Genomic DNA, 56,701 nt, shown 5'->3' on the forward strand with positions numbered 1-56,701 from the left:
GGTCAGACCCGCGGCGAACGTCGTCCGTCCGACGCCGTCGTAGACGACGGCCGCGCCTGCGCCCCCGGACAGCTCGAGGACCCGCTCCGGGAACCCCTCGTAGCCCACCACGACCTCGTCCGCGCCGGCGGCGCGCGCGAGCTGGGCCTTCTCCTCGGTCGACGTGGTGGCCAGCACGTGGCCGCCCCGGGCGCGCACCAGCTGGGTGAGCAGCAGGCCCACCCCACCGGCCGCGCTGTGCACGACCGCCCAGTCGCCCTCGGCGACCGGGTACGACTCGGAGGTGAGGTACTGGGCGGTGCAGCCCTGGAGCATCGCGGCGGCGGCGACCTTGATGTCGACGCCGTCGGGCACCGGCACGACCTTGTCGCGCGGCGCCGCGAGCCGGGTGGCGTAGCTGCCCCGGACGTCGAGCCAGGCGACGCGCTCGCCGGTGCCGACGACGGTCCCCGCGCCCTCGACGCCGATCACCGCGGGCGGGGTCGCGGTGTAGGGCCGGCGTCCCTCCCGCTCGTACACGTCCCGGAAGTTGACGCCCGCGGCCTCGACGTCGACGAGCACCGCGCCCTCGCCGGGCTCGGGGTCGGGGACCTCGCGGACCGTCAGCACCTCGGGTCCGCCGGTGCGCTCGTAGACCACTGCCTGCACGTTCACTCCCGTCGTCGGCCGTGCCGACGTGCCTATCACGCGGCCGTGCAGGCCGCCCCGTCAGCGCCCTTCGACGACGACGTAGTCCGGCCGGCCGGTCTCCGCCCAGCTCACGACGTTCCGCGCCGCCTTGCGCCGCAGCTCGACCTCCGCCTCCTCCGAGTACCAGGCGACGTGCGGCGTGAGCAGCGCCCGCGGATGGGCGAGCAGGGGGTGGTCCGCCGGCGGCGGCTCCTGCGGGAGCACGTCGAGGCCGACAGCGGCGAGCCGGCCGTCCACCAGTGCCTGCGCGACGGCGTCGAGCTCGACCAGCCCGCCACGAGCGGTGTTCACCAGGAACGACCCGGCCGGCATCCGGTCCAGCAGGTCCGCCCCGACCAGGCCCCGGGTCTCGGGCGTCAGCGGCAGGTGCAGCGTCACCGCGTTGCTCCGGGCGAACAGCTCCTCCAGCCCGAGCCGCTCCACCCCGGCGGGCCAGGCGTCGTCCGGCAGATACGGGTCGTAGCCAACCACGCCGCCGAACCACGGCGCGGCGCCCTCCATCGTCGTCCGCCCGATCCGGCCCAGCCCGACCACGCCCAGGGTCAGCCCGCCGGGCCGCGGCAGACGTCCCCCGAGCCGGTGGTCCCAGCGCCCGGCGTGCACCTCGCGGTCGTGCCCGGTCAGGTTGCGCATCAGCGCGAGCAGCATCGCCACCGCGTGCAGGGCGACCTCGGTGGTCCCGTAGTCGGGGACGTTGCACACCCAGACGCCGCGCTCCCGGGCGGCGGCCAGGTCGACCACGTCCACCCCCACGCCGTAGCGGCTCACCAGCCGCAGCCGGGGCAGCGCGCCGAGCACCTCCGCGGTGATCGGGGCGTACTGCACGAGGACGGCGTCGGCGTCCCGGGCGGCCTCGATCACCTCCGCCGCCGTCCGGCACTGGGCCGAGAGCAGCTCGTGCCCGGCGGCGCGGAGCACCTCCTCCTCCAGGTCGAGCGTGCCGTAGTCCGCGTCGGTCACCAGCACCCGCATCCGGAGCCCCTCACGTGGTCGGGCCGGCCACGGCGCGCTCGGCCGCGGCGGCGGCGTCGAAGGTCGGCGGCACGGGTGTCAACGGCGGCCGCACGGTGCCCATCGGGTGCCCGTGCCGCTGCTCGGCGATCTTCTTGAGCACCCCGGGGGCCGCGTACTGCTTGGTCATCGCCCGCACCCGGAACAGGTGCGCGGAGAGCGCGGCCGCCTCGGCGGACCGCCCCTCGCGGACGTGCCGGTAGAGCGCGACGACGTGCTCCGGGACGATGTTGGCCAGCGCGGAGATCGAGCCGTGCGCCGTCATCAGCCGCCCGGGCAGGTCGTCCTCCGTGCCGACGAGCACCCCCTTCCGGGCGGCATGCACCTCCGCGGCGTAGCCCGCCTCCCCCCCGGAGTCCTTCACGCCCCACACCGGCAGCCCCGTCACCAGCTCGGTCGGCAGCGGGATCGCGTACTTCGGGATGTGGTAGAGCACCACCGGGTGCCGGGTGGCGGCCAGGACGCGGTCGTAGAACAGCCGCAGCCCCTCGGGCGACACCGGCTTGAAGAAGTAGGGCGGCAGCACCATGACCGCCGCCACCGGCAGGTCGTCCAGGTACGCCAGCAGGTCGAGGGTGTCCGGCAGGTTCCCCTCGGCGACCGTGGGGACGACGTGCAGCGGGCCCGACGCGGGGACGAGCGCGTCGAGGACCGCCGTCTTCTCCCGGGTGGTGACCGAGGGCCCCTCCCCGTTGGTCCCGAACGGGATGACGCCGGTGACCCCCTGCTCGGCCAGCCAGCGGACGTGCCCGAGGTAGGCGTCCACGTCGATGGTGAAGCGCTCGTCGTCCCGGAACGGCGTCACGTTCGCGACGTACACGCCCTCGAGGACGCCGGCCGGGTCCTGCGGCTGCTGCATCGTCACCTCCCGAGGTCGAAGGCATCGTCGAGGAACGCGGTGAGCTCCCGGCGGCTGGGCAGGCCCTCGTAGTCGCCGAGGTTCTGCACGCAGAAGGCGCCCATGGCGTTCGCCGTCCGGAGCCGGCCCGCCGGGTCCTGCCCCTCGAGGGTCGCGGCCAGGTAGCCGGCGGCGAACGCGTCCCCGGCCCCGATCGGGTCGACCTGGCGGGCCGGGAAGCCCGGTGAGGTCAGCCGCTCGCCGTCCACCAGCGCCGCGCAGCCGCGCGCACCGAGCTTGAGCACGACCTCGCCGGGGCCGGCGTCGGCGAGGCGGTCGAGGACGGCGTCGTCGTCCCAACCCCACAGTGCCCGGGCCTCCTCGTCGCCGACGAGCAGGACGTCGACGTGGGGCAGCATCGCCTCGCTGGCGGCGCGGGCCTCGGCCGGCTCCCACAGCCGGCTGCGGTAGTTCACGTCGTAGCTCACCCGGACGCCTGCCTCCCGCGCGGCCCGCGCCGCCCAGGTCAGGAACTCGGCCGACTCCGGCGACAGCGCCCCGGTGATCCCGGTCAGGTGGAGGAAGGCGGCGCCGTCGAGGACCGCCGGGTCGAAGGCACCCGGCGCCAGGGTCGAGGCCGCCGACCCGCGGCGGTAGTAGTACACCCGCAGCGCGCCGGCGACCTCCTCCCGCAGGTAGAGGCCGGTGGGCCGGTCGGCGACCCGGCGCACGGCGCTGGTGTCCACGCCCTCGGCGCGGATCCGGTGCAGGACCAGCTCGCCGAGCTCGTCCTCGCCCAGGACGCTCACCCAGCTGGCCGGCACACCGAGCCGGGACAACCCGATCGCGACGTTGCTCTCCGCACCGCCGATCGACATCGTCACCACCCCGGCGTGCCGGAGCCGGCCCGGCGCCGGGGGGACGACGAGCACCATCGTCTCCCCGGCGGTGACCACGCGCCCCGGTTCAGCCACCGAACAGGTTCTGCAGCTGCTGGTTGAAGGTCAGCACGCACAGGAAGCCGAACAGCAGGAAGGCCCAGATCAGGGCGGCGACCCGGACGGCGCCCGGACGGATCTCCTTCGGCAGCACCCGCTTGTTCACCAGCAGCAGCAGCGCCGAGTACATGAACATCATCAGCCCGCCGGTGACCGCGGAGATCACCAGCAGGACCAGCGGCTGCGACAGCCCGGACAGGATGACGACGCACCCGATCAGCACCAGGCCCCAGACCAGCGCGAAGTAGATCTTGCTCTCGTTCGCGCCCTTCAGGTACGCGGTCTTCAGCACGTCGGCGCCCAGCCGGCTGGTGTAGTCGACGATCCCGAGCGCGGCGGCGAACAGCGAGAACGCGCCGATGATCCAGAAGAACGTGCCGAACCAGCCGCCGACGGTCTCGTTGAGCGCGTCGCCCTCGACCTTGAGGAAGGAGATGTCGCTGGCCAGCCCTTCCTCGCCGAACACCGTGGCGTAGGCCAGCAGTGAGGTGAACAGGATGGTGAGGAAGCTGATCGCCACGAAGGTGCTGAGCTGCTCGATGTTGGCGAACTTCCACCAGCGCCGCCACCGGCCCAGGTTCTCGGGGGTGGGCTCGAAGACGAAGCCGGTCGACGGCGCGGCCTCCGGGTGGCCGGTGACCGGGCTGACGATCCGCGGGACGTAGGCGCCCATGCCAAAGCGCTTGTCGCGGATCCAGTTGCTCTGGCACAGGTTCTGGCCACCACCCGCGCCGGCGAACGCCAGTGCCCCCAGGAGCAGCGCAAAGCCGAGCTGCTGGTGCGGGACGCCGGCCTTGGTGACGATGTCTGGGGTGTCGGCCCAGGTGGAGGCGCCGATCGCGGCGAACGAGGCGACGACGATGAGCAGCAGGACGGCGGCGACCTTGACCATCTCGATCTTCTCGAGCGCCTGGTAGACCACCGGGGCCATGGTCAGGATGATCCCGATCAGCAGCAGGATGCCGATCGCGATCGGCGGCACGCTGCCGCCGACGAGGTAGGTGATCAGGGTCGCCGAGCTCGTCGCCCAGCCCGGCCAGATGTTGGCGAAGTAGGCCAGGATCGCGAACACCAGGCCCCAGTGCCGCCAGTACCGGCTGAAACCGGTGAGCGCGGTCTCCCCGGTGGCCAGCGTGTAGCGCTCGATCTCCATGTTGAGGAAGTACTGGGTGGCCAGACCGACGAAGGCGGCCCAGACGAACACCAGCCCGACCTGGGAGGCGATGTAGGGGTAGAGGATGAACTCACCACTGGCCATGCCAACGCCGGCCGCGATGATCCCCGGCCCGATGACGTGCCGGAAGCTGGCCGGCGGATCGGGCATGTCCCGCACCTTGGGGGCTTCCAGGTGCTTGGTCGGGAAGAGGTCCACCACCGAGGAGCGGTTCCCTCCCGGCTGACGGGTGCTGACCATTGGCGCCTCCTGTCGTCTGTGAGCTGGGTCACTGCTGAGGCAGTACAGGGATTTCTCCACCGTCCCGGCTCACCTCGCAAGACGAGCGGGACGGCGCGATCAGACCGAGACGTTCGGGTAGTCGCCGGTGCCGTGCGGGGTGAAGGCGACGTGCCGGTCGCAGAGGTCCTCGCTGCGGCGCACGCCGAGCAGCTGCATCGACCGCAGGTACTCCCCGGCGAGGATCTCGTAGGTCCGCAGCACGCCGTCCCGGCCGCCGGCCATCAGGCCGTACAGGTAGGCGCGGCCGATCATCGCCGCGTTCGCGCCGAGCGCGCGGGCGGCCACGACGTCCTGGCCGTGCAGGACACCGCCGTCGATCAGCACGGTGGCCTGCTGCCCGACCGCGGCCCGGATGGCCGGGAGGACGTCGAGGGTGGCGGCCGAGCGGTCCAGCTGGCGGCCACCGTGGTTGGAGACCACCACCCCGTCGGCGCCGTGCTCCATCACCTCGCGGGCCGAGCCGGGCGTCGTCACGCCCTTGACGATGAGCCGCCCCGGCCACCGGTCGCGCAGCCAGTCCAGCGAGCTCAGGTCCAGGCCGGGGTCGAACATCATGCTCGCCACCTCGCCCGGGGTGGGGTTGCCGGGGACGCCGGCCAGCGACGCGAAGGTCATCCCGCCGGTGGTCAGCTTGTTGAACCACCACCCCGGGAACCGCGACATGTTGAGCACCGTGCGGGCGGTCAGGGTCGGCGGGATCGTGAGGCCGTTGACGACGTCCCGCAGGCGCATCCCGGAGACCGTGGTGTCGACGGTGAGCAGGATCGTCGAGTACCCGGCCGCCTCGGCCCGGGACAGGAGGTCCTCGTTCACCCGCAGGTCGCCGGTGAAGAACAGCTGGAACCACAGGTCACCGTCGGGCGCCGCGGCCCGGACGTCCTCGATCGAGGTCGAGCCGACCGTCGACAGCGCGTACGGGATGCCGACGTGCTGGGCCACGGAGGCCACGGCCGACTCCCCGTGGTGGTGCATCATCCGCGTGTAGCCGGTAGGGGCGAACACCAGCGGCATGGCGATGCGCCGGCCCAGCAGCTCGACGCCCGGGTCGGGCTCCGCGACCGAGCGCAGCGCGTCCGGGTGGAACGTGACCCGCCGGTACGCGGCGATGTTCCGCGCCGCGGTGATCTCCTCCTCGGCCGCGCCGTCCACGTAGTCGAACACCGCGCGCGGGGTCGTGTGCCGCGCCGCCTCGCGCAGGTCGCGGACCGAGAGCGCGTTGGTCAGGCGTCGCGCGGTGCGGCTCACCTGCGGCTTCTTGAACTGCACGACGTCCCGCAGTTCCGACCACCGCGGCACCTGCCGGGCGGTCGTGACCGGCGGGAGCGGCGCCCTCTCCCTCATGGCCCTCGTTCCCCTTCCTCCGGTACCGGACATGTCCTCAGCCCTGGTCCGCCCGCCCAAGGGCCACCGCCTCGGCGGTCAGCCGGCGCACGGTCGCGAAGTCCCCGGCCCTGATCCGGTCGCGGGGCACCATCCAGGAGCCGCCGACCGCGACCACGGCGTCGATGCGCAGGTACTCGGCGAGGTCGGCCGGACCGATGCCGCCGGTCGGGATGAACCGGACGTCCGCGAACGGTGCGGTCAGCGCGGCGATCGCCGGCGCCCCGCCGGACGTGCCGGCCGGGAAGAACTTCACAGTGCCCAGGCCGAACTCCAGCGCCGCCTGCACCTCGGTCGCGGTGACCGCGCCGGGCAGCGCGAGGACGCCGTGGTCGGCGCACCTCTCCACGACGGCCCGGCTCAGGCCCGGGGAGACGACGTAGCTCGCCCCGGCGGCGACGGCCTGGTCGACCTGGGCCGGGGTCAGCACGGTGCCGGCGCCGAGCAGCAGGTCCCCCCGGTCGGCCATCGCCCGGATGGCATCGGCGGCGGCCGCGGTGCGGAAGGTGACCTCGGCGACGGGGAGTCCGCCGGCCACGAGGGCGTCCGCCAGCGGCCCGGCGTCGGCCGCGTCGTCGAGGACGACGACGGGGACGAGGCGCGCCCGGCCCAGCGCGGCTGCGACGTCGGCCGGGCTCGTCACCGCTCCACCACGTTCGTGAGCCGGCCACCGCTGAGCAGCGCCTCGAGGTTGCGGGCGATCAGCGCGTCGGCGCCGACCGGCCGCCCGCCGGCGGCGTGCGGGGTGAGGAGCAGGTTCGGCGCGTCCCACAGCGGCGAGTCGGCCGGCAGCGGCTCGACCTTGGTGACGTCGAGGGCGGCTCCGGCGAGCCGACCGCCGGCCAGGGCCTCGACCAGCGCCGCCTCGTCGACCGTGGAGCCCCGCCCGACGTTGACCACCTGCGCGTGCGGTGGCAGGCACGCCAGCCGGTCGGCGTCCAGGGCGTCGTCCGTCGCGGGGGTCGAGGGCAGGATCATCACCAGGACGTCGGTCTCCCGGAGCTCGGCCTCCAGCTCGTCCTCGGCGACGACGGGGAAGCCGGACCGCTCCCCCGGACTCCGCCCGACACCCCGCACCCGGGCGCCGAGCCCGCTCAGCAGCGGGGCGAGGTTCTGTCCGATGTGCCCGAACCCCCAGATGAGCACCCGGGCGCCGATCAGGGTGGTGACCGCGCCCGGCGGGTGCAGCGGCTGGAGCCCGCCGAGCTCGCCGGCCCAGCGGTGCTCGGCCTGCGCCCGCGCGGCGGCGGGCAGCCGGCGCACGAGCGCGAGGACCAGCGCCAGGGCGTGCTCGGTGACCGGCTCGTCGTGCAGCCCGATCCCGGCGGTGACGAGGACCCGGTCGGGGAACCCCGCGGCCAGCACCACGTCCGGCCCGGCGGCGAGGGTCTGCACCCAGCGCAGCCGCGGCATCCGGCCGGCGACGGCGGCGAGGTCGTCGCCGGAGCTGCCCCATACCACCAGCGCGTCGGCGTCCAGGTGCTCGTCGGGCACCCGGGCGGAGGCGTCGTAGACGACCGCCTGCACGCCGTCGGGCAGCGCCGGGTCCAGCGGGAGGGAGTTCGGCAGCAGGAGCTTCATCGGGGGTGTCCGCCTTCGTCGGGAACGGCGTGGCCGGTGGAGCCGCTCGTCGAGTGGGGCCGCAGGACGTCGCGCAGGAGCTCTTGACGTCCTCCGGGCGGAGCCGTACGTTCCGATATACGGAACGTCGTTCCGTATCGTGAAGCACCGTAAGCGGCGTCACAGGGAGCCGTCAAGCCGGGCGGCCGGCGGTCCCGGCGCCGCCGGACCGGAGGTGAGCGAGGTGACCGAACCGGGCACCGCGGCAGACCAGACCCGCGCCCTGCCCGTGGGCAGCACCGCGAAGGCGCTCGTCGTCCTGCAGGCGCTGGCCCGGGCGGGCGGCGCGGTGCAGCTGGCCGACCTGGCCCGCGACTGCAGCGTCTCCAAGCCCAGCGCGCACCGGGTCCTCGCCGGGCTGCGGGAGCTGGCGTGGGTCCGCGCGCACGAGGGCGGCCGGTACTCGCTGGGCCCGCAGGCCTACGCGTTCGCCGCCATGGCGTCGCCGGGGACCTCCGTCGAGCAGGCCCTGGCCGGGCTGCGGGACGCCGTGGGGCACACCGTGCACGCCGGTGTCCTGCTGCACGACCACGTCGTCTACACCCACAAGCTCGACGGCCGCGACCAGTTCGTCATGCGGTCGCGGGTCGGCGCGACGGCGCCGCTGCACTGCACGGGCATGGGCAAGGCGCTGCTGGCGCACCTGCCCGAGGACCAGGTCGCGGCGGTCCTCGCCGCGGGTCTCCCCGGCCGGACGGCGGGCACCCTTACCGACCCCGACGCGCTGCGCGCTGAGCTGGGTCTGATCCGGGAGCGGGGCTACGCGGTCGACGACGAGGAGAACGAGCAGAACATCCGCTGCATCGCCACCGTGGTGCCGGAGAGCCTCGGCCACCCGCTGCGGGCGGTGAGCATCTCGACGGTCACCTTCCTCACCGACCGCGAGCAGTTGATGAGCTACGTCCCCGCGCTGCTGCAGTGCGCGCGGTCGCTGACCACCTCCTGAGCGCGCGGTGCGCCGCCGGCCCCCGGGAGGATCGGTGCACTGTCCGGGTCGGACGCCGTGGCGTCCGGGAGGAGGAGACGGAGATGGCGCAGTACGACGTGGGCGGCCGGTCGGCGATCGTGACCGGAGGCGGTTCGGGCATCGGCCGGGCCGTGGTCCTGGAACTGGCCGCCAGCGGCGCGGCGGTGCTGGTGGCGGACCTCGCCGAGCAGGCGGCGGCCGAGGTCGCCGAGGCGGCCCGTGCCGCCGGCGGGACGGCGGCCTCCTTCGTGGCCGACGTCAGCGACGTCACCGCCGTGGAGGCGATGGTCGCCGCCGCCGGGGAGCTCGGCCCGCTGCGGGTGGCGATCAACAACGCGGGCATCGGGGGCCAGGCCGCGCCACTGGCGGACTACTCGCTGGAGAGCTGGCGGAAGGTCATCGAGGTCAACCTCAACAGCGTCTTCTACTGCATGCGCGCGGAGATCCCCGCGATGGTCGCCGCCGGCGGCGGGTCGATCATCAACATGGCCTCGGTCCTCGGCGGCGTCGGGTTCGCCGCGTCCAGCGCCTACGTGACGGCGAAGCACGGGGTCGTGGGCATGACCAAGAGCGCGGCGCTGGAGTACGCGGCGCAGGGCGTCCGGGTCAACTCGGTCGGCCCGGGCTTCATCACCACGCCGCTGCTGGAGGCCAACCTGGACCAGCCGACCATCGACTTCCTCAGCGCCAAGCACGCGCTGGGCCGGATGGGCACCGCGGACGAGGTGGCCGGTCTGGTCGCCTTCCTCGCCAGCGACGCCGCCTCGTTCGTCACCGGCAGCTACCACCTGGTCGACGGCGGCTACGCCGCCCAGTGAGCAGCCGTGGCCCCGGGGCGCCCGCCCGGGGCCACGGCCGAGGAGCACAGACGGCCGGCTGCGCGGCCGGCCGGGTCAGGTGGACGACGACGGCCATGACGACGGCGACGACACCCAGCCCCGCGAGCACCGGGGCGAGCCCACCGGCCGGACCAGCCCGCCGACCAGGGTGACCACCACCGGCCGGGCCAGCTGCGCCCACGGGAGCGGCGGGAGCGTTCCGGACCTGGACGCCGTCCGCTGCGCGGGCTGCCCGACGTAGCGGGCGGCGAGCAGGGCGAGCGGGATGCTCACCGCGTAGAGCCGGAACGGCGTCCGCCAGCTGTGCGCGCCGAGCGCGCCGCCGAGGCCGAACAGCCCTACGTGAGCACCTTCATCGCTGACCGGGCCGCCGACACCTTCGCCCAGCTCAGGCGCTGGCCTCGGCGACCGCCCGGGCGGCGTCCGGGCGGTCCGCGGAGGGGGTGCGCAGGGCGGACAGCGTCCTGCGCACCCCCTCCTCGTAGGAGGTCGGGGTCAGCCCGAAGCTCCGGGCCGCCCGGCTGCCGTCGACCACGAACGGCTGCTCGAACTGGTACACCAGCTCGGCGCCCTCCCGGACGATCGGGACGACCCGGCCGACGGCACGGAACCTGGTGGTCCCGTGCCGCAGCAGCCACAGCCGCGTGCCGGCCTGCCGGCAGGCCTCGGCCGCCAGCGCCCGACCCGTGGTGGGCGCGGGGTGGGGCACGTGCCAGACCGCCGCGTCCGACGTGTCCGTCGTGCCGAGGACGGCGACGGTCCGGGCGAAGTCGTCCACGAAGGTGGGGGTCAGCGGGAGGTCGGGGTCGCCGACCCAGTGCACGGGACGCCCCCGCAGCGCCGGGCCGAAGACGTTGCCGGCGATGAGGGACCGCACGCCGGGCCCGTACAGCTCCCCGGCGCGGGCGATGCTGACCTGCAGCCGCCCGGCGGCGGCCGCGTGCAGCATCCGCTCGGCGAGCCAGGCACGGAGGACCCCCCGGCTGCTGACCGGCCGCCAGGGGGTGTCCTCGGTCATGGGGGCCCGCACCCGGCCGTACATCCAGGTGTCGTCGGCGTAGACCAGCCGGGCGCCGACCGCGCTCGCGGCGTCGATCAGGGCATCGGTCAGCGCCGGGAAGTCCCGGGTCCACCGCAGGAAGGGCGGCATGACGCAGTGGTGGACCGCGACCGCCCCGCGGCAGGCCGCGGTCAGCGCCGCGCCGTCGGCCGCGTCAGCCGCGACGGCCTCGACGCCCGGGGTGCCGACGTCGCGACCGTCCCGGGTCACGGCTCGGACCCGGAGCCCGGCTGCGGACAGGTGGGCGACGACCAGCCGGCCGACCGCTCCGCCGGCGCCCACCACCACGTGGACGCCGTCCGCGGGCGACGTCGGCGGGGCGGGGCGGTCGGGGGGCGACGACGGACGGGACACGGGGACCTCCTCGGCTCGGTGGGAAAACGGATCGGACGGCGGAGTCGCGGCGTCAGCGGATCACTGAACTGCTCCGCCGGAAGAACATGGCGCCGAGGTACGCCCGGAGCGCCACCTCGTCGGCCGGCGTCGACCGGTGCCCGATGTACCCGTCCGGCCGCACGAAGACGAGCGCCCCGGCCGCCGCCCCGTAGAGCCGGTGCGCCTCCCCGGCCGGGTCGAGCACCGCGGTACCGGCGTCCAGCTCTGCGGGCACCCGGTCGGCCGGGACCACGACCCGGGCACGGACGTCGCCGCCGCAGCGGTCCCCGACCTCGCGCGCCAGCACGGCCAGCCGCTCGGGCGCGGGGTGCGTCGCCCGGCCGGCGAACAGGAGCAGCGTGGCGTGCGGGCCGCGGAAGAGGTCGAACAGTCGGGTCGGCCCGCTCCCGTCCGCGGCCCGGCACCGGGCGTCCGGCGCCCGGTCCCCGGCGTGCGGCCCCCGCCAGGAGCGGACCCGGGTGGCGACACCGCCGACGCGGTCCCGGGACAGGGAGCTCCCCCGGTAGGAGACGGTGAGCTCCGCGGACCGGTCGAGCACCGCCCGCTGGACGGAGTCGAGCCGGAGCAGCGGGGCGAGCACCCGCTCGCGCAGCTGCCGCACGACCGGGTGCGCGGAGAAGACGACGGTGTGCCCCCGGTCGCTGCCCGCCAGCACCGACCGGGCGACCGACAGCCGCTCCTCCTGGTACGTGTCGAGCAGGTCCTCCGACGCCGAGCCGGCCAGCACGAGCCCGAGCTTCCAGCCCAGGTCGTAGGCGTCCTGCACACCGGTGTTCAGCCCCTGTCCCCCGGCGGGGCTGTGCACGTGTGCGGCGTCGCCGGCCAGCAGCACCCGGCCCACCCGGTACCTGTCCACGAGGGCCGCCCGCGGGGCGAACTCGGACAACCAGGTGGGGTCGTGCAGCCGCACGCCCGGGGAAGCCGCGCTCGGCGAACAGCCGCTGCAGCAGCTCCACCGTGACCGGCTCGGGCCCGCCCGTGGAGGGAACGGCGGCCTGCACCTGCCAGGTCCCGCGCCCGTCGAGCGGATCGGCGGCCAGGTACTCGCGCCCGTCGAACGAGGCGACGGCGACCCCGGGCTCCAACCCGTCGATCTCGACGTCGCCCAGCACGAAGCGCTCCTGCCTGCCCTTCCCCCGCAGCGGCAGGCCGACCAGCTCGCGCACCGTGCTGTGCCCGCCGTCGCACCCGACGACGTGGTCGGCGCGCACGACCTCGGGTGGGCCGGCGGTGCCCCCGAGCGTCGCCGTGACGGCACCCTCGTCCTGTGCCAGGGCCACCAGCTCGCGGCCCAGCTCCACGGCTCCGCCGAGCGAGGCGAGCCGGTTCCGCAGCAGCTCCTCCGTCCGCCACTGCGGGAGGATGACGAGGTCGGGGTACGGGACGCCGGGGCGCGGCGGTCGCGACGGGACCGACAGGTCGGCGACCAGCCTGCCCCCGGCGTACAGGCGCAGCCGGTGGGCCCGGCGGCCGGCCGCGAGCACCTGCTCCGCGATCCCCAGGTCGTCGAAGACCTCCAGGGTCCGCGGCTGGAGGCCCTTGCCGCGGGACCGCCGGTGGAACGCGACCGCGCGGTCGACGACGCGGCAGCCGACCCCGCGCCGGAGCAGGTCGCAGGCGAGGGACAGGCCGGTCGGGCCGGCTCCCACGACGAGCACCTGGACGTCGGTGGTCCCCATGCGGGCCTCCCTCGGTTCTCCGTCCTCGCCTCGTCACCCTGGCACCCGGAGGGCGGCCCGCGGACCGGCAGGATCGCCGGGTCCAGGGCCGGCGTGCAGCGAGCGCTCGGCGGACCGGTTCTGCTCCTCCCCCGGTCTCGCTAGCGTGGCGGCGTGCTCGCAGGCAGGGCGGTGGAGCTGGGCCTGATCGACCGGTTGCTGGACGACGCCCGCGGCTCCACAGGCCGGGCACTGGTCCTCCGCGGGACCGCCGGGATGGGCAAGTCCGCCCTGCTGGGCGCCGCGCGGCAGCGGGCCGGGAACATGACCGTGCTCTGCGCCCAGGGCATCGAGTCGGAGTCGGAACTGGCCTTCGCGGGACTGCACCAGCTGCTGCGCGGCGTGCTCGCCCACCTGCCCGCCCTGCCGCCACCCCAGGCGGACGAGCTGCGCAGCGCGCTGGGGCTGGCGCGGAGGGGACCGGTCGACCGCTTCCTCGTCTCGGTCGGCGTGCTCGGCCTGCTCGCCGAGGCCGCCGAGGAACGGCCGGTGCTCTGCCTGGTGGACGACGCGCACTGGCTCGACGTCGCCTCGGCGGACGCCCTGGTGTTCGCCGCCCGGCGCCTGCTGGCCGAGCGGATCGCGGTGCTGTTCGCCACGCGGGACGGCGACGGTTCCCGCTTTCCCGGGGGCGGGCTGCCCGAGCACCGGCTGCCGGGCCTGGATCCCGCCTCGGCCGCCGTCCTGCTCGGCGAGTCGCTGGGCACCCCCGCGCCACCGGAGGTCGCCGCCCGTCTGGTCCAGGCCACCGGGGGAAGTCCCTTCGCGCTGCTGGAGCTGCGGTCGGCCCTCTCGGGAGCGGAGCTGCGGGGTGCCGCTCCGCTCCCGGTCCCCCTGCCGCTCACCGACGACCTCGCCGGTCTGGTCCTGGCGCGGTTCCGCCGGCTGCCGGACGCCACCCGCACCCTCCTGCTGGTCGCCGCGGCCGACGACACGGGCAGCGCCGGCACCGTGCTCGCCGCGAGCCGCCACCTGGACGTCGCAGCTGACGCGCTGGCCCCCGCGGAGGACAGCGGGCTGGTGGCGGTGGTCGAGGACCGGCTGGTGTTCCGGCATCCGCTGGTCCGGTCGGCGATCCTGCGCGACGCCGGGTCCGCGGACCGGCGCGCGGCCCACCGGGCGCTGGCCGGAGCCCTCGCCGCGGACCCCGACCGCAGCGCCTGGCACCGCGCCGGTGCCGCGGTGCCCCCGGACCGTGAGGCGGCGGCGGGGCTGCTCGCGACGGCCGCGCGCGCCCGGGACCGTGGCGCCTTCGACGCGGCCTCGGCGGCGACCGAGCGCGCGGCCGGCCTCGCCCCGGTGGACGACCGCAGCGGTCACCTCGTGCGGGCCGCCGTCGACGCCTGGCTCGCCGGGCAGACCGGGCGCGCGCGGGAGCTCTCCGCCCGGGCGCGGGCCGGGGCGACGGGACCCCTGCGGAGGGAGCTCGACCGGCTCGCCGGGACGATCGAGTTCCACTGCGGCCGTCCGGCGGAGGCCTTCGCCGTCCTCGTCCGGGCCGCCGAGCAGGCCGAGGACGACGGGGAGGCCGTGCGCCTGCTCGCCGAGGCCGCCGAGGCGGCCTCCATCGACGGGAACCTCGCCGGCTGCCGGGAGGCGGCTTCGATCGCCGGCCGCCGCGGCCCGCCGCCGGACCCCGACGACGGGGTGCTCCGGGATCTCGTCGTCGGGATGGGGGCGTTCCTGGCCGGTGACCGGGACCGGGCAACCCCGCTGCTCCGCCGGGTCGTCGACGCCGGACGGTCCCTGACGGGGGTGGTGCCGCTGGCACAGGCCGGTCGCGCGGCGTGGTACCTGGGCGACGAGGGGACGGCGCAGACGCTGTTCGAGCGGTCGGTGCAGGCCGCTCGCGACGCGGGGCAGCTGGGCCTGCTGCCCTACGCGCTGAACCGGCTGGCGGCCTGCGAGGTGGGAGCCGGGCGCTGGGGCTCGGCGACCGCCTACTACGAGGAGGCGCTGGAGCTGGCCCGCGCGACCGGCCAGGAGGAGGTGGTCGGCCACCTCCTCGGTGGTCTGGCGCAGCTCGCGGCCTTCCGCGGGGACGAGCCGGCGCTGCTGTCGCTCGCGGACGAGTTCCGGCGGGTGGCCGGGCCCCGCGGCCTGGTGCTGCTGCAGGAGCAGGTGGCCTGGGCCCACGGGCACCTCCGGCTGTCCGAGGGCCGGACCGCCGAGGCGCTCGCGGCGATGCGGGAGATCGGCCATCCCGCCGTCCTGGCCGCCTCCCTGGTCGACCGGGTCGACGCCGCCGTCCACGCCGGCGAGGCCGGACTCGCCCGGCGGTGGGTCGACACCTGGTCCCGGGAGGTGAGCCGGCGCAGGCCGGCCTGTCCTGCGCCCAGGCCCACGCCCGGGCGCTCGTCGCCGAACCCCCGGAGGCCGAGCGCTGCCTCGCCCACGCCGGCCGGCCGGGCACGCCGGGCCGCCCCCTGGACCGGGCCCGGGCGGCCCTCGCCTGCGGGGAGCTGCGCCGCCGGCACGGACGCCGGCTCGACGCCCGGGGGCCGCTGGAGGCGGCCGTCCAGGGGTTCGGCGCGCTCGGCGCCGAGCGGTGGGCCGACCGGGCCCGGCGCGAGCTCCGCGCCGCCGGCCGGTCGGTCCGGACCGAGCAGCCGGGCCCGAACGCCCGGTTGACCCCGCAGGAGCTGCAGGTCGCCCGGTACGCCGCTCTCGGCCGTTCCAACCGGGACGTGGCGGCGCTGCTGTTCCTCTCCCAGCGGACCGTCGACTTCCACATGCGCAACGTCTTCGCCAAGCTGGGCATCGCCTCGCGCACGGAGCTCGCCCACCTGCCCCTGGACCGGCTGGCCGCGACCCGCTCCGGTTGAGCCGGCCCGGCCGGCCGGGTCACGACCCGTGCGCGCCCTGCGGGGCCGACCGGGCCGCCGGCGAGCCGGGGGTGCCGGCCGGCCCGGTGGGCAGCCGGAAGGCCAGCACGGCCAGCAGGACGGCGGCGACCGAGACCAGGCTCAGGGTCACCGTCTGCAGGACCTGGTCGGTGGCGGTCTCCAGGACGTGCAGGTTGCCCTGGTGGTAGGCCTGGTGCGGCAGGTAGGCGGCGAGGGCTGCGAGACCGGTCGCCCGGGCCAGCCACACGCCCCCGGTGAGCAGCGCCACCAGGGCCACCACCCCGATCGCCAGGTTGCCCTGCCCGACGTCGCGGAGCAGGTGCTCGTTGTACGGGCCGTCGACGCTGACCCAGTGCCGGCCCCAGCCCGGGAAGTCCCGGTAGAACGACTCGGGCGCGGCCATCTGCCAGATCCCGACGCCCAGGCCGAAGAACGTGAACCAGCCGAGCAGGACGGTGACCGTGCGGTGCATCGCGGGTGCCTCCTCGCATTCGGGAACCCCCGCAGGATGCTCCGGAACCCCGCCTCGTGGACCGGCACGATCGCCGGGTCGCACCGGCCCGCCCGGCTCCTACCGTCGGCCCCGTCGGGCAACGGGCAGGCAGCCGCGAGGAGGACCCCGTGTCGACGTTCGTGACCGGCGGGACGGGCGCCCTCGGGACGCCCACCGTCGCCCTGCTCCGCGAGCGCGGGCACGCGGTGCGCGCCGTCGCCACCACGTCCGCATCGGCGGCCAGGCTGGCGGGCATGGGGGCCACGCCGGTCCAGGGCTCGCTGTTCGACCCGGGGGTGCTCACCACCGGCCTGGCCGGGGTCGACGCGGTGCTGCACCTCGCGACGCGCATCGCACCGATGTCGACGGCGCGGCGCCGCTCCGCCTGGGCGGAGAACGACCGCCTCCGGGCGGAGGGGACCCGGCTGCTGGTCGACGCCGCACTGGCGCAGGGAGTCGGGGTGCTGGTGTACCCGAGCTTCGCCCTGGTCTACGCGGACGGCGGGGCGACATGGCTCTCCGCGGGCTCCCCGATCGCGCCCACCGACGTCCTGCGGTCCACGGTGGTCGCCGAGCAGGAGGTGGCCCGCTTCACCGCGGCCGGCGGCCACGGCGTCGTGCTGCGCATGGCTGGGATCTACGGTCCGCACTCGGCGGCGACGCGGGACGTGCTGGCCCTCGCCGAGAAGGGGATCTCGGGCTTCGTCGGGCCTGCCGACGCCTTCCAGCCGCTGGTGTGGGACGAGGACGCCGCCGCCGCGCTCGTCGCCGCCGTCGAGACGGAGGGCCTGTCCGGCACGTTCGACGTCGTCGACGACGAGCCGCTCACCCGGGCCCAGCTGGCCGCGGCGCTGGCCGCCGCGGTGGGCCGGGAGCGGGTCCACCGACCGCCCACTCCCCTGGTCCGGCTCGCCCTGGGGCGCCGGCTCGGGTTCCTCCTCCGCAGCCAGCGGGTGTCCCACCGGCGGTTCACCGACGCGACCGGCTGGGCGCCGCGGGTGCGGAGCGCGCGGGAGGGGCTGCGGCTGGCGCGGGCCGCGGTCGCCGCGAGCCAGGCGGTTACCCGCCGCTGAGCCCGTTGCGCGCTCCACCGCCCCGGCGACCGCCCTAGCATCGCCGGATGGGTGTCCTGCAGCCCCGGGGATCCGTCTCCGACCGGCTCGCGGCTGCCGCGGCCACCGCGCTGGTCGGCCGCGCCGAGGAGCGCGCCCGCCTGACCGAGCTGCTCCGGCCGGACGGCCCGGCGGCGGTGTTCGTCCACGGCCCCGGCGGCATCGGCAAGACGTCACTGGTCGAGGCGACCCTGGCGGCGCTCCCCCTGCGCGCGGTGCACCTCGACGGCCGGCACACCGAACCGACGGTCCCCGGAGCGCTGGCCGCACTCGGGACGGCGCTCGGCGTGCCTGCCCCGCCGTCGGTCGCCGCGGCCGTCGACGCCATCGCCGGCGCGGGGGTCGACGTCCTCGTCGTCGACGCGTTCGAGCGGCTCAACCTGCTCGACGGCTGGATCCGCAACGACCTGGCCGCTGCCCTGCCCGCCACCGTTCCGGTCCTGCTGGTCGGCCGGCGCGGTCCCAACGTCGCCTGGCGCACCGCCCCCGGCTGGCGGACCCTGCTGGCCGAGCTGGCGGTCGGGCCCCTGCCGCCCGGGGACGTCGACAACCTCCTGGCCGCCCGCGGCGTGCGGGGCGCGGACGCCACGCGGATCCGGCGCTTCGCCCGCGGGCACCCCCTCGCCGCCGTCGTGGCCGCGGAGGCACTGGCCCGCCGTCCCGGGCTGCCGCTCGCGTCCGGCGCGCCGGCCGAGGTGGTCGAGGAGCTGTTCGCCGTCCTCCTCGACGACCTCGCGCCCGAGGAGCGGGCCACCGTGGAGGCCGCAGCGGTCCTCCGGCGGGTGACCCTGCCGCTGCTCGCCGCGGTCGTCGACGAGCAGGACCCGCAGGATGCCTGGCGGACGCTGCGGTCGCTCCCGTTCACCACGGTCACCCGCACCGGACTGGAGTTCGCCGGGGTGGCGGCGACCGTCCTGCTGGAGGCGCTCGAGCTGCGCGACCCGGTCCGGGTCCGCGCGCTGCGGGCCCGCGCCGCCCGGACCATCCTCGCCGGCCTCGCCGCCGCCCCGGACTGGGAGGGCACCGCCGACCTGCTGCACCTCGTGCAGAACCCCCTGGTGCGCAACGCGTACGCGCCGCCAGGGCTGCTGCAGCACCCCGCCGAGCAGGCCCGCGCCGAGGACCACGACGCGGTCATCGCGATCGCCGCCCGGTTCGAGGGCCCGGAGTCCGCCCGGCTCGCCGAGCGGTGGTGGCGCGCCCGGAGGGACGCGTTCGCCGTGGTCCGCGGGGCGGACGGCGGTGTCGCCGGGTTCTCCGCCACGGCGGTGCTCGGCGCCCACCCCGGCGAGCTGGGGCAGGACCCGGCGGTGGCGGCCGCGGTCGCGCACCTGCGGCGCGAGCCGATGCCGCCGGGCGCGGACGCCCTCGTGTTCCGGTGGGCGCTGGGCAGCCGGGCCGGTGAGCGGAGCAGCCCGGAGGTGGGCACGCTCGTCGTCGACCTCAAGCGCACCTACCTCGAGATGCGGGCCACGCTGCGCCGGGTGTACTCCGTCGTCACCGACTGGCCGGCCGCCGCCCCGGTGCTGCGGGTCATGGGCTTCGACGTCGTCGGGGAGGTCGCCGTCGGCGACCGGCGCCTCGTCCTGGTGTGCCTGGACTTCGGAGCCGGCGGGGTGGACGGCTGGATCGGCCGCCACGTGCTGGCCGAGCAGGCCACCCCCTCCCCCGGGAGCCCGCCGGAACGGGCCCGGCCGTCGGTGCTGACGCTCACCGGCCGGGAGCAGGAGGTCCTCGCCCTGCTCGCCGACGGGATGACCAACGTGCAGCTGGCGGAGACGCTCTTCATCAGCGAGCGCACCGCCAACCGGCACGTCAGCAACATCTTCATCAAGCTGGGCGTGCACAACCGCACCCAGGCGGCGCGGGCGGCGGTGGCCGCGGGGCTGGTCGGCTGACCGTCACCAGCGGGGTCCGGCCGGGTCCACGCCCAGCAGCGCCTTGCCGATCACCTCGTGCGTGAACGCGTCGCTGCCCGGGTGGAACCGCGCCGCCCGCACGTCCCGCGACAGCCGCTCCAGCTCCGTCCCCCGCCGGAACGAGGCGCCGCCGACGACCTCGCAGGCCAGGTCCACGACCCGGTTCGCGGCCACGGTGGCCTGCCACTTGGCCGCCAGCACCTTCGGGCCCCACAGCGGTCCGTGGTCGACGCCGGCCACCCAGTCCCGGGCGACCGCGTCGACGCAGCCGCGGGCCGCGTCCAGCGCCAGGTACATGTCCGCGACCTGGGAGTGCACCAGGGGGTGGTGCGCGAAGGTGCCGCGCGGGATCGCGATGGACCTGCGCCGGGCCGCCTGCGCGACCGCGATCTCCAGCGCGCGCTCGGCGATGCCGACGTAGACGTTGGCGATCAGGGTCAGCGCCCAGATCTGCATGACCGTGACCGCCGGATGCGCGGCCGGGCCGGCCGGGACGATGCAGAGCACGTCGGAGTCCGGCACGAACACGTCGTCGAGGACGGTGTCGTGGCTCTCGGTGGCCCGCATCCCCTGGGCGTCCCAGTTGCGGACCGTCGTCACACCGGCGGCGGTGTGGGAGACGAACCCGTGCACCACTACGGGCCCGGCCGGGTCGGAGGAGTCCATGGCGTGGAACCCCAGCCGGTCCCAGTGCTCGCCGAGGGAACCGAACATCTTGCGCCCGGTGATCCGCCAGCCGCCCGCCACCCGGCGGGCGGACGCGGTGGACAGCGCCACCGGGACGTCGTTGCCGGCCTCGGCGTGCCCGGAGGCGAGCAGCTCGCCGTCGGCCACGTACCCCGCGATGAGGTCCGCACCCGGCAGCCCTATCCGGTGCAGGTCGGCGGCCAGGCCGACCCAGTAGTGGTGCATGCACGTCGACAGCGCGGTGGCCGGGGAGAAACGCGCCATTCGGCGCTGCTCCCTGGCGAGGGCGGCGAGGTCGAGGCCGAGGCCGCCGAAGTCCTCGGGCAGCGCCGCCCGGAACCAGTCGGCGGCCCGCAGGTCGGCGAGGTCGTCGACGGGGTAGACAGCCGCGGCATCGGCGTCCGCGGCGCGCTCGCGGAGCCGGAGCAGCGTCTCCTCGGACAGCGAGCGGGTCCTGGGGCGAGTGGTGGTGTCCATGGCCGGAGAAGCTAGGAGCGGCGCCGTGCCGCCCTCATCCGGCGAACGCTCCATCCGTCGCTCCATCCCGGGATGGAGCGTCCGGCCGATGAGCGGGCCGGCCGGTGTCCCTAGCGTCGTCCTCCGTCAGCACCGACCGCCAGGAGGCACCGTCATGTACGTCCGCATCGTCACCTTCGGCCTGTCCGTCCCGGCCGAGGACTACGCCCGCTCGGCCGTCGCCGTCGCGCCCGCGTTCGTCGAGTGGCCCGGCCTGCTGGCCAAGTGGTGGCTCGGCGACGCCGCGTCCGGCACCTACGGCGGGGTGTACCTCTTCGCCTCGCGGGAGGACGCCGACCGGTCCCGCGACACCGAGGTGTTCCGGGGCATGGCGGCCAACCCGGCGCTGCACGGGATCAGCGTCCGGGAGTTCGACGTCCTGGACGCACCGACCGCCGTGACCGCACCGAGCCTCCGGGCGGCGTGACCTGGGGCGTCCCCGCCCGCCTCCCGTGGGTCTGCGGGGGTCAGAAGGAGAACAGTCAGAAGGAGAACCCGCTGCAGGTGCGGTCGTAGTCGCGGGTGTCGTCGTACCACTGCGCGATGTAGACGGGACCGCCCGAGAAGCTGGGTTGCGAGCAGCGCTCGAGCGCCTCGTCCGGGTGCTGGAGCCTGCCGGCCGTCGCCCACACCGGGACGGTCGGGAGGTCCCAGTTGCCGGTGATCTCCCGCCACCCGGCGCTGTACGAGTACAGGCCGTAGGCGAAGCCGTTGTCCTCCAGTCCCCGCATGAGGCCCTCGAGCACGAAGCGGTTCTCCTCCTCGCGCGCCGGTGATCCCATCGGCCAGGGCTGGGCCCGCTGCGCCTCGACGTCGATCCACACCATCGGCGGGCGCCAGTCGAGGCCGTCCATCGACTCCACGGCGAACTCCGCCGCGGCGTACCCGACGTTGCGCAACTGCCCCGCCCGCGTCACCTCCCAGGGCCCGTCGTCGCCGTGGGCCGCCAACTGGGCCGGCGAGGGGAACGTGCCCATCGCGTAGGCGTGGTTCGGCTTGTCGTGGTCGCGCACCCAGCGGACCTGGTCGGCCAGGCACGGGTTCTCGGTGAACGCCCGCCCGCGGGTGAGGCCGACGATCACGAAGTCGGTCTCCTCCGGCGGCATGGGCAGTCCGTACCCCCCGTCGGCCGAGGAGCACTGCGGCCAGGAGATGTCGTGCCCGAACATCGTGTCGGCCCGGGCCGGGGAGGCCAGCGGGTGGATGAGGAAGGCCAGGAGCGCCGCGGTCAGCACCAGCGCCTTCCCCGGCCGAGAGCGGTCGCGTGTCCGGGGCCCGGCGTCGGCGGTGATCATCTCGCGCCTCCTGCGTTCGGCTGGCGGTCGGCAGTTCACGCAGTGTCCCGGTCGTGGCGGCGTTCGGGGACCCACTTCGCGGCCGAGGACGGCAATCCCGTTCCCGTGCGTCACCACCCCGAGACGTTCCGGCGCGGCCGCACCTCAGCGCGGAGGCCGGGGGGCGTCGCCCGTACCCCGGCCTCCGCGACCGGTGCCCCACCCGTCAGCCGACGGGACGGTTCATGGGACCAGGTACGCGCCCTGCGCATCGTGGCCGTCGACCTGCGGGTCGTCGAACCAGTGGCCGCCCTCGCCGAGGTAGCGGAAGTGGGTGCGGTGGCCCACCGGCAGGGCGATCGACACGCTGCGGGTTCCGTTGCTGCGCTTGCGCAGGACGTGCGTCCCCGGCGTCCAGTCGTTGAAGTCGCCCACGACCGAGACGTGCGCGGGGCTGGTGTCCGGGTCCAGGACGAAGGTGACGTTGACGCCGGTCGCGGCCTTCTTGCGGCGGATCATGCTCGTGTCTCCGGTGATCGGTGCCGAGGCAGGTCGGCCGTCCGGCCGTTCTGCGGTTGCGCCGCAGGGTAGCGGCGCGACGCGCCGGAGCGGGACCGAGGCGCCACGGCCGGGCATGAGCATGGTCACGTCCCCGTCGGACGGCGTCCGCCCAGGTCCGGGCTCTGGGACGCGGGGGACCGCCCGCTTCCGGACCGACCACGACGACGCCCTTGTGCGCGCCGCGCCGCGCGGAGGAGCCTCGGCACCGCACGGGGAGTTCGGAGTTCCGGCATGACGCTGACGGAGACCGCGACGACGACCTGGCACTCCACCTGGCGCACGCGCACCGCGTTCTGGTGGATGGCGCTCAGCGCCCTCGCTATCGCCGTCTTCGCCCCGCTGCCGTACGCGGTGAACTCGCTTGCCGACCTCGCCGCTCAGGAGCAGCCGCTGGCCACCAACTACGCCGGCCGGTCGTCCGCCGTCCAGCTGGCGTTCTACCTGCACATCGCCTGCGGTGGTCTGGCCCTGCTGCTGTCCCCGCTGCAGTTCGCCACCCGGCTGCGCCTCCGCTCCCTCACCGCGCACCGGGCGGTCGGCCGCGTCGTCCTGGTCGCCATCGCCCTCTCCGGGCTCGCCGGGCTGGTCCTGGCGCCGCACAACGCCGCCGGCCCGGTCGGCACCGCGGGCTTCGGGCTGCTGGCGCTGCTGTGGCTGGGGTTCGCGGCGACCGCCTTCCGGGTCATCCGCCGGCGGGACGTGACCGCGCACCGGCGCTGGATGGTTCGCACCTTCGCGCTCACCTACGCCGCCGTCACACTCCGGCTGTGGCTCGGCGTGCTCACGACGGTCCAGATCGGGGTGTGGGGCGTGGACGGCGACACCGCGTTCGAACGCGCGTACCTGCTCGTGCCGTTCCTGTCCTGGGTGCCCAACCTGCTCGTCGCGGAGTGGTACCTCGCCGTCCGCCGTCGCGCGGTCCCCGATCCCCTTACCCGGTCGGTCGCCGCGCCGTAGCCTCCCGGCGGGGTGAGTCTCCATGCCGACGACGTTGTGCAGCCGCCCGTCCGGGCAGGCCGGCGGGCCCCGACGACCGGCGCGGCTCCGGGTCCTCGCCGCGGGAGTCCTCGTGCTCGCCGCCTGCGGGGAGCCGACCACCGACGCCGGCACCGCCGCGCAGGACCTCACCCTCTACACCTGCCTGAGCGACGAGACCGTCCAGCCGGTGATCGCGGCGTTCGAGGACAGCGCGCCGGGCGCCTCCGTCGACCTGTTCCGTGCCCCGACCGGTGAGCTGAACGCGCGGGTGGCGGCCGACGTGCGGTCCGGCGGGCTGCGGGCCGACGTCTTCTGGGGGTGCGACCCGCTCACCGTGCAGGACCTGGTCGACCAGGGCCTGGTGGGTGGCTGGACGCCGCCGGAGGCCGACGCGATCCCCGCCCAGTTCCGCACCGCGGACTACGTCGGCGCGCACCTGCTGTACATGGTCGCGGTGCACCGCACGGACGTCCCGGCGCCCGCGACGTGGGCGGACCTGCCCGCGGCCGGGCGCACGGTCGCCGTCCCCGACCCCTCGGTGGCCGCCTCGGCCCTGGGCGCGCTCGGCTGGTTCGCCGCGGATCCCGGCTACGGCCTGGACTTCTACCAGCGGCTGGCGGACGCCGGCGCGGTCCAGGTGCGCACGCCGGACGAGGTCACCACCGGCGTGGCCCAGGGCCTCTACGACCTCGGCATGACCACCGCGAACTCCGCCTACGCCGCGGTGGACGACGGGTCGCCGGTGGCCGTGGCGTGGCCGCAGCCGGGCGCGGTGGCGGTCTACGGACCCGTCGCGCTCGCCACCGCCAGCGCCGACTCCGCGGTCGCGCAGGACTTCATCTCCTTCGCCGTCGGCCCGGAGGGGCAGCAGACCATCGGCGCGTCCGGCTCATACCCCACCCGGCCCGGCGTCACGGGGCCCTCCGTGCCCGCGGGGGCGCCGGTCGTCCATCCCGACTGGACGTCGATCGCCGCGGACCGGGACGCCGTCCTCGGTGGGTACCAGCGGGTCTTCGGCGGCTGACCGGTGTCCCGCGTGGGGCGGCCGGCCGGGGCCCGGACCGGCACCGCGGTCGCGGCCGTCGTCCTGCTGGCAGTGCTCGTCGGGTACCCGCTGCTGCGCCTGGCGCTCGTCGCGGCGGACGAGTGGCCCGGAGTGCGGCCCGCGGGGCTGGGTGAGGCGCTGCGGAACACCGTCGTCCTCGCCGGGGCCGTGACCCTCGCCGCCGTTCCGGTCGGGGTCGCCCTGGCCCTGGTCCTGCGGCGGCCCGACCTCCCCGGCCGGGCGCTGTGGCAGGCGGCCGTCCTGCTGCCGCTGCTCGTCCCCGACTTCGTGCTCGGCTACAGCTGGACCCAGGCCTACGCCCGGGCGGGCTTCACCGACACCCTGCTCGGGGTGCACTGGGCCGGCCTGCTCGGCCCGGCCGGGGTGTGGCTCGTCCTGGTCGTGAACGCGGCCCCGCTGGCGTACCTGGTCGTCGCCGTCGCGCTGGCTGCACGGGCCGAGCCGGACCTCGAGCGGGCCGCGCGGATCTCCGGCGCGGGCGCCGCGACGACCGCGGTCACGGTGACGGTGCGGCTGGCGCTGCCGGCGGTGGCCGCGGCCGGCGTGCTGGTGTTCGTGCTGACCCTCGGCAGCTTCGCGATCCCCCAGGTGCTCGGCGCCCCCGCCGGCTTCCGCACCGTGACCACGCAGATCTACGCCGACCTCTCGCTCGGCGGGGACCCCACCTCGTTCGTCCGGGCGGTCACGCTCGCGGTCGTCCTGGTGCTGGTCACCGCCGCCTGCACCGCCCCCGCCGACGTGCTGCTCGCTCCCCGGCTGCGGTCCCAGCGGCCGGCCGACGCCCGCCCGGCGGCCGCCCTCCCGGCACGCCCGGCGGTCCTGCGGGGACAGACCCTCGCGCTGGGCGGCTACGCGGGCCTGACCGCGGGGCTCCCGCTCGCCGCGCTGCTGCTCGCCTCGATCACCCGGGCCGTGGGGGTGCCACCGACACCGGGCAACTGGGCGCTGGACCACTTCCGGACGGTGCTCACCCCGCGCACCGCGGAGGCGCTCGGGCGGAGCCTGGCCCTGGCGCTGGTGGCCGCCACGCTGCTCGTGCTGCTCGGTGGGCTGGTCGCCGTCGCGGAGCGCCGGCGCGCCGGGCGGACGGCGGCGACGCTGACCACCCTCACCCTCGTGCTGCCCGGCTCGACGCTGGCGGTCGGGCTGCTGCTCGCCTACGGGCGCTGGCTGTCCGGGACGCTGACGCTGATCCTGCTGGCGTACCTGGCCAAGCTGTGGGCGGTCGCGCACCGGCCGATCGCCGGCGCCCTCGACCGCTTCCCGCCCGACGAGTTGCGCGCCGCCCGGGTCAGCGGCGCGGGCGCGCTCACCGCCGTCCGCACCGTCGCGTTGCCGCCGCTCGCCCCGGCGTTGCTCGGCGCGTGGCTGCTGTGCTTCCTCACCGCCCTGCACGAGGTCACCATGTCCAGCCTGCTCTACGGCCCGGGCAGCGAGACGCTGGCCGTGGTGGTGCTCAACAGCCAGGAGCTCGGCCGGATCGGGCCGACCGCGGCGCTGTCCGTCGTCCTCACCGTGCTGGTCGCGCTCCCCGCGGGACTGCTGTGGTGGGCGTCCCGCCGGTGGTCCGCGCCGGCCCGCGAGGTGCCGGCCGGTGTCGGCTGAGCCGGCCGTCGAGGTCACCGACCTCGTCGTCCACCACGGGACGACGGCGGCGCTGCGCGGCGTGAGCCTGCAGGTGCTACCGGGCGAGGTGCTGGCGCTGCTGGGGCCCTCCGGCTCGGGCAAGTCCACGTTGCTGCACGCGGTGGCCGGGTTCCTGGAACCGACCTCCGGCGTCGTCCGGCTGGGCGGGCGGACGGTCAGCGGCGCCGGCCGGCCCGTGCCGCCGGAGCGCCGGGACCTCGCCGTGGTGTTCCAGAACTACGCGCTCTGGCCGCACCTCACCGCGCTGGACACGGTGGCCTACCCGGCGCGCCGCCGCGGGGAGTCCCGGGCGCAGGCGCGGGCCGAGGGGCGGGCGTTGCTCGGGCGGCTGCACGTCGCCCACCTCGCCGACCGGCGGCCCGCCGAGCTCTCCGGCGGGGAGCAGCAGCGGGTGGGGCTGGCCCGGGCGCTGGCGCGCCGGCCGGCTGTGTACCTGTTCGACGAGCCCACCGCCCATCTGGACACCCACGTGCGCGGGGTGTTCCTGGAGGAGCTGGCGAGCCGGCGGCGGGAGAGCGGGGCGGCCGCCGTGTACGCCACGCACGACGCGGAGGAGGCGCTCGGGCTGGCCGACCGGGTCGCGCTGCTGGACGCCGGCCGGCTGGTGCAGGTCGGCACGCCGGAGCAGGTCTACGCCCAGCCGGTGGACGCGTTCGCCGCCCGGCTCACCGGCCCCGCGTCGGTGATCGACGCCCCCGACGGGTCCGGTGAGCTGCTGGTGCGCCTGGGGTGGGCCCGCCTGGGTGGGCCGCTGGAGGGGAAGGTGCGCGGGAGCTGGTTCCGCGGCCCGCACACCGACCACCTGGTCGACACCCCGCTCGGTGAGCTGCTGATCCGGGAGTCCGGTGGCGCCTGCCGGCCGGTCGGCGAGCGGATCCGCTGGACGCTGCTGCACGGCTGGTCCCTGCCGGGGCACGACGGACGAGGGTGATCGCATCGGGCCGACGGCGTCGGCCACCACCCCACGACCGTGCTCGTGGGGTGGTGGCCGGACGCAGGTGCCCCGGGGGCCGCCTCCGGATCAGGCGTACACGCGCTCCGCTGCGGCTGTGGCGTCCGACTCGAGTGGCAGGACCCCGCGCAGGAATGCCTCGAGGACGTCGGTGAACGCCTCGGGGTTGTCCAGGTTGCTCGCGTGGCCCGCGCCGGGGATCTCGGCGTAGTGGGCCAGCGCGTCCCGTCGCGCCCACGCCCGGCTGCCGCGGGCGACGTCGCCGATGCCGTCGAGCTCGCCGCAGACCAGGAGCGTCGGCACCGGCAGGCGGTAGTTCGGGTCGGGCCGAAGGGCGTCCGTGAGGAGCGAGGCGAGGATGCCGACGGTCTCGTGGTTGGACCGGTGGCGGTTCGCGTCGAGCGCGTACTGCTGCACCTTCGGTTGGATGGCGGTCGCTCGCGCGGCTCGCTGCGCGAACGCGGCCCCTTCGACCGCCGCCTGGGCATGCAACGCGGCGACGCTCATCCACGCCTCCATAGGGTGACGCGCCGCGGTGTTGCAGGTGGCGTCGGCGATCACCATGGCCCGGACGCGGGGGTTGCCCCTGCCCACCAGCACCTGGGCGATGTTTCCGCCCAGGCTGTGCCCCACCAGCACGATCCGGTCCGCGGGGAGGACCTCCAGCAGTGCCTCGACGTCGTGCACGGCGGCCGCGAAGTCGAACCTGCCGGTGGACGCGCCGTGGCTCCGCAGATCCGGGGTCACGATCGGGAAGCGGTCCTGCAGGGCCTCGACCTGGGGGGCCCAGGCGTGGTGGTCGAGGGTGGCGCCGTGGAGCAGGACCAAGGTGGGACGGGTGGTCGGCGCCGCCGGTTGACTGGTCCAGTAGCGGAGAGTGGCGTCGGGGCGTTCAAGAGCATGCGACGAGCGGATTGTCATGTGTCCCTAACCGGGGGAAATGGGGATTCGCGGCGGCAGAACGTCGTCGTCTCACCCGCTGCAGAAGAGGCACGTGGTTGAACCCGCTACTTGCCGTTAACTATCCCAAGCGTAGAGCGATCAAACGGTTTCTCCCATAGGACGGCCATCACAGCCGCCGACGAGGCGCGCGGCCGCCGGCAGGCGAGGCTCTGGCGTGCGGGGTCATGCGTCCGGCCGCTTCCTCGAGTGGCGGAGCTCACGGCGAGGCGAGGACGCACTGCCGCCGAAGACATCCGCCCGCCGTGCCCTCGAGTGGGCAACGCGAGGCGTCTGCGGCGGCCGATCCGACGACTCAGGGGACATCGCTTCGACCGGCCCGACGCACCGCGACGGCGGGGTTCAGGCCGGGCCGGGAGGACGACCGCGGCGAAGGGACCGCTACTCGCTCGGCTGCGGGAGCGAGGGGCACTCGACCTGCGGATTGACGCCGAGGTAGTTCAGCGGCCCCGCCACGATCGTGATGATGATCGTGCTCGTCGAGGCGCAACTGGTGTCGCCGCTGGTGAAGTAGCCACGCTGGCCGGCCGCGAGCGCGCCGATGGCCAGCCAGACCAGCAGCAGGATCATCCCGATGCTGGTCCCCCGCCTGGACCTCGTTGTCCTCATGCGTGCTCCACTACCCCACGGCGACGTCCGCCACGCCGATCCGCACAACTGGAGACGTCCCGTCCCCCTGGGTCCTGTACCTGCTCGACGAGCAGGCGACGGACTGCACGGGTCGCTCGAGGCCTCAGCCGAGCAGAGCGGGCACCACGGACCGGGTGGCGCGGTCGTTGACGATCGCCAGGTGCCGCCGGGTGTACCCCTCCAGCCGCGCGACCTGCGGCGCGGTCAGCCGGTCGCAGATCCACTCCCAGTGCAGCGACACCCAGTCACCGGCCTGCACCGAGCCGGCCAGCCCGACGCCGTCGACCGACCGCACCGCCGTCTCGGCCTGCGGCGGGCCGAGACCCAACGTCTGCCCGTCCCAGGTCAGCGGACGGCTCTCCACCACGGCGTGGTCGCCCGCGACGCTCAGCACCCGGCCCCAGCGGATCCGGCACCGGTCCAGCACGGTCAGCGCCTGCGGCGCCTTGCGCCGGTCGGTCAGCAGCCCCGTGTAGGGGTAGATGCAGAAGACGGCGAAGCTGTGGTGCGGCACTCCCCCGGCCAGCACGCCCTCGGTGATGCTGCCGAACCGGGCACCGGTCATGCACCGGAAGCGGTCCTCCATCGAGTCGCCGACCGCGCGAGTGCCCACCCGGTCCAGCCGGGGCGTGCCGATCCAGTACGCCTCCACCACCCGGCGGTCCAGCGGGTCGGGCAGACCCGTCGCCCCGGCGATCAGCTCCAGGTACGGCCACGCCCCGGCGAACTGCCGCGCCATCGCCCGCAGCCCGCCGTCGTCCCGCCCGGCGACGCCGTACTCGAACAGCCCGCCGGAGTCGGCCGGCCCGCAGAACCCGTGGGAGTTGGGCGGGAACGCATACCGGGCGAACAGCACCGGGCCGGGGACGGCGGGTCGCAGCCCGGCCACGTCACTCGACCTGCTCCCCGGGGTCGCGGGCGCGGCCCATCAGCTCCAGGCCGCTCATCGCCTGCCCGGCCCCCGCCGCGTCGGTGGTCTCGACGGCGAAGCCCATGTGGATGAGCACCCACTGACCCGCCTGCGGCGGCTCGTCGAGCAGCCCGATGTTGACCCTGCGCGCCGCCCCCTCCACCTCGACGAGGGCGAGCTGGTCGCCGAAGCCCGGCACCATGCCGACCACCCGCCCGGGGATCCCGAGGCACACCTCAGCCCACCTCCGTCGGCCGGCGGTTCCCGGCCACCACGGCCCGCACCGTCTCCACGGCCACCGGGACGGCGGCCGCGACCGGCGGGGTCAACCCCATGCCCTCGCCGGTGTCGGCGACCTGGCAGCCGACCAGCAGGGTCCGCTCGGGAAGCCGGCCACCGAGCGCCGCCAGGGTGGCGAGCACGGTGGCGGGGTCCATGCCGTGGGCGTCGATCGCGGCGTGCCCGCCGTCGTCCGCCAGGATCTCCACCAGGGCCACGGTCCCGACCGCACCCCGGTCGGGCACCGCGTCCACCAGGACGACGGTGTCCCACGGGTCCACCAGGTCGTAGGACAGGTGCAGCCCGCGGATGCCGTAGTCGACCACCCGGACGCCGTCGGGCCAGGACAGCCCGGCCAGTCGCCGGGCCACCTCCGGACCGAATCCGTCGTCGGTGCAGAAGACGTTCCCGATGCCGGCGACCAGCACCCGGGCTGCCGCGGGAGCCGCCACCTACGACTCTCCCCCGTACTCCTCGAAGTCCTCCTCGCCGGCGTCCTCACCGCGCGGAGTGCCGGGGTGGTGGGCCGGTCCGACCGACGCCGGGCCGGGGACGCCGCCGGATGCCCCCTCGGCCGGCTGCTCCTCGGCCGGTGAGGCGACCGCGCCGCGGGGCGTGTCGGCCGGCTCGGGTGCCTTGCGCTGGGCGCTCTCGACCGGCCCGGTCGCGCCGCCGACGGTCACCCCGCCGCGGTGCATCGCCTGCTCGTCGGCGACGTCGGCGCTCTCCCGGCGACCCTCGTAGGGCGGCAGCACCCGGCCCTCGACGTCCGTCGGGCCCGGGTCGGGTGTGTTGGTCATCCGTACTCCGTCCGTGGTGCCGGTCGTCAGCCGGCCTGGTCGCCGGTCGGCAGGTCCGGAGCGCCGGGCTGGGCTCCCTGCGGGTCGACCGTCGTGTCGGTGTCCTCGGCCGGCCGGCCGCTGGGCCGGTCGACCGGCCCGCCGGCGGGCTCGTCGGAGCCGGTGTCCCGCGAGCCGGGAGCGCCGCGGGCGGACTGCGACTCCTCCTGCAGCTGGGTGCCCGGGTCGGTGCCGTCATCGGCGTCGACGATGTCCCGTCCTCGTCCGGTCATGGCCGCGCTCACATCCGCCGCATGGACAGGTAGCGCTTCACGTCCGGCACCGATCGGATGCCGATGACCACGGCTCCGGCCACGGCCACGCTCAGCAGCGCGGTCGTGAGCATGCCGATCACTCTCACGGCGGGGTCTCCTCTCGCTGGTCGACGTCCGGTGTCCCGACGAGGGGTTCGAGCTCGTCGGGGGCGAAGTACAGGTGGCGGCCGTACCAGTCGTGCAGCTCTGCCGCGGGGTCGTCGTCGACGGTGACGGCGACGTGCGTCGCGCCGTCGAGGTCGACGTGGACGGCGCTGACGGCGGCCTCCCGACCGGCGAGGAACATGTCCTGGGCGTCGGCCCGCCGCGACGGGCGCAGCCGTACCCGGCTGCCCCGCGCGATGCGCACCCCGGCGACCAGCACCGCGTCGGTCTCCGGCGAGACCGGCGCCGCGGCCTCCGCGGCCCACCAGTCGTCGCCGGTCAGGGCCGGGTGCGGGTCGCGGAGGATGCCGTGCAGGCGCTGGAGCTCCACCGGGGTCAGCCGGTCGCAGCGGTCGATGATGGTCGCGGCCCGGGGGTCGGTGGCCCGGGCCGCCGCCTTCTCCTCCTCGGTCAGCGTCATCACCCGCAGGGTGAGGATCTCGTCGATCTCGGTGGAGTCGAACAGCGCCCCGGCGCTCTCCGGGGCCACCGCCGGGTGGTCGTACAGGATGATCGGCGAGGCCAGCACCACCTCGGACTCCTGACCGCCGCCGCCGGCGAGCACCGGCCAGCAGCGGTGCTGACGGCAGCGTCCCGCGGCCGCCCGCGCGTCCGCCGGCGGGTCGAGCAGCGAGACGAACCGCGCTCCCCCGGCCACCAGCAGCAGGTGCGCGCCGAGCAGCGACGAGGCCAGCGCCGCGTCCCGGTCCGCGACCCGGTCCCCGGTGTTGGCCACCCGGACCTCCAGCCGCAGCAGCGGGCCGTCGTCGTCCGCGCGCAGGGAGACCGCCGCCCGCAGCGGCCCGCGCCGCCGGACCAGCCGGCCGCCCGGCACCGGCTCGACGTCCTCGCCGCCGGGCACGAGGACGGTCCGGTCGACCCCCCGGCGCAGCTCGTCCACGGGCACCGGGCCGAGCTCCCGCTCGACCGCGACCGCCTCGTCCCAGGTCGTCCACACCCGGTCGCCGGCCCGCAGCTCGCCGACCTCCTCGACGGTGCCGTCCGCGTGGGCCCGCTCGGCCTGCCGGCGCTGCAGCTGGAGGCAGCGCAGGTGCACGGTCACCGTCACCGGGCCGGGCCCGGCGCGCAGCAGGCACTGGACGGCGAGGTCCGGTTCCTCTCCCACCCCGGCCTCGGCGGCTCCCGGCGGGCCGAGCACGCCGAACTGCCACCGCACCTGGTTCTTGGCCGCCGTGGACCGGTAGGGGTACAGCAGGTACCCCTCGTAGAGGACGGCGTCCGCGGCGAGCCGCGCCAGCGCGAGGGTCATGGCCCGGCCGGCTCCCCCGCCGGCTGCCCGGCCTCGGCGAGCAGCGTGGTCACGACGTCGTCCCAGCTGGTCAGGCCGCGCCGGGACCGGTGCTGCGCGAGGGCGTCGACGGTGTCCCGGCGCATCCGCACCCACTCGCTGCCCGGGAAGTGCGCCTCCATCAGGTCGCGCCACACCGCGACCGGCAGCCGGTACCGCGCCTCCGCCTCCCAGGACACCGGGGTGACGGCGAAGCCGGTGGCGCCGCGGCCGAAGACCGTCCCGCTGAACAGGAACAGCAGCGGCACCTCGCCGTCCCGCAGCCCGTGCAGGTAGGGAGTGCCGGCGACGTCGAAGTCGTACGTGCACGGCAGGACCAGCTGCAGCTCGGTGGCGCCGGTGAACCCGGGAGCCACGGTGGAGGTGTGCAGCCAGGAGAAGGGCCGCAGGGTCTGCGCGAACCGCGACCGGTCGCCGAACAGGTCCCGCAGCGCCCGTTCCTCCTCGTCGTCGTAACGCCGTCGCTGCGGCTCGATCCGCACCTGCGCCCGCAGGGCCAGGGCGTGCACCGGCTCGCCGGTGCCCTCCTCCACCCGGACCCGGGCGAGCAGGTTCGGCGTGACCGCGTACGGCTCGGGCACCACGTCGAGGACGGCGAAGGACAGCTGCGGGGTCACGGCGCTGCCCCTTCCGCCGCGCGCGTGCTGCGATCGGCCAGGTCGGCGAAGAAGGCGTCGAGCAGGGCGCGGGCCTCCGAGCCCCCGTCGAACCCGCGCCAGGCCAGCCGGAGGGCACCGGCCAGCTCGTAACAGCGGTCGATCGGCACCACGTGGGCCGCGGTCCCGGCGCCGTTGCGGTCCGGCATGCGGACGATCAGTGCCTCGACGTCGGGGGCCATCCGCGCGAGCACCGGGTCGGCGGCCACCATCCGGTCCCAGGCGCCCAGCGGGAGCTCCGACTCGGTGGCCCCGGCCGGGCCGGGGTAGAACGCCACCGTCCGGTGCTCCACCGAGTTGGTGAAGAAGAACGCCAGCCCGACCGGGATCTCCAGCTCGTCCCACTGGCCGGCCGAGAGCGCGAGGCCGGGCACGGCGAGGTACCGGTCGGGCACCGCGCGGTAGCGCTGCTCGGCGGCCTCGGCGGTGAACAGCAGCGCGCACGGGCGGCACGCGCACAGCAGTCCGCGGCCGACCAGGTCCACCACGTGCGGGTGCTGCTCGCCGATCTCCTCGCCGCACATCTCGCACCGCTCCCGCGCGGCCGGCGCCGGCCGGTTCGCCCGCACCCGTGCCAGTACGGCGAGCGCATCGGCCCCGGGCCGCGGGCGGGCGCTGGTCACGTCCCCGCCCCGGCGGGGACGGCGAGCGCCACGCCGCCGTCGGTGACCAGCAGCGGGACCGGCTCCAGGTGGTCGGCGGTCCCGTCGAGCCCCCGGCCGGCGCGGCGGACGTCGTAGTGCGCCGCGCACGCCGGGCAGCGCAGCACCGCGTCCCCGGCGGAGCCGCCGAGCCGCCGCTCGACCAGCCCGCCGGCCAGGCTGCCGCCGCAGCGGGGGCAGCGGTCGCGGTAGGCGTACAGGTCGCCGGCGATCCGGGCGCCGACCACGGGGATGCCGGCCACGGAGAACGCGCCGAGCTGCCCCGGGGCCAGGTCGCCGAGCCCGTCCACCGCCGTCCAGGAGGCCTCGGCGGACGGGTGGTCGCCGTCCAGCCGCGCGCGCAGCGCGGCCAATGGGATGACCGTCCCGGCGGCGGGCGCCTCCTCCACCGCGATCCCGGTGACCTCGGGCGCGGCCGCCCGGACGGCGGTCTCCACGGCGAGGGTCAGGGTGACCGCGGACGACGGGCAGCCGTCGCAGCTGCCGAGCATCCGCAGCCGCACCACGCCGTCCCCGGTGACCCCGAGGAGCTCCACGTCCCCGCCGTGCGAGCCGAGGTAGGGGCGGACGCCGTCCAGGGCGCGCAGCACCCGGGTCCCGACGTCCTCCGGGTGCAGGCCGTGCACGGTGAGCAGGCCGGCCACCAGCTCGTCCGCCGCCAGCCGGTCGAGCAGGTCGTCGTCCAGCCGGCCGGTGTCGTGCAGGATCCCCAGCAGCCGTTCCAGCCCGGCGCCGTAGAGGTCGGCGACCAGCCGCACGAGCTCCTCGGCCCGCTCCCGGGCCACCCGTCCGCCGGCGGCGGCGGCCTCCAGCAGTGCCTCGATGCGCTCCCCGGTGGCCCCGAGGTCGAGCTCGCCGCCCTCGGGCGGGGCCCGGTCCGCCGCCGTCATGGTCGGCCGCTCACTCGCCGGTGACCGACTGGGTGGGCGAGTGGGTGAGTTCCAGCGTCTTCCCGTTCCCGAGGTACATGTGCACGCCGCACGGCAGGCAGGGGTCGAAACTGCGGACGGTGCGCATGATGTCGATCCCCTTGAAGTGCTCCCGGTCGTTCTCCTCGAAGATCGGCTGGCCCTGGACCGCGTCCTCGTACGGGCCCGGCGTGCCGTAGGAGTCGCGCGGGGCGGCGTTCCACGGGGTCGGCGGGTACGGGTGGTAGTTCGCGATCTTGCCGTCGCGGATGACCATGTGGTGGCTGAGCACGCCGCGGACGGCCTCGGTGAAGCCGCAGCCGATGGCCTCGTCGGGCACCTCGAAGGACTCCCACGTCTTGGTGTTGCCGGCCCGGATCTCGGCGAGCGCCTTCTCCGCGAAGTGCAGCGCGCAGGCCGCCGCGTAGGCCTGGAAGTAGGTGCGGGCCCGGTTCCGCTCGAGCGTGTTGCTCCACCGCGGGATGTGCCACTCCAGGGTCACCGGCCCCTTGAGCGCGGTCTTGGGCAGGTTGATCTGCACGCTGTGCCCGGTGGCCTTCACGTAGCCGATGTCGACCAGCTGGGCCAGCGCCGTGGACCACAGCCGGGCCAGCGGGCCGCCGCCGGTGTCCAGCGCGAGGTGGTCGCGGCCGTCGAACCAGCGCGGGCTCATCACCCAGCTGTACTTGTCGTCCAGGTCGCGCTTCTGCGGCCGGGGGTTGGTGTGCTGGTTCCACGGGTGCCGGACGTCGACCGGGTTGCCCAGCGGGTCCCGCTCGACGAAGACCTCCTGGCCGACCCAGTCCTCGTAGTAAGAGCTCCCGAGCAGGATCCGGATGCCCAGGTTGATGTCCACCAGGTCGGTGGTGACCAGCCTCCCGTCGACGACGACGCCCGGGGTGACGAACATCTTCCGGCCCCAGTCCGTCATGTCCCGGTACTCGAAGTTGCAGTGCTCCGGGTCCTGGAAGGAGCCCCAGCAGCCGAGCAGGGTCCTGCGGAGACCCACCTGCTCGTAGCCGGGCAGCGCCTCGTAGAAGAAGTCGAACAGGTCGTCGTGCATCGGCACGACCTTCTTCATGAACTCGACGTAGCGCATGAGCCGGGTCAGGTAGTCGGTCATCAGCTGGATCGTGGCCACGGTGCCGACCCCGCCGGGGTAGAGCGTGGAGGGGTGCACGTGCCGCCCCTCCATGAGGCAGAACATCTCCCGGGTCCAGCGGCTGACCTGCAGCGCCTCGCGGTAGAACTCGCCGGAGAACGGGTTCAGCGACCGCATGACGTCGCCGATGGTCCGGTACCCGTGGGCGTCGGCGTGGGGGGCCTCGGTCCGGTCGGCCCGCGCGAGGACGCCGGGGTTGGTCTCGGCGACCATCTTCTCGCAGTAGTCCACCCCGACCAGGTTCTCCTGGAAGATGTTGTGGTCGAACATGTACTCCGCGGCCTCGCCGAGGTTGACGATCCACTCCCCCAGGTGCGGCGGCTTCACGCCGTAGGCCATGTTCTGCGCGTAGCAGGAGCAGGTGGCGTGGTTGTCCCCGCAGATGCCGCAGATCCGGCTGGTGATGAAGTGCGCGTCGCGCGGGTCCTTGCCCTTCATGAAGATCGAGTAGCCGCGGAAGATCGACGAGGTGCTGTGGCACTCGACGACCTCCCGGGCGTCGAAGTCGATCTTCGTGTAGATGCCCAGGCTGCCCACGATCCGGGTGATCGGGTCCCAGGCCATCTCCACCAGGTTGGTGGTGGCCTCCCTGTCGACGATGCGGGGCTGGGTCACGGTCATCGTCTGCCGCCCTTCACCAGGTCCGCTCGGCGCCGGTCACGAGCTCGGGCGACGGTCGCCGCCAGCGGGGCTCGGTGTCGACGGTGCGGGTCGTGATGGTCCGCAGCCGCCGGATCGCCGCGCCGTAGGCCCCCGACGCGGCCGTCGAGAGCCGGCTGCCCGGCGGCTCGTCCATGAACGGCATGAACTTGTCGGGGAAGCCGGGCATGGTGCAGCCGATGCAGATGCCGCCGACGTTGGGGCAGCCGCCCACGCCGTTGACCCAGCCGCGTTTGGGCACGTTGCACTTCACCACCGGGCCCCAGCAGCCCAGCTTCACGATGCACTTCGGGGAGCCGTACTCGGTCGCGAAGTCGCCCTGCTCGTAGTAGCCGGCCCGGTCGCAGCCCTCGTGCACCGTGCGACCGAAGAGCCAGGTCGGCCGGAGGGCGTCGTCCAGCGGGATCATCGGGGCCTGCCCGGTGGCCAGGTAGAGCAGGTAGGTCAGGGTCTCGGAGAGGTTGTCCGGCTGGATGGGACAACCCGGCACGCAGACGATCGGGATCCCCGCCTTCGACTTCCACTCCCAGCCGAGGTGGTCGGGCACGCCCATGGCGCCGGTCGGGTTGCCGGCCATGGCGTGGATGCCGCCGTAGGTGGCGCAGGTGCCCGCCGCGACGATGGCGGTGGCCTTCGGGGCCAGCCGGTCCAGCCACTCGCTGGTGGTGATCGGCTGGCCGGTGGCCGGGTCGTTGCCGAACCCGCACCAGTAGCCCTCGTCCTTGATCGCCTCGTTGGGGATCGAGCCCTCCACGACCAGCACGAACGGCTCGAGCTCGCCGCGGTCGGCCTTGAAGAACCACTCGATGAAGTCGTCCGCCCCGCCCTTGGGGCCGCACTCGAAGTCGATCAGCGGCCAGTGGACCGCCACCTGCGGCAGGCCCGGCAGGGCACCGAGCGCGATCTCCTCGATGCTGGGCTGGGTGGCCGCGGTGAGGGCCACGGAGTCGCCGTCGCAGCTGAGCCCGGCGTTGATCCAGAGCACGTGGATCAGGGTGTCCTCAGCGGCCCGCGCGGCCTCTCGGGTGGATGCGGACGTCATGTCGCCACGCTTCCCGGGGCCTCGGCACGACCGGTGGGGCCACGACCCCTGACTGCCGCTGGGGGCCGGCTCTCGGCCCATGTGTGCGGGTAGGCGTGTGACTACGCTCACACCCCGGCCGTGTCAAGGAGCCCGGGGACGGGTCAGGTCCGCGGAGGTCAGCGGGCCACGAGCCAGTCACGCCACGGCTGCATCCCCTCCCCCGTGGTCACCGACAGCGGCAGCACGCGGACCCCGGGGTTGACCGACCGGCAGTGCTCCGCGAGCCGGTCGAGCCGCACGTCGACGTAGGGCAGCAGGTCGACCTTGTTGACCACGACCAGGTCGGCGAGCGCGAACATCGTGGGGTACTTCAGCGGCTTGTCCTCGCCCTCGGTCACCGAGACGACGACGACCCTGGCGGCCTCCCCGAGGTCGAACAGCGCCGGGCAGACGAGGTTGCCGACGTTCTCCACGAAGACCAGCGAGCCGGGCGCCGGGCGCAGCTCGGCCAGCCCGCGCGCCAGCATCGCGGCGTCGAGGTGGCACCCGGCGCCGGTGTTGATCTGGACGACGCGCGCTCCGGTGGCGCGGATGCGGTCGGCGTCCAGCCGGGTCTCCTGGTCCCCCTCGACCACCGCCACCGGCCGCAGCGGGCCGAGCTCGGTGATCGTGCGGCACAGCAGCGAGGTCTTGCCCGAGCCCGGGGAGCTCATCAGGTTCACCGCGACGACGCCCCGCTCGGCCAGCCACGCCCGGTTGTGCGCGGCGAGGTGGTCGTTCTTGGCCAGCAGCGCCGTCTCGATCTCCACCACGTCGCCGGTCGGGCCGGAGGGGTGCGGGTGGACGGCGATGTGCTCGTGCCCGCCGTGCTGGGAGGCGCCGGCCAGCACCTCGACCCGGACGTCGGACCCCCCGCATCCGCAGGTCCCGCACATCGTCGACCCCCTCCGCTGCCCGGCCGGCTCAGGTCACCGCGCGCCGCTCGGCGAGCACGACCGACACCACCGACAGCTCCCGCCCGGCGACCACCTCGACGTCGGCGCTGCCGCAGCCGCAGAGCAGGACCGGGTCGCGGAGGACGAAGTCCTGCCCACAGGTGCGGCAGCGGGCCCGCCCCTCGGGACGCTCGAACTCCAGCGCGGCGCCCTCCAGGGGCGTCCCCGCGGTCACCAGCTCGAAGCAGAACCGCATCGCGTCGGGCACGACCCCGGACAGCCGGCCCACCCGCAGCCGGACGCCGGCCACCGGGACGTCCCCGGTCCGCGCGGTGACGACGTCGACGACGCCCTGGGTGATCGCGAGCTCATGCATCGCACTCCTGCCCGTCCAGGGCCGGGACGCTACGCCGGGCGGCGGCGCGGGTGAAGGCCCCGCGACCGCCCCTACTGCCCGGCCAGCCGGCGCAGCGTGCGCAACGATTCCTCGGCCGACCAGAGCGCCAGCCGCCAGGGCGCGGTCGCGGCCGCACGGAGCAGCTCCGCGCCCAGCCGGCACAGGTCGGCGTACTCCGGAGTGCGCGGGCCGGCCGCCGGAGCGGCCGCGGACGTCGTCGGGGTGGGCCCGGCGGGGGGCGTCGTCGGGGTGGGCCCGGCGGGGGGCGTCGTCGGGGCGGCTCCGGCGGTAGGGGGCGTCGGAGCCGGCCCGGTCGCGGGCGGCGCCGGCGGGAGGAGCGCGTCCATGGCGGTGCGCCGTTGCGGCGCGCGCAGCGAGGCGAACGACGGGATCGCCGGGGAGGGCGGGCCCTCGTCGCGGGCCGGCTCGGGCACCACTTGCCGGATCGCCGCGATCATGCCGGCGCCCAGCCCCGGGACGGCGGCGAGCTCCCGCCGGGAGAGGACGGCGAGGTCGTCGACGCTGGTGATGCCGGCGCGGATGAGCGCGGAGACCGCCCGTCCCGGCAGACCCAGCTCCCGGATGTCGTCCCCCGGGGACCTGGTCGGCATGGCCCCAACCTAGCGCCGCCCCGGCGGGACGCGGCGGGGACCGGGCGCAACCGACGAGCCCGGACGGCACCCCGCCTGCCGCCCGGCATGGTCGACCGCCCGACCGAGCACACCGGCTGCCGGACAGGACTCCGGCCGCCGTGGAGGCCCAGGTCCTGGCGATGTGCTCGGCGCGCGCGCTCGGCCCAGCCCGGATCGGTCCGCTGATCGCGCTGGCGCCCTCGACGGTGCACGCGGTGCTGTACCGCGACGGCATGCACTGCCTGGCCTGGCCGGATCGGCCAACCGGTCAGCCGGTCCGCCGCTACGAGCGCGCCCGTCCCGGCGAGCTGGTGCACGTCGATGTCAAGAAGCTCGGCGCCATCCGCCCCGCCGGCGGCTGGCGCGCCCACGGCCGCGGCTCGGCCGAACACCACCACAGCCGCAGCGAGACCAACGCCGGCCGCCGGGTCGGGTACGACTACGTCCACTCCCTCGTCGATGACCACGCGCGACTGAGCCGCCACCTGCACCACCCCGCCCCAGCGAGCCGGACTAAAGGATGAGCACGTCGCTCACTCGCACGGCGCGTGTACCACGCACGCTCACACCAGCGCCTTGGTCTTGAGGGTCTCGTACTCCGGCTGCGAGATCACGCCGGCATCGAAGAGAGCCCGCGCCTGGGCGATCTGGTCGGTCGGGGTCTTCTGGCCTGCGACCTCCCTGATGTAGGCGTCCTGCTGCTGCCTCGACACCACGGCGCTGCGCAGCGCTCGCTCGGCCATGCCGCCACCCCGGGCGATGAGGTACACGAGCGAGGTGAGGAATGGCACGAAAATCAGGGCGACGATCCAGACCGCCTTCCCCAGGCCGGAGGTCTCCCTGTCGCGGAAGAGGTCACCGACGATCGAGAACATCACCATCAGGTAGGCCACGAAGGCGAAGCTGATGCAGATGAACCACACAACGTCCCAGAACGACATCGCTGATTCCCTTTCTCCGAAGGCGGAACCTCCTCAGGGCAGTCTGGGTCGGCGCGCGCTGGAGCACCTCATCCGCACCGGGTGACTCCGTATCCGCCGGACCAGTAGCCCCGCTCACCGTCCGGCGGCCGCAGCGACGCCATGCCTGCCTGGTGGTCCGGGAGGTGCCCCCGCCACATTCCCGCGACATGGGGTGCGGAGCATCGCCCGGACGGGGGAAAACGGGCACGCCACCGCCGGGCTCCCAGCTCCTCGGTCACGCCTCCCTGGGCGACGCGGCGTCCTCGGGGCGGGGTCTTGTTGTCCGCCAGGCGTCAGGAGCCGCGTCGGCGCCCGTGCGGAGGCGGCGGTAGCGCCGCGGCTCGCGGGGTGCCCGGTGCTCCGGGGCGAGGTTCCCGGCGAGCGCAGTGACCCAGCCTGCCGTCGGATCGACGTCCACGAGCAATGCCTTGGCCAGCAGCGTCAACGGGATGGCGAGCAAGGCTCCCAGCGGACCGAGCAGCCACGCCCAGAAGGCCAGGGCGACGAAGGTGGTGGTCATCGCCAATCCGACCGAGTCGCCCACGAACCGGGGCTGGATCAACGACTGCACGACGAAGTTGAGGACGCAGTAGACCCCGATGACCAGGAGCATTTCGGGGACGCCGAAGACCAGCAGGGCGAGGAGTGCGGGCGGGATGACACCGATGATGAAGCCGACGTTGGGGATGTAGTTGGTGATGAAGCTCAGCAGCGCCCACAGCACCGGCAGCGGGACGCCGATGAGTGCGAGCGCGGTCCCGTCGAGCACCGCGACCACGAGGCCGAACACCGTGGAGACGAGGAGGTAGCTCCGGGTGCCCTGCGCGAATGAGCGCAAGGCCGTGGCCAGTTCCGGACGATCGGTGGAGATGGCTGCCAGCCTTCGGTCGATGCCCCCGGCTTCCGCGCTGAGGAAGAGCATGAGGCAGAGCAGGAAGACCAGCGAGGAGAGCGTCCCCGACAGACCTGCGAGGAGTGTGCCGATCAGGGTCACGACCTTCTCTGGACTGACATTGCCCACCGCGTCCTGCAACTGGTCCGGCCCCACGCCGAACTGCGCGAGGCTGCGGGCCAACGACTGGAGGAGTTGAGCGGCCCGGTCGGCGTACTGCGGCAGGAGTGTGGCCAGGCGAGCCAGCGACACGATGACGACCAGCGAGAAGGCCACCAGTACGCCGACCACCAGCAGGACCAGGACGAGAGTGGTCAGCCAGGCGGGCCAGTTGTGGCGGCGCAGCCAGCTCTGCACCGGGCTGAGCGCTATCACGATGACGAGGGCGAGGAAGGCCGGCCCTATCAGCCAGGCAGTGGCACGGATCCCACCGAGCACGAGCACAGCTGCCCCCGCGCCGACCAGCATCACCAGTGCTCTGGGCAGGACCTGCCGTCGCCGGGGGTCGGTCGTTGACGGTGCGGCGGCCGTCGAAGACGCGGTCTGAGAGGACTCGGCCGGAGCTGCCGGGACCGGGATCGCGGCCTGACCTGCCGTCACAGGTGTCGTCATGGGCGCACCGTAGGACCGCCACACGAGTCTCCGACTCACCCTGTGATGGTGGAAGGGCGGCCCGGACAGCGGTGGCCTGAGCGAATCACCCGGACCGGATGAGGGGGATCGGTCCCTGCTCCCGGACCATGCCCCTGTGACGGACGCCTGGGGACTGACCGGCTACACGACCCGCACGTGGGACAGCGGCTCATGCTGGTGCACTCCGCCCCAGGAGGTCCTGGCCCCCTTGTCCAAGACACGCCAACGGGCAGAATGGACGTGCTGACTTCAAGTCTCACGAGGAGATCGGACGAAGCGATCACTCATCACGGCTCGTCCTGGTGGTCTGCGCCTGGCTGCGTACTCGTCATCGCCCAGTCTCGAGCGATTCAGTTGCCGCTCCGACGAGAGGAGGGGTGATGGGACACGTATCGCGGTCGAAGACGGCCGTTCCCCGCCTTCCGCCCGAGTTCGTCCACCGTCCTGCCCTGGTGACGGCTCTGGACCGCGGCGAGGGGCGGGCGCTCACCCTCGTCTGCGCCCCGCCCGGCTACGGCAAGACCCTCGTCCTGGCCGACTGGGCCCGCCGGCAGAGCGTGGCCTGCGCCTGGGTGACACTGAACGAGGAGGACGACGACCCGCAACGGCTCTGGGCCTCCGTACTCGCCGCACTGACGGCCTGCCCCGCTGTGCAGTCGTCGAGCCGGCTGCGGAGGCTGGTCGTGCCCCGGACGACCGTGGGCGTGGACTTCCTGACCGAGCTGATCGAGGCGCTCGCGGCTGTCCCGGCGCAACTACGGCTCGTGCTCGACGACGCCCACCATCTCCGCAGCTCGGAGACGCTGCACGGACTGCAGCTCCTCCTGCGCCACCGACCGACCACCATCCGACTGGTGCTGGCAAGCCGCTTTGATCCACCGCTTCCGGTGGCGCGGCTGCGCCTGGAGGAGCGGCTCTGTGAGCTGAGGACCGAACAGCTCAGTTTCACCGCTGATGAGACGGCGATTCTCGCGGGCCTCTGCGGGCTGCGCCTCACTGGCCGACAGGCCTCAGTGCTCCATGCACGAACCGGCGGATGGGTCGCGGGGATCCGACTCGCCGCCCTCGCTCTACGCGGTCACGCCGAACCCGACCTTTTCCTTGCCGCCTTCACCGGGGACGAGCGACCGGTCGCCGACTACCTCGCCGGCGAGGTGATCGCGAACATCTCGGACGAGGAGTGCGACCTGCTCCGACGGACGAGCATCAGTGACCCGATACCGGCACCGCTCGCCGCGGAGCTGTCTGGTCGGACCGACGCCGCGGACGTGTTGAGTGCGCTGGAACGCAGGACCGGACTGATCGTCACGTCCGGGGCGCATCGCACGGAGTTCCGGATCCAGGAACTGGTGCGCTCGTACCTGGCCGCTGACCTCTACCGCCACGGACCAGCCCAGGAAGCGCAGCTGCACCGGCAGGCAGCCGAGTGGTGGGCAACTCAGGGTCGCCCCCTCGAGGCCCTGCGCCATGCGGCACGAGCGGCCGACAGCACACTCGTGACAGCGCTCCTCCACCGCTGGGCACCCGAGCTCGTGGCGCGCGGTGAGCACACCGAACTGCGCCGCGCGCTGGCCGCGGCGGAAGGCAGCACCGCTGCCACCGACGACTGGCTACCCCTGGTGTCGGCACAGGTCCACCTCGCGGAGGGCGATCTACGCGCAGCACGGGCCGACGTCCGCCGCGCAGGGCCACCGGGCACAGACTGCAGCGACAGGGACCTCGCACACTTCCGTGTCGCCACCTCGCGACTGGTCGGGATGAGCGGCCCGGGCCCCGAATTCGCGACCGTACCTGCGGACCCCGCGCTGGCCGCGCTCGTGCTCGCCGGCCGGGGCGCCGCGGGGGTCGCCCCCGACGGAGGCGGTCGCCCGGCAGATGCAGCGGCCGCCCTCGGCGACCTCGAGACCGCCCTCGCCGTCGCGCGCGACCAGCATCTCGAGCTCCTGGAGCTCCAGTGCCTCTGCCTCATCGGCGCGGCAGCGGCGACCGCAGGTCATCACGGCCGCGCCGCCGCGGCCGCGGCCGCCGCGATCACCGCGGCCGCCGCACACGGGTGGCACGACTCGTCATGGTCGGCCGCTGCCCACGCGGTGCTCGCCCACGCCTCACTGATGCGCGCCGACCCCGCGCAAGCACTCCAGGTCGCGGTCGACGGACTGCGCATCAGCCCGGCCAGCCGGGATCCGACCATCCGCTTCGCCCTCCGCTGCGCCCGTGGCGGCGCGCTGTTGGACCTCGGTGACAGGACAAGCGGGCTCCTGGAGCTGCAGGAAGCGCACGCGCAGCTCGGCGGGATGACCATCCCCGCGCCGTTGGCAGCTTGCGCCTCGTTGTTCGAGTACCGCGCGGCCCTGCTGCTCGGCTCGTCCGCCGCCGCGGCGACGTCCATGAGCCGACTCGCCGCCGGCGGGGGCGCGGACGCAGAGCTCACCCTCATGCGGGCCTGGTCGGAGGCGGCCGCAGGGACCCCTCATGAGGCTCGCGCGACGGTCGTCCCGCTGCTCGAAGGCCGCTTGCAGCCCCTCCTGCACTGGACCGTCGTGGAGGCGTGGCTCATCGAGGTGTGGGCTGCATTGCGGTTGAACGACCATCCGGGCGCGCGGAACGCGCTGCAGGCCGCCCTCGTGCGCGCCGAGCCGCTGGACACCCTGCGCCCCTTCGCGCTTGCCGGTCATGGCCTGCGGGTCCTCTTGGTCGACCAGCTCGGCGGGGCCAGGGATCCCTCCGCCTTCGCCTTCCGATGTCTGTCTGCCCGACAGCGTGTGCGCCAGCCATCGGCTCCGCAGCTGAGCGCGCGTGAGCAGGACGTCCTCGCCCAGCTCCTCTCTTTGAGCAACCTCGGCGAGATCGCCGAGGACCTCGAGGTGTCGGTCAACACCATCAAGAGTCACGTCCGGGCGATCTACGGCAAGCTCGGCGTGAGCACGCGCCGGACCGCGGTCCTGACCGCACTCGAGCGCGGTCTGCTGACATGACCTCGGAACCACTCCGGCGTCCCCCCGGACCCCGAGGCGATGGCCGCTCTGAAGGGCGCGACACGTGTCCGTCGAGGCAGAAGCGGGTTCCCCCGAGGAGTAGGCGGCGACATCGCCGTCCGCGTACGACGCTCCATGGCCGCCTGCCCGCGTTCGCGGTCTCGGCCGCCTGAAGGAGCCCGGTCATGGCCGCTTCCCCGAACATCCCCCCGCGCGTCCCCGCGAGCAAGAGCGTCGTCCCGGAGCTGCCCGTCGAGTTCACGCCCCGGCCCCGGCTCCGGCAACTACTGGACGAGGCCGCCGCCGATCAGGTCGTCGTGGTCACCGCCCCGGCCGGGTTCGGGAAGACGCTGCTGCTCGCGGACTGGGTCCGCGACGCCGATCGCCCGGAGACGGCGTGGGTGAAGCTGGAGGCCGACGACAACGACCCCCGGCGGCTCTGGTCGGCGGTGGTGAGCTCGCTGCTGGCCCTCCCCTCGGCCGCCCGGGACGGTTACCTGCAGCGGCTGGCCGGGGTGGCGGCGCTGCCCGGTGGCGTGGACGTCGTGGAGGAGCTCGCCGACGCCCTGGACGCCCTCGACACCCCCGTGCGGATCGTCCTCGACGACGTGCAGGCACTCACCGGGCGGGAGGTCCTGCAACACCTCACTCGGCTGATCCGCCGCCGGCCCACGGGACTGCAGCTTGTCCTCGCCAGCCGGGCGGACCCGCCGATCTCGATTCCCCGACTCCGGCTGGAGGGCAGGCTGCACGAGCTGAGGGCCGACGTCCTGCGTTTCAGCCTCGACGAGACGACGGCCCTGCTGGAGGCCACCGGCCTCCAGCTGACGCCGACGTTGGTGGCTTCCCTGCATGCACGCACCGAGGGCTGGGCTGCTGGACTCAGGCTGGCTGCTCTCGCCCTGCGCCGCACCGATGACGCGACCGCCTTCGTCGCTGACTTCTCGGGGGACGAGCGCTCGATCGCCGACTACCTGACCGGCGAGATCCTCGACGGGCTGGGCCCTGACACACAGGACTTCCTCCGGGTCGTCAGCGTGTGCTCTCCGCTACCGGCCGCGCTCGCCGCCGGGCTGTCGGCTCGTGCCGACGCCGACCGGATGTTGGACGAGCTCCGCCAGGCGACGGCGCTGGTTGAGCGCAGCTCCCCCACCGACTACCGCATCCACGCGCTGCTTCGCTCGTACCTGGTCGCCAACCTCGCTCGGCACCGCCCAGAGACCTACCGGGACCTGCAGGCTGCCGCGGCCCGATGGTGGGTTGCGCACGACCAGCCCGTGCACGCCCTGCGCCATGCCGAGCGGGCGGGCGACCGCGACCTGATCGCTGCGCTGGTGCACCGCTGCGGATTGTCGCTGTTGCTCGGCGGAAACCTCGGGCCGCTCCAGCGTGCGCTGGCGGCTGCAGGGCCTGAGGCACGCGCGGCGGACCCGTGGTTGGCGCTCACCGCGGCGATCACTCACCTGGAGGCTCGGGCGCTCCCGGCCGCCGCTACAGAGTTGCAGAGTGCCCGTCGCGCCTGGCCCGTGGCCCCTAGCGCCGCCCTGGACGCCCTTCGGACCAGCGCTGAGCTCCTGGCCAGCACGCAAGGACTTGCTGACAACTCGTTCCCGCATCCACAGCCCGACACAGAGCTCGTCCAACCCGAGGTGGCCGCCCTTCTGCACGCGAGCCGGGGGGCCGCCGAGTTCGGCAGGTCCGAAGGCGCGGATGTCTCCCTGGCCGGCAACGAACTCGAACGGGCGCTCGAGTTGGCCCATGCGAACGACCTCGGCTATCTGGAGGTGCAGAGCCTCTGGATGCTGGCGACGCTGGCGGCCGTACGTGGCGACCTCCGGAGCATGGCGGCGGCGGCCGCGCAAGCTGTCGCGGTGGCGGCCCGGCGTGGCCGGCACCCGTCGGCCTGGTCGGCGGGGCCGATGGGGATGATCGCCTACGCCGATCTCCTGAGGGGCGACCCGGCGGCCGCGGTCGCACGGTGCGAGGAGGCACTCGGCGCGGGCGGCCCGCTGCCCCCGGAAGCGGCGTACACCTTGCACGCTGTGCACGGAGCCGCCTGCGCCGACCTCGGTCGGCGTCCTGCAGGGCTCGCCGAACTGCGCTCGGCGCGCACCGAGTTCGGCGACACGTCGGTACCGCCGGCGATACTCGCCGCCCTGGCGGTCCTCGAGCACCGGGTGGCGCTGATGACCGGCAACCTGGGTGCGGCGGCGGAGGTAGCGCACTGGCTCACCCTGCGAGCCGGCACGACCGGTGAGACCCTCTTGCTCCAGGCCTGGTCCGAGACCGCCGCGGGGCGCCATCAAGCAGCCCGGGCCATCGTCGCGCCGGTGTACGGGCGGTCGATCCCGATTCTCCTGCCACAGACCATGGTGGAAGCGCAGTTGGTCGACGCGGAGGCAGCGTTGCAGAGAGGCGACGAGCACGCCGGTCGAGCGGCGCTCGAGCTGGCGCTCACGGAGGCGGAGACCGTCGGCGTGGTGCGGCCCTTCGCCTTCGCGGGACCATGCACCCAGGAGCTGCTGAGCGCCCAGGCCGCCACTCACGGGCGCGGCTCCTTCGGCGTCCTGGTGGCCACCGCTCGCGCAGCCGTGATGCCGGTTCCCGCCGTCCCGCTCAGCGAGCGCGAGCTGGCGGTCCTCGCTCTGCTCCCGTCGCTGCTGAACGCCCGGGAGATAGCTGACGAGTTCACGGTCTCGGTCAACACCGTGAAGAGCCACATCAGGTCCATCTACGCCAAGTTCGGGGTGTCATCGCGGCGCGAGGCGGTTCGCCACGCGCGGGAGTCCGGCCTGCTCCCGTGAGTCGTTCATCCGGGTGGGGTGAGGCGTGGCGCTGACCCGTGCGGAGAGTGGGGGCCACGAAACGACACTCCACGGCGAATGCGACGGAGGTCGCTCATGCCGGATCGACGGTACGAGGTCCGGGTGTCGGGGCTGATGTCCCAGCGTGCACGGGATGCATTCGTCGGCATGGACGGCGTGGAAGTGACCGCTGAGACGGTCATCTGCGGCCTGGTGCACCACGACGAACAACTGCACGAGATCCTCGCCATGGTCCAGTCGCTCGGTCTGCACGTCGTCTCCGTGCAGCAGGTGGCCCCCTGACCGCCCACGTCACCGCATGACCGCTTCCGTATCGCGACGGCGGCCGCTGCCGCTGCCGCTGGGTCCTACCCGGAGACAGCCGCCGGCGCCCGGCTCGACCGGCGTAGTCCAGGGTCTGGCAACCAGTGCGCCGTGGTCGTTATCGTGGTCGGCACCGCGTCCGCTGGACGAGGGGTTCCGATGGCCGTTCAACCCGCCCGTACAGGAGCGGTGACCCGGTCGCACTGGCCGCATACCCTCCGTGACCTCCCGATCGAGATCCTCGAGTCAAAGCTCTACACGCCCACCATCCGTCCCGGCGTCGTCCCCCGGCCAGAGCTCCTCGCCCGCCTGCGCGCCGCTCGTGAAGTGCCGACCGTCGCGGTGGTCGCTCCGGCCGGATACGGCAAGACGACGCTCCTGGCGCTCTGGGCCGAGGCCGACGACCGCCCTTTCGCCTGGTTGTCACTCGACCCACACGACAACGACCCGATCGTTCTGCTGACCCACCTCGCCGTGGCGCTCGACCGCGTCAGCCGGCTCCCCGACGAGACCTTCGATGCGCTGCGTTCGACGGGGGTCTCGGTCCCCGGGACGGTGGTCCCCCGCCTCGGCTCGGCCGTGGCCCGGTTGCCCCGCCCCCTGGTGCTCGTCGTGGACGACGTACACCACCTCGAGGACGGCCCGTCACTGGACGCGCTGGTGACGCTCGTCGGCCATGTCCGCGGAACGACGCAGATCGCCTTGACCGGCCGGCGGATGCCGGTGCCGCTCGCAGGTCAGCGCGCGCAGGGGCGCGCCATCGAGATCGGCGTGGAGAGCCTGGCCTTCACCGAGGACGGCGCGCGCAGGCTGCTCCGAGCCGCCGGAGCCGACCTCCCAGACGAGGAGGTCGTCGCACTCGCGCGTCGAACCGAGGGATGGGCCGCAGGGCTGTACCTGGCCGCGCTCTCCCGCAGTGACACCCGGCCAGACCCGGGCACCGCTCGCGCGGGCGGAGACGAGCAACTGGTAGCCGACTACCTGCAGGGCGAACTGCTCTCCCGGCTCTCGCCGCGGGATCTGTCCTTTCTGACCCGGACGGCGGTGCTCGAACGCCTCTCCGGCCCGTTGTGTGACACGGTGCTCGGAGCATCGGACTCGACGGCGGAACTGGAACATCTGCAGAGGCACAACCTCTTCCTCGTACCCCTCGACGGTCACGGCCGGTGGTACCGGTACCACTCGCTGTTCCGAAACCTGCTCCGCGCGCGACTGGATCGTCTCGGCCACGACCACATCCGGGAACTGCTGCATCGAGCAGCCGGCTGGTGCGAGACCGACGGCCAACTCGAGACAGCGCTCCGCTACGCCCAGGAAGCCGAGGACGTCGACCGGGTCGCCCGGATCAGCATCGGCCTGGCGCACCCGATGTACGCGGCGGGCCGGTCGGCGACTCTCATGACCTGGTTCGAGTGGCTGGATCACAGAGGCGCGGTCGAGCGACATCCTGCGATCGCCGCGCTGGCTGCCTATGTATGCGCGCTCACCGGACGACCGGCTGCAGCGGATCGCTGGGAGGACGTTGCCGAACGTTGGGCCGGCCAGCTCCCGACGCCGGCCGGCGCCGACTTCCTGGCCATGTGGCTGACGAGCGCTCGCGCGATCATGTGCCGGCGCGGGATAGAGCAGATGCGGCGCGACGTCGACGGCGGCGCCGACAGCTTTCCGGGAGCCGCATCCGTCGCGGACACGGAGTACTCGATGCGGATCTTCCTCAGCGGGGTCGCCCACCTGCTCCTCGGGGACGCAGAGACCGCAGAGGCGCGATTCATCGACTCGACCGAGCTGACGAACGAGGCACAGGACCCCTTGTTCTCGGTCATCGTGGCCTACCGGGCTCAGCTCGCACTCGGGCGTGAGGACTGGATCGCCGCCGAGCGGCACGTTCAGCGAGCGCTGTCGGTGGCCCGTCGTGGTCACACCGAGTCGCACATCACGAGCGTCCTCGTCTTCGCCCTCGCGGCGCACGTCGCGCTGCACCGGGGCGACTCGACACTGGCCCGCACCCATCTCGGCGAGGCACAGCGTCTGCGTCCGCTGCTGTCGCACGCCATCCCCTGGTACGCGGTAGAGACCCTGCTCGAGATGGCCGAGGTCTCCATCGGCCTCGGGGACACCAACGGTGCCCGCCAGTTCGTCCGCGACGCCGAGGCCGTGCTCAGGCGCCGACCCGACCTGGGGTCGCTGGGCCAGCGGACGGACGAGATGCGAGGACGGCTCGCGACGCTGCAGGACGCTGGCGCGGGGACCGTGACGCTCACCTCGGCCGAACTGCGCGTTCTCCCCCTGCTGCTCACGCACCTCACGCTGGCGAGCATCGCCGATCGGCTGTTCCTCTCCCGGCACACAGTGAAGTCGCAGGTGTGGTCGATGTACCGGAAGCTCGGCGTTCACACGCGCGCCGATGCAGTCGCTCGGGCTCGGGAACTGGGCCTCCTCAAGGCGTGATCGTCCCGCGCGAAGCACCACTGGCAATTGGGCCACATCGTCTGATGTGGTTCAGGCGAGCATTCCGCAGGCTGACGCCGACAGTGCTGGCGCGGGGGCCGTGCCACAGCGAGTCCACCTGGGACGGCCCTGGGAGTCGGTTGCCTTGAACGAACGGTGCATCGACGTGGTGAGCGTCCGGTCGCTCGGCGGGACAGCGCACGTCCATGTGGCAACGTCGCGATCGCGGCTGGCCGACTCGACCACAGCAGCAAGAACCCGCCCGCGGTCCGGACGGGGGAGCGGCTTCCACCTGGGCGCACAACCGGCGCCGGCACAAGGGCTGCCCCACCCAGGACGGGGAGCGTGCACACCAGGGGGAATGGTGCCTTTCGACGACGACCTGCTCGAGCGAACTCTCGCGTTCTCCGGCACCTACTTGTCCGATGACGGACAGGTAACGATCAGACGTTCCCTCGTCCGGTCGGCCGGGTACTCGGGCGCGCGGTTCGTGGGCCACTGCGCTGTCTGTTCCCGTGCAGGCCGCACTCCCTCAACCGGCGAGCCCCTGTTCGACATGCGCGCCGCTGCGCAGTTCGCGGCGGCGCACGACCACGGTGATGTGGACTGAGAACTAGTCCGGGTCGTGGTCAGCATGGAGGACGACCGGTCGCACCGTCTCCTCCCAAGGGTCACCCGGGTCGTCCTTCCGGGGTGTAGGGGGCCGTCGGGAGGCGTGACGTCTCGGATTGCCGGCCTCCCCGGACATCTCGCGAGGGACGGCCGGCGGTGGTCCGACTTCGGGCTCGCCGCGGTCACACCGTCCCGGCAGCGGTCCGGTTCGCGGAGACGATCACCAGACCCAGTGCCCGACACTGCGCCATGATGCCGAGCAGGTGAGCCTCGTCGATGACCACGCCGCAGAGTCTCGCTCCAGCTGGGAGTTCCTCGATGCGCATGTCGCAGAAGGCCTCCCGCGCCTGGTCCGTAAGCCGCCCGTCCACACGGAACTCATACAGCGTCGTCATCATCTCGGACCCCTTTCCCCGGCCCGTACTGTCCAACAGTCTCGGGGGATGGTCATCCCCCGATTGGAATGGTCAGGCTCGGTCAGTGTCTGTTGTCGCCCTGTCCGGACCGAGCGCATCACCCGACGCGGCGCTTCGGGGGGCCTCCGTTGTGGAGGGCCTCAGTGCAGCAACGCCTTGAGTGCGATCAAGGCGCCGCCGACCAGGGCGACGCCTGCGCCCTGCAGGAGCGCGCGGGGCACAGGGGCGCCGGAGAACCGGGCTGCCCAGTAGCCGTAGAACCCGATGAGTCCGAGCCCGGCCCACTTCGCGATCGTGAAGGCGGTGCCGAGTTCCACCACGCCCAACAGCGCCAGCACGAAGAACACGATCGGGAAGGCGACGCCGAACGCGACCGCACCTGCGTCGTCGAGCATCTCCATGACCTCGGGGCGGGTGACGTGGTGACGCTCCCGCGTCTCGACACCGATAATCTCGCTGTAGAGCTCGGCGAGGGCAACGGCGACCGCGGTGCCGAGCAGCCAGCCGATCACGACACCGGTCCTCGGCGGATGAGCCTCGACCACGATGACGAGTGCCAGACCGATGATCGACCCGTAGACGACTCGGGCCACTTGGTGGGAACCGAGATGGGCTTCAAGAGTCGCGCGCACGGGCCTCAGCGTGCTCGTTGACGTGCGCGAGGGCATCGCCCGCGTGGGGTGACGGACGCCGGCCAGTCGCTCGAGATCAGCCCGCAGACGGGCCCGCCATGGCCGCTACGTGAACACCGCCACCCGCGCACCAGCCAGCACTCAGGGGGCGTCCTGCCACGGTGAGCACCCATGACGTCATCGTGGAGCCGGTTCAGCTCTCCCGCCCGTGCGCTCTGGCGCCGCCGGGTGCGGCTCGCTGGAGGTCCCTGTGAAGTCCTCGACGACGGCCGCCAGGCCGACGCCCCGGAGCGCACTCCCCGCAGTGCCGCAGGGGCCAGCTGTCCCACCGAGGTGTGGCCGCTCTGGCGGGTCCGTGCCGGAACCGCTCTCACCCCACGGTGCCCCCCCGCGCCCGTCCTGATGCAGAACAGCGGTCGTGGCTGAGGAGCGGTCGGGGGATCAGTCGGGGGTCGGCGTCCCCGGCGGAGGGCAACTCTGGGCCCCGGCGGACGGGCCGACGCGGGTGGTCGATGACCCCGGCCGACCGAGAACGGCCGGGCGTGGCACGGCCTGCGTGAGCAGCAGCGCCTCGGGTGGGTCGGCCTCGCTCGGGGCGCTCTCGATCCGGAACCTCCTCCGAAGGCGTCGTGCCCACGGGTCCCGGGCGCGGTCGAACTCGGAGGCGACGGCGGCCGATGCGACGATGATGAAGGCAATGGCCAGCAGCCACCCGACGAGTGCCAGCGTCACGCCGAAGAGCCCGTACCGCCGGCTGTAGGTCTCCAGGAGCCGTGGCATGTAGATCGTCGACGCGATCCCGTACACGCTGGTGCAGAAACTCGTCAGAGCTCCCCCGAGAGCCAGCCGGCACCAGGCGATGCGCCGGTCCAGCAGGAGCCACGGGAGCGAGGTCCAGAACAGGAAGCTGGCCGCCGCGAAGACAGTCACCAGCAACCCCCCGCTGAACGGGAGGGGCTCGGCGAGCGTGCGTGCGCAGTACAGCAGGCCGATCCCGAGCAGGAGGGCGGTCAACCCCAGCGCGGCGTACAGCGCGTGCCCGATCCCAGGCGGCGTCGGGAGTCGCCACGCCTGCTGGTACATCCGCTGCATCCGCCGAGTCAGAGAGACGCCGGAGAACACCAGCAGGAAGGCGCTGAGCACCCCGGTCGTGCCGTCCCCGGAGCTCGAGAACAGCTGGCTCACCGCGTCGGCGGCCTCACCGCTGAGCGCAAACCGGCCGATGAGGGCGCCTGAGACGAGATCGTCTTGACCAGCGGGCGACAGGGCGGCCACGAGGAGCACGAGCGGGATGAGAGTCGTGAACGCCTGGGACGCGATGACGAGGGCACGGTCAAGGCCCTGAAGAGCGACGAACGAGAGGGCACAGCGGCCGACGAACGTCGTCTCCAGTCTGCGGATGCACGCCCGGAGTCCCAGGACAGTCAGCGCTCGACTCCTCCCCTGAGGATCGGGACTGGCCGCAGCCTCATGGCGGCTAGACCCCCGACTCGGCCCTGATCAGGCCCGACGCGACGGCCTCCACCAGTGACTGGTGGTCACGTTCGTTCTGGTCCGCGTACGACTCGGCGAACTCCCGGACGGCCACGTCGAACGACTGGCCGCCGCCGAGGTAGGCCGCGATCGCGACGCTGTCCCCAGACCTGGCGTGGGCCCTGGCCAGCGTCCACCCGCACACCTCGCCATAGGCCCGCAGCCCCTCCGGCAGCATGGTCTCGATCTCCGCCGACCCCTTCCAGTCGCGGAGCTGCCGCAGGTGGAAGTCGCGCTCGTTCTCGTCGAGGCCCGAGACCCGGACCCAGCCGAGGAATATGTCGCTGACGGCTTGCATCAGCCGTTGCCCGACGACGACTCGCTCACCGCAATTGTCGTACTCGCTGGCGCCTACGAAGGCCTCCAGCACCGACGGGCCAGCCTCCTTCGCCTGCAGGAAGAGCGGGTGGTCGCCGTCCTCGAGGAAGAGCAGCATCCACGAACGCGTTCCCACGCTCCCGACCCCGACGACCTTCCGGGCGACGTCCATCAAGCGGTAACGGTCCAGCAGCACCCGTCGCTCCGGCTCCAGCGTCTCCCGGTAGACACGGATCATCTCGCGGAGCGCGTCCTCCGTCGCCTCCGCGCGGACCGGGTCGGGCAGCAGGTCGCGGATCGGGACCACCAACGGCGGCTCGGCGATCAACCTGGCCACGCCGTCATCGACGGCGGCGAAGCGACTCAGTGCGCCCAGGTGGTCCTTCGTCCGGGCCTCGGCCATGCTCCGGGCCAGACGCTTGCGCTGGTGAGCGCGCAGCGACACCGAGGTGACGGCCTCGATCCGGGCCATGTCGGCGTGGGCATACCACACGTCCAGGGCGTCCATGCCGGCAAAGCGCCGCATCGCCCGCCGGTACGCCGCGACCACCGCGAGCACCATGCCCCGGCGCGTCTTCGATGAGAAGCCGTTGGCCCGCCCGGCGATCTCGAGGCTCGTGGCGAGGCGCTTGACGTCCCACTCCCAGGGGCCGGGCAGGGTCTCGTCGAAGTCGTTGATGTCGAACACGAGGCGCCGCTCGGGGGACGCGAACAGCCCGAAGTTCGCCAGGTGCGCGTCTCCGCAGGCCTGCACGGTCAGTCCGGATCGCGGGGTTCGTGCCAGGTCGCTGGCCATGGGCAGCGCCGCTCCGCGGAAGTACGCGAACGCCGAGGAGGCCATGCGCCCGTATCGGATCGGCAACAGCTCCGGCACCCCCGTGAGTGCCTGGCCCTCCAACAGGGACAGCGGTTCGGTTCGGTCCGGAGCGGCGATGAACTCCGCGTGACTGGCGCGCGGTACCTCCGCCCGCGCCGCCCTACCCCGCGCAACCCGTCGTTCACGGGTGGCTCCCGGGGCCGTGGGCCTGGTGCGACTCCCCCGTCCCATGGTCGTGTGCGTCATCGCATGGCCCTCGTTGCACGACGGGTACGGTCATCCCCGAAACGGCGTGGCGCGGTCGACACACGTCGGGGGTTCTCCCGATTCCCAGCGTCGCGCACCTTCGCGGAGGAATATGTGGGCGGCATCCCCCGGGGTAGGCGAGCGCGGCGCGCTCGGCGCCAAGGGAGCCGACTCCGCCGGGATTCCAGGTCACCCTGCTCACCGGCGGTGGTACAACGGCCGGCTGTTCCCAGAACGGCGACACGCGTCGTCAAGCGCACCCTCCTCGACTACCGTCCGATGCCAGCCTGAAAGCCGTCGTCAGGTCGATCGAGTCCCCTCCTGGTCGCGCTCCGCCGCGGATCTCTCCTCGACCTGCTGACCGTCTCGCAGCGACTGATCGGCCCGACCTCCGTCCCTCCGGCGTGCGTGAAGCGCTCCACGGCCCCCGGGAGGTCCACGCAGCTCGCGGCGGCCCGCCGAGCGCCTGCGGGGTCCCGCCCACCCCGGTCACGCCCTCCCCCTGTCCAGGGCGGCATCGAGCGTGACCGCCGCGTCGATGAGCGCCAGGTGGGTGAACGCCTGCGGGAAGTTGCCGATCTGCTCGCCGGTGAGCGCGATCTCCTCCGAATAGAGACCGATGTGGTTGGCGTAGGTGAGCATCTTCTCGAGCGCGGTCCGAGCGTCTTCCAGTCGGCCGTTGCGGGTCAGGGCGTCGACGTAGGCGAACGTGCACAACGAGAAAGTCCCCTCGGAGCCCAATAGCCCGTCCGGAGAGGCTTCCGGGTCGTAGCGGTACACCAGGCTGTCGGTGACCAGTTCGTCGTCCATCGCCTTCAACGTCGAGGTCCACAGCGGGTCGGTGCCGGCGATGAACCCAACCGTCGGCATCCGCAGCAGCGAGGAGTCCAGGACGTCAGTCTCGTAGTGCTGTACGAATGCCTGCCGGCCCTCGTGGAAGCCCTTGTCCACGACCTGCTGGTAGATCCGGTCCCGTTCGGCGGTCCACCGCTCGAGGGGCGCCGGAAGGCCGCGCTCGGCCGCCATCCGGAGGCCCCGGTCGAAGGCGACCCAGCACATCACCCGGCCGTAGGTGAACGACTGACGGCCACCGCGAGTCTCCCAGATGCCCTCCTCCGGCTGGTCCCAGTTGTCGGCCAGCCAGTTCAACACGCCGCTGATCGCCGACCAGCCGCGATACGGCACCTCGAGTCCGGCCCGGCTGGCGGCGTACATGCTGTCCAGCGCCTCGCCGTAGATGTCGAGCTGCAGCTGCTCGGCGGCTCCGTTGCCGATCCGCACCGGCGCCGAGGCGCGGTACCCCGACCAGTGGTCCAGCACGTCCTCCTTGAGGTCGGAGGCGCCGTCGATCCGGTACATGATGTTGAGGGGGCCGCTGTCGCTGCCGATCCGCTCCCGGATGCGGTCGCCCAGCCAGGTCCCGAACCGGGCGGCCTCGTCCACCATGCCCAGCCGGAGGAGCGCGTGCACGGAGAAGGAGGCGTCCCGCACCCAGGTGTACCGGTAGTCCCAGTTGCGCTCGCCGCCCACCTGCTCCGGCAGCGCCGCGGTCGGTGCAGCCACCAGGCCACCGGTGGGTGCGTAGGTCATCAGCTTGAGCGTGATCGCCGAGCGCTGGATGGCCTCCCGCCAGCGGCCGGTGTAGGTGGACACGGACAGCCACGCCCGCCAGAACCGCACGGT

At 74.0% G+C, this 56,701-nt stretch carries 55 protein-coding genes and 1 pseudogene (2 of these 56 only partly in view); 16 read left to right on the forward strand and 40 right to left on the reverse strand.

All coding sequences use genetic code 11. From position 1 onward, the window contains the following. The 8 genes from HK417_RS03230 to HK417_RS03265 all read right to left on the reverse strand — a co-directional run. Nucleotides 1–648: the 5' portion of a quinone oxidoreductase family protein gene (locus HK417_RS03230; protein ID WP_222263235.1), read on the reverse strand. It extends 297 nt beyond the left edge of the window; only the first 648 of its 945 coding nucleotides appear in the window; its start codon is at nt 646–648; its stop codon lies beyond the left edge, outside the window. Nucleotides 649–708: 60 nt separating this feature from the next. Then, nucleotides 709–1,662 (reverse strand): C-terminal binding protein, encoded by a 954-nt coding sequence (locus HK417_RS03235; protein WP_222263237.1) that lies wholly within the window; start codon nt 1,660–1,662, stop codon nt 709–711. Between the two features lie 10 nt (nt 1,663–1,672). Then, nucleotides 1,673–2,560: a dihydrodipicolinate synthase family protein gene (locus tag HK417_RS03240; protein WP_222263238.1), complete on the reverse strand. Its 888-nt coding sequence runs from the start codon at nt 2,558–2,560 to the stop codon at nt 1,673–1,675. A 2-nt stretch (nt 2,561–2,562) separates the two neighbouring features. Further along, nucleotides 2,563–3,513 carry a sugar kinase gene (locus HK417_RS03245; protein WP_308123335.1) on the reverse strand — a complete coding sequence of 317 codons (951 nt, stop codon included), beginning with the start codon at nt 3,511–3,513 and terminating at the stop codon, nt 2,563–2,565. Further along, complete coding sequence (locus tag HK417_RS03250; protein WP_222263240.1) at nt 3,506–4,951, reverse strand: Nramp family divalent metal transporter; 1,446 nt, start codon at nt 4,949–4,951, stop codon at nt 3,506–3,508. Before HK417_RS03250 ends, HK417_RS03245 begins: the two co-directional genes overlap by 8 nt. A 99-nt stretch (nt 4,952–5,050) precedes the next feature. After that, nucleotides 5,051–6,334 (reverse strand): alpha-hydroxy acid oxidase, encoded by a 1,284-nt coding sequence (locus tag HK417_RS03255; RefSeq protein ID WP_222263242.1) that lies wholly within the window; start codon nt 6,332–6,334, stop codon nt 5,051–5,053. A gap of 37 nt (nt 6,335–6,371) precedes the next feature. Then, the gene (gene eda / locus HK417_RS03260; protein ID WP_222263244.1) at nt 6,372–7,016 is read right to left on the reverse strand and encodes a bifunctional 4-hydroxy-2-oxoglutarate aldolase/2-dehydro-3-deoxy-phosphogluconate aldolase; all 645 of its coding nucleotides are present in this window, start codon (nt 7,014–7,016) and stop codon (nt 6,372–6,374) included. Next, entirely contained in the window at nt 7,013–7,954 is a 942-nt protein-coding gene (locus HK417_RS03265) for a phosphoglycerate dehydrogenase (protein WP_222263246.1), read from the reverse strand. The genes eda and HK417_RS03265 overlap by 4 nt, the downstream gene beginning before the upstream one ends. A gap of 223 nt (nt 7,955–8,177) precedes the next feature. Between HK417_RS03265 and HK417_RS03270 the strand changes: the two genes are divergently transcribed. Beyond that, a complete protein-coding gene (locus HK417_RS03270; protein ID WP_222263248.1) occupies nt 8,178–8,939 on the forward strand; it encodes an IclR family transcriptional regulator in 762 nt (253 codons plus the stop codon). 83 nt (nt 8,940–9,022) lie between these two features. Continuing rightward, a complete protein-coding gene (locus HK417_RS03275; RefSeq protein ID WP_222263250.1) occupies nt 9,023–9,778 on the forward strand; it encodes an SDR family NAD(P)-dependent oxidoreductase in 756 nt (251 codons plus the stop codon). A gap of 75 nt (nt 9,779–9,853) precedes the next feature. Here the strand turns inward: HK417_RS03275 and HK417_RS03280 are convergent, their stop codons facing one another. The 4 genes and pseudogenes from HK417_RS03280 to HK417_RS26880 form a co-directional block, all read right to left on the reverse strand. Continuing rightward, nucleotides 9,854–10,072: a hypothetical protein gene (locus tag HK417_RS03280; protein WP_222263252.1), complete on the reverse strand. Its 219-nt coding sequence runs from the start codon at nt 10,070–10,072 to the stop codon at nt 9,854–9,856. Nucleotides 10,073–10,187: 115 nt separating this feature from the next. After that, a complete protein-coding gene (locus HK417_RS03285; RefSeq protein WP_222263253.1) occupies nt 10,188–11,213 on the reverse strand; it encodes an NAD-dependent epimerase/dehydratase family protein in 1,026 nt (341 codons plus the stop codon). A gap of 52 nt (nt 11,214–11,265) precedes the next feature. Then, complete coding sequence (locus tag HK417_RS26055; protein ID WP_308123336.1) at nt 11,266–12,165, reverse strand: FAD-dependent monooxygenase; 900 nt, start codon at nt 12,163–12,165, stop codon at nt 11,266–11,268. Nucleotides 12,166–12,331: 166 nt separating this feature from the next. Beyond that, a pseudogene (locus tag HK417_RS26880) lies at nt 12,332–12,934 on the reverse strand (FAD-dependent monooxygenase); the annotation flags it as partial. Nucleotides 12,935–13,087: 153 nt separating this feature from the next. Between HK417_RS26880 and HK417_RS03300 the strand changes: the two are divergent. Next, complete coding sequence (locus HK417_RS03300) at nt 13,088–15,604, forward strand: ATP-binding protein (protein WP_222263255.1); 2,517 nt, start codon at nt 13,088–13,090, stop codon at nt 15,602–15,604. Then, the gene (locus tag HK417_RS03305; RefSeq protein WP_222263257.1) at nt 15,601–15,798 is read left to right on the forward strand and encodes a response regulator transcription factor; all 198 of its coding nucleotides are present in this window, start codon (nt 15,601–15,603) and stop codon (nt 15,796–15,798) included. The genes HK417_RS03300 and HK417_RS03305 overlap by 4 nt, the downstream gene beginning before the upstream one ends. A gap of 19 nt (nt 15,799–15,817) precedes the next feature. Here HK417_RS03305 and HK417_RS03310 read toward each other — a convergent pair whose 3' ends face one another. Then, nucleotides 15,818–16,291, reverse strand: a complete 474-nt coding sequence (locus HK417_RS03310; RefSeq protein WP_222263259.1) for a hypothetical protein — start codon at nt 16,289–16,291, stop codon at nt 15,818–15,820. A 149-nt stretch (nt 16,292–16,440) separates the two neighbouring features. On the opposite strand from HK417_RS03310, the gene HK417_RS03315 reads away from it, so the two are divergent. Then, nucleotides 16,441–17,385: an NAD-dependent epimerase/dehydratase family protein gene (locus HK417_RS03315; protein ID WP_222263261.1), complete on the forward strand. Its 945-nt coding sequence runs from the start codon at nt 16,441–16,443 to the stop codon at nt 17,383–17,385. Nucleotides 17,386–17,432: 47 nt separating this feature from the next. Then, on the forward strand, nt 17,433–19,322 hold the full coding sequence (locus HK417_RS03320) for a helix-turn-helix transcriptional regulator (RefSeq protein WP_222263263.1): 1,890 nt from the start codon (nt 17,433–17,435) through the stop codon (nt 19,320–19,322). Between the two features lie 3 nt (nt 19,323–19,325). Here HK417_RS03320 and HK417_RS03325 read toward each other — a convergent pair whose 3' ends face one another. After that, nucleotides 19,326–20,507, reverse strand: a complete 1,182-nt coding sequence (locus tag HK417_RS03325) for an acyl-CoA dehydrogenase family protein (RefSeq protein WP_222263264.1) — start codon at nt 20,505–20,507, stop codon at nt 19,326–19,328. Between the two features lie 154 nt (nt 20,508–20,661). Here HK417_RS03325 and HK417_RS03330 point away from each other — a divergent pair, with 154 nt between their 5' ends. Further along, nucleotides 20,662–20,973, forward strand: coding sequence for a YdhR family protein (locus HK417_RS03330; RefSeq protein WP_222263266.1), 312 nt, complete (start codon nt 20,662–20,664; stop codon nt 20,971–20,973). 55 nt (nt 20,974–21,028) lie between these two features. Here HK417_RS03330 and HK417_RS03335 read toward each other — a convergent pair whose 3' ends face one another. Then, entirely contained in the window at nt 21,029–21,841 is an 813-nt protein-coding gene (locus HK417_RS03335) for a hypothetical protein (protein WP_222263268.1), read from the reverse strand. Nucleotides 21,842–22,063: 222 nt separating this feature from the next. Further along, complete coding sequence (locus HK417_RS03340; protein ID WP_222263269.1) at nt 22,064–22,339, reverse strand: isoamylase early set domain-containing protein; 276 nt, start codon at nt 22,337–22,339, stop codon at nt 22,064–22,066. 273 nt (nt 22,340–22,612) lie between these two features. On the opposite strand from HK417_RS03340, the gene HK417_RS03345 reads away from it, so the two are divergent. From HK417_RS03345 to HK417_RS03360, 4 genes are read left to right on the forward strand one after another with little or no spacing between them, the layout of a single operon-like run. Then, nucleotides 22,613–23,338 carry a DUF2306 domain-containing protein gene (locus HK417_RS03345; RefSeq protein ID WP_222263271.1) on the forward strand — a complete coding sequence of 242 codons (726 nt, stop codon included), beginning with the start codon at nt 22,613–22,615 and terminating at the stop codon, nt 23,336–23,338. A 22-nt stretch (nt 23,339–23,360) separates the two neighbouring features. Next, nucleotides 23,361–24,383 carry an extracellular solute-binding protein gene (locus HK417_RS03350; RefSeq protein ID WP_222263273.1) on the forward strand — a complete coding sequence of 341 codons (1,023 nt, stop codon included), beginning with the start codon at nt 23,361–23,363 and terminating at the stop codon, nt 24,381–24,383. Nucleotides 24,384–24,395: 12 nt separating this feature from the next. Further along, the gene (locus HK417_RS03355; protein ID WP_222263274.1) at nt 24,396–26,030 is read left to right on the forward strand and encodes an ABC transporter permease; all 1,635 of its coding nucleotides are present in this window, start codon (nt 24,396–24,398) and stop codon (nt 26,028–26,030) included. Continuing rightward, nucleotides 26,020–27,003, forward strand: coding sequence for an ABC transporter ATP-binding protein (locus tag HK417_RS03360; protein ID WP_222263276.1), 984 nt, complete (start codon nt 26,020–26,022; stop codon nt 27,001–27,003). Before HK417_RS03355 ends, HK417_RS03360 begins: the two co-directional genes overlap by 11 nt. Nucleotides 27,004–27,093: 90 nt before the next feature. On the opposite strand, the gene HK417_RS03365 is transcribed toward HK417_RS03360, so the two are convergent. From HK417_RS03365 to HK417_RS03440, 17 genes are all read right to left on the reverse strand, one after another. Then, a complete protein-coding gene (locus HK417_RS03365; RefSeq protein WP_222263278.1) occupies nt 27,094–27,852 on the reverse strand; it encodes an alpha/beta fold hydrolase in 759 nt (252 codons plus the stop codon). Between the two features lie 513 nt (nt 27,853–28,365). Then, nucleotides 28,366–28,593, reverse strand: a complete 228-nt coding sequence (locus HK417_RS03370) for a hypothetical protein (protein ID WP_261325744.1) — start codon at nt 28,591–28,593, stop codon at nt 28,366–28,368. 124 nt (nt 28,594–28,717) lie between these two features. Further along, nucleotides 28,718–29,503 carry a DUF6390 family protein gene (locus tag HK417_RS03375; protein ID WP_222263279.1) on the reverse strand — a complete coding sequence of 262 codons (786 nt, stop codon included), beginning with the start codon at nt 29,501–29,503 and terminating at the stop codon, nt 28,718–28,720. Between the two features lies 1 nt (nt 29,504). Further along, nucleotides 29,505–29,759: a HypC/HybG/HupF family hydrogenase formation chaperone gene (locus HK417_RS03380; protein ID WP_222263281.1), complete on the reverse strand. Its 255-nt coding sequence runs from the start codon at nt 29,757–29,759 to the stop codon at nt 29,505–29,507. A 1-nt stretch (nt 29,760) separates the two neighbouring features. Beyond that, complete coding sequence (locus HK417_RS03385; protein ID WP_222263282.1) at nt 29,761–30,255, reverse strand: hydrogenase maturation protease; 495 nt, start codon at nt 30,253–30,255, stop codon at nt 29,761–29,763. Next, entirely contained in the window at nt 30,256–30,603 is a 348-nt protein-coding gene (locus HK417_RS03390; protein ID WP_222263284.1) for a hypothetical protein, read from the reverse strand. It abuts the gene before it with no gap. Between the two features lie 26 nt (nt 30,604–30,629). Next, nucleotides 30,630–30,875 carry a hypothetical protein gene (locus HK417_RS03395; protein WP_222263286.1) on the reverse strand — a complete coding sequence of 82 codons (246 nt, stop codon included), beginning with the start codon at nt 30,873–30,875 and terminating at the stop codon, nt 30,630–30,632. Between the two features lie 8 nt (nt 30,876–30,883). After that, nucleotides 30,884–31,003, reverse strand: a complete 120-nt coding sequence (locus HK417_RS27250) for a DUF6893 family small protein (RefSeq protein ID WP_439957900.1) — start codon at nt 31,001–31,003, stop codon at nt 30,884–30,886. Further along, complete coding sequence (locus HK417_RS03400) at nt 31,000–32,331, reverse strand: hypothetical protein (protein WP_222263287.1); 1,332 nt, start codon at nt 32,329–32,331, stop codon at nt 31,000–31,002. Before HK417_RS03400 ends, HK417_RS27250 begins: the two co-directional genes overlap by 4 nt. Then, nucleotides 32,328–32,987: a DUF6084 family protein gene (locus HK417_RS03405; protein ID WP_222263289.1), complete on the reverse strand. Its 660-nt coding sequence runs from the start codon at nt 32,985–32,987 to the stop codon at nt 32,328–32,330. Before HK417_RS03405 ends, HK417_RS03400 begins: the two co-directional genes overlap by 4 nt. Next, on the reverse strand, nt 32,984–33,649 hold the full coding sequence (locus HK417_RS03410; RefSeq protein ID WP_222263291.1) for a DUF5947 family protein: 666 nt from the start codon (nt 33,647–33,649) through the stop codon (nt 32,984–32,986). The genes HK417_RS03405 and HK417_RS03410 overlap by 4 nt, the downstream gene beginning before the upstream one ends. Continuing rightward, nucleotides 33,646–34,578, reverse strand: a complete 933-nt coding sequence (locus tag HK417_RS03415; RefSeq protein ID WP_222263293.1) for a NifU family protein — start codon at nt 34,576–34,578, stop codon at nt 33,646–33,648. The genes HK417_RS03410 and HK417_RS03415 overlap by 4 nt, the downstream gene beginning before the upstream one ends. Before the next feature lie 10 nt (nt 34,579–34,588). Next, on the reverse strand, nt 34,589–36,379 hold the full coding sequence (locus tag HK417_RS03420) for a nickel-dependent hydrogenase large subunit (RefSeq protein WP_222263294.1): 1,791 nt from the start codon (nt 36,377–36,379) through the stop codon (nt 34,589–34,591). Between the two features lie 13 nt (nt 36,380–36,392). Next, nucleotides 36,393–37,460, reverse strand: coding sequence for a hydrogenase expression protein HypE (locus tag HK417_RS03425; protein WP_222263296.1), 1,068 nt, complete (start codon nt 37,458–37,460; stop codon nt 36,393–36,395). A gap of 158 nt (nt 37,461–37,618) precedes the next feature. Continuing rightward, nucleotides 37,619–38,377 (reverse strand): hydrogenase nickel incorporation protein HypB, encoded by a 759-nt coding sequence (gene hypB, locus HK417_RS03430; RefSeq protein ID WP_222263298.1) that lies wholly within the window; start codon nt 38,375–38,377, stop codon nt 37,619–37,621. Nucleotides 38,378–38,405: 28 nt separating this feature from the next. Then, entirely contained in the window at nt 38,406–38,753 is a 348-nt protein-coding gene (locus HK417_RS03435; protein ID WP_222263300.1) for a hydrogenase maturation nickel metallochaperone HypA/HybF, read from the reverse strand. A 71-nt stretch (nt 38,754–38,824) separates the two neighbouring features. After that, nucleotides 38,825–39,385 (reverse strand): DNA-directed RNA polymerase subunit alpha C-terminal domain-containing protein, encoded by a 561-nt coding sequence (locus HK417_RS03440; RefSeq protein WP_222263301.1) that lies wholly within the window; start codon nt 39,383–39,385, stop codon nt 38,825–38,827. Nucleotides 39,386–39,525: 140 nt separating this feature from the next. On the opposite strand from HK417_RS03440, the gene HK417_RS27255 reads away from it, so the two are divergent. After that, nucleotides 39,526–39,930 (forward strand): hypothetical protein, encoded by a 405-nt coding sequence (locus tag HK417_RS27255; RefSeq protein ID WP_222263303.1) that lies wholly within the window; start codon nt 39,526–39,528, stop codon nt 39,928–39,930. 39 nt (nt 39,931–39,969) lie between these two features. On the opposite strand, the gene HK417_RS03450 is transcribed toward HK417_RS27255, so the two are convergent. After that, on the reverse strand, nt 39,970–40,347 hold the full coding sequence (locus tag HK417_RS03450; RefSeq protein ID WP_222263305.1) for an SHOCT domain-containing protein: 378 nt from the start codon (nt 40,345–40,347) through the stop codon (nt 39,970–39,972). A 256-nt stretch (nt 40,348–40,603) separates the two neighbouring features. Then, the gene (locus HK417_RS03455; protein ID WP_222263307.1) at nt 40,604–41,872 is read right to left on the reverse strand and encodes an AI-2E family transporter; all 1,269 of its coding nucleotides are present in this window, start codon (nt 41,870–41,872) and stop codon (nt 40,604–40,606) included. 401 nt (nt 41,873–42,273) lie between these two features. Between HK417_RS03455 and HK417_RS03460 the strand changes: the two genes are divergently transcribed. From HK417_RS03460 to HK417_RS26325, 4 genes are all read left to right on the forward strand, one after another. Next, nucleotides 42,274–44,868 (forward strand): LuxR C-terminal-related transcriptional regulator, encoded by a 2,595-nt coding sequence (locus HK417_RS03460; protein ID WP_222263309.1) that lies wholly within the window; start codon nt 42,274–42,276, stop codon nt 44,866–44,868. 185 nt (nt 44,869–45,053) lie between these two features. Continuing rightward, entirely contained in the window at nt 45,054–47,672 is a 2,619-nt protein-coding gene (locus HK417_RS03465) for a LuxR C-terminal-related transcriptional regulator (protein WP_222263310.1), read from the forward strand. Nucleotides 47,673–47,768: 96 nt separating this feature from the next. After that, nucleotides 47,769–47,975, forward strand: coding sequence for a hypothetical protein (locus HK417_RS03470; RefSeq protein ID WP_222263312.1), 207 nt, complete (start codon nt 47,769–47,771; stop codon nt 47,973–47,975). Nucleotides 47,976–48,185: 210 nt separating this feature from the next. After that, on the forward strand, nt 48,186–50,444 hold the full coding sequence (locus tag HK417_RS26325) for a LuxR C-terminal-related transcriptional regulator (protein ID WP_222263313.1): 2,259 nt from the start codon (nt 48,186–48,188) through the stop codon (nt 50,442–50,444). A gap of 794 nt (nt 50,445–51,238) precedes the next feature. Here HK417_RS26325 and HK417_RS03480 read toward each other — a convergent pair. The 5 genes from HK417_RS03480 to HK417_RS03500 form a co-directional block, all read right to left on the reverse strand. Then, a complete protein-coding gene (locus HK417_RS03480; RefSeq protein WP_222263315.1) occupies nt 51,239–51,454 on the reverse strand; it encodes a hypothetical protein in 216 nt (71 codons plus the stop codon). 158 nt (nt 51,455–51,612) lie between these two features. Next, entirely contained in the window at nt 51,613–52,065 is a 453-nt protein-coding gene (locus tag HK417_RS03485; RefSeq protein WP_222263317.1) for a hypothetical protein, read from the reverse strand. Nucleotides 52,066–52,545: 480 nt separating this feature from the next. Next, on the reverse strand, nt 52,546–53,532 hold the full coding sequence (locus tag HK417_RS03490) for a YhjD/YihY/BrkB family envelope integrity protein (protein ID WP_222263363.1): 987 nt from the start codon (nt 53,530–53,532) through the stop codon (nt 52,546–52,548). Between the two features lie 49 nt (nt 53,533–53,581). After that, nucleotides 53,582–55,018, reverse strand: a complete 1,437-nt coding sequence (locus tag HK417_RS03495) for a DUF2252 domain-containing protein (protein WP_222263318.1) — start codon at nt 55,016–55,018, stop codon at nt 53,582–53,584. 489 nt (nt 55,019–55,507) lie between these two features. Continuing rightward, a protein-coding gene (locus HK417_RS03500) for a glycoside hydrolase family 15 protein (protein WP_261325745.1) crosses the window boundary here: on the reverse strand, nt 55,508–56,701 show its 3' portion. The gene runs 636 nt beyond the window's last position; 1,194 of the gene's 1,830 nt are visible here — the last part of the coding sequence; its start codon lies off the right edge, out of view; it ends in the stop codon at nt 55,508–55,510.

It is taken from the genome of Modestobacter marinus, assembly GCF_019799945.1.
GTDB lineage: Bacteria > Actinomycetota > Actinomycetes > Mycobacteriales > Geodermatophilaceae > Modestobacter > Modestobacter marinus_B.

Excerpts from the sequence above, each read along its gene's own strand:
- HK417_RS03235 (WP_222263237.1), bottom strand. The coding sequence starts at position 1,662 with ATGCGGGTGCTGGTGACCGACGCGGACTACGGCACGCTCGACCTGGAG.
- HK417_RS03240 (WP_222263238.1), bottom strand. The coding sequence starts at position 2,560 with ATGCAGCAGCCGCAGGACCCGGCCGGCGTCCTCGAGGGCGTGTACGTC.
- HK417_RS03250 (WP_222263240.1), bottom strand. The coding sequence starts at position 4,951 with ATGGTCAGCACCCGTCAGCCGGGAGGGAACCGCTCCTCGGTGGTGGAC.
- HK417_RS03255 (WP_222263242.1), bottom strand. The coding sequence starts at position 6,334 with ATGAGGGAGAGGGCGCCGCTCCCGCCGGTCACGACCGCCCGGCAGGTG.
- HK417_RS03265 (WP_222263246.1), bottom strand. The coding sequence starts at position 7,954 with ATGAAGCTCCTGCTGCCGAACTCCCTCCCGCTGGACCCGGCGCTGCCC.
- HK417_RS03275 (WP_222263250.1), top strand. The coding sequence starts at position 9,023 with ATGGCGCAGTACGACGTGGGCGGCCGGTCGGCGATCGTGACCGGAGGC.
- HK417_RS03310 (WP_222263259.1), bottom strand. The coding sequence starts at position 16,291 with ATGCACCGCACGGTCACCGTCCTGCTCGGCTGGTTCACGTTCTTCGGC.
- HK417_RS03320 (WP_222263263.1), top strand. The coding sequence starts at position 17,433 with ATGGGTGTCCTGCAGCCCCGGGGATCCGTCTCCGACCGGCTCGCGGCT.
- HK417_RS03325 (WP_222263264.1), bottom strand. The coding sequence starts at position 20,507 with ATGGACACCACCACTCGCCCCAGGACCCGCTCGCTGTCCGAGGAGACG.
- HK417_RS03330 (WP_222263266.1), top strand. The coding sequence starts at position 20,662 with ATGTACGTCCGCATCGTCACCTTCGGCCTGTCCGTCCCGGCCGAGGAC.
- HK417_RS03335 (WP_222263268.1), bottom strand. The coding sequence starts at position 21,841 with ATGATCACCGCCGACGCCGGGCCCCGGACACGCGACCGCTCTCGGCCG.
- HK417_RS03340 (WP_222263269.1), bottom strand. The coding sequence starts at position 22,339 with ATGATCCGCCGCAAGAAGGCCGCGACCGGCGTCAACGTCACCTTCGTC.
- HK417_RS03345 (WP_222263271.1), top strand. The coding sequence starts at position 22,613 with ATGACGCTGACGGAGACCGCGACGACGACCTGGCACTCCACCTGGCGC.
- HK417_RS03350 (WP_222263273.1), top strand. The coding sequence starts at position 23,361 with ATGCCGACGACGTTGTGCAGCCGCCCGTCCGGGCAGGCCGGCGGGCCC.
- HK417_RS03370 (WP_261325744.1), bottom strand. The coding sequence starts at position 28,593 with ATGAGGACAACGAGGTCCAGGCGGGGGACCAGCATCGGGATGATCCTG.
- HK417_RS03390 (WP_222263284.1), bottom strand. The coding sequence starts at position 30,603 with ATGACCAACACACCCGACCCGGGCCCGACGGACGTCGAGGGCCGGGTG.
- HK417_RS03395 (WP_222263286.1), bottom strand. The coding sequence starts at position 30,875 with ATGACCGGACGAGGACGGGACATCGTCGACGCCGATGACGGCACCGAC.
- HK417_RS03400 (WP_222263287.1), bottom strand. The coding sequence starts at position 32,331 with ATGACCCTCGCGCTGGCGCGGCTCGCCGCGGACGCCGTCCTCTACGAG.
- HK417_RS03415 (WP_222263293.1), bottom strand. The coding sequence starts at position 34,578 with ATGACGGCGGCGGACCGGGCCCCGCCCGAGGGCGGCGAGCTCGACCTC.
- HK417_RS03420 (WP_222263294.1), bottom strand. The coding sequence starts at position 36,379 with ATGACCGTGACCCAGCCCCGCATCGTCGACAGGGAGGCCACCACCAAC.
- HK417_RS03425 (WP_222263296.1), bottom strand. The coding sequence starts at position 37,460 with ATGACGTCCGCATCCACCCGAGAGGCCGCGCGGGCCGCTGAGGACACC.
- hypB (WP_222263298.1), bottom strand. The coding sequence starts at position 38,377 with ATGTGCGGGACCTGCGGATGCGGGGGGTCCGACGTCCGGGTCGAGGTG.
- HK417_RS03435 (WP_222263300.1), bottom strand. The coding sequence starts at position 38,753 with ATGCATGAGCTCGCGATCACCCAGGGCGTCGTCGACGTCGTCACCGCG.
- HK417_RS03440 (WP_222263301.1), bottom strand. The coding sequence starts at position 39,385 with ATGCCGACCAGGTCCCCGGGGGACGACATCCGGGAGCTGGGTCTGCCG.
- HK417_RS03450 (WP_222263305.1), bottom strand. The coding sequence starts at position 40,347 with ATGTCGTTCTGGGACGTTGTGTGGTTCATCTGCATCAGCTTCGCCTTC.
- HK417_RS03455 (WP_222263307.1), bottom strand. The coding sequence starts at position 41,872 with ATGACGACACCTGTGACGGCAGGTCAGGCCGCGATCCCGGTCCCGGCA.
- HK417_RS03460 (WP_222263309.1), top strand. The coding sequence starts at position 42,274 with ATGGGACACGTATCGCGGTCGAAGACGGCCGTTCCCCGCCTTCCGCCC.
- HK417_RS03465 (WP_222263310.1), top strand. The coding sequence starts at position 45,054 with ATGGCCGCTTCCCCGAACATCCCCCCGCGCGTCCCCGCGAGCAAGAGC.
- HK417_RS03470 (WP_222263312.1), top strand. The coding sequence starts at position 47,769 with ATGCCGGATCGACGGTACGAGGTCCGGGTGTCGGGGCTGATGTCCCAG.
- HK417_RS03480 (WP_222263315.1), bottom strand. The coding sequence starts at position 51,454 with ATGATGACGACGCTGTATGAGTTCCGTGTGGACGGGCGGCTTACGGAC.
- HK417_RS03495 (WP_222263318.1), bottom strand. The coding sequence starts at position 55,018 with ATGACGCACACGACCATGGGACGGGGGAGTCGCACCAGGCCCACGGCC.